The sequence below is a fragment of the Megamonas funiformis genome (assembly GCF_010669225.1).
GTDB lineage: Bacteria > Bacillota > Negativicutes > Selenomonadales > Selenomonadaceae > Megamonas > Megamonas funiformis.
The window spans coordinates 2,191,515-2,249,185 of record NZ_CP048627.1 but is presented as its reverse complement, the minus strand read 5'-3'; the positions used below and the strand labels follow the sequence as shown (position 1 = coordinate 2,249,185).

Sequence of the window (57,671 nt, the reverse complement as noted above, 5' to 3'; positions counted from 1 at the left end):
AATGCAAACCATAAAAATAAAAAAACTTTTATATCTTTTGAGGAAAGAAAAGCTATTGTTGGTAGTATAAAATATGTTGATAAAGTTGTACAATCTTGTACTGAAGATAGTGAAGCATGGAAATATTGGCATTATAATAAATTGTTTGTTGGAAGTGATTATAAAGGATCAGAACGATTTAAGAAATATGAAAAATATTTTGCTGATAAGAATGTGGAAATAGTATACTTTCCATATACAAAAGGAACAAGTAGTACTCAGTTGAGAAGTTTAATATTAGATAAAATAAGTGAGAAGAATAAATTATCTTTATAGGAGCATTATATGAAAGACATAGATTTATTACATCAAATTGATTTGAAAATTTTAAAAGAAATACTGAAAATATGTGATAAATATAAATTAGTATATTATATGATAGGTGGAACAATGTTAGGTGCAATACGTCATAAAGGTTTTATTCCATGGGATGATGATATTGATTTAGGATTGCCACGTGATGATTATGAAAAATTTTTAGAAGTTGCACCAAAAGAATTATCTGCAAATTTAAAATTAGTAAATTATAAAACAGATTCAAATTATCAATATTATATTACACGAATATTAGATTTAAATACAGAAGTTATAGAAGAACGTATTGGTAATAATAATAAATATACGCATGCTTCAATAGATATTTTTCCTATAGATGGAACGCCTAATAATTTTATTCTTAGAAAAATATATTTTTTTAGAGTTATGTATCATAGAGCTTTAATGTCATTATGTTATAAAGATTCTATTGATAGAAAACGAAAACGCAGTTTTTTTGAAAAATTTTTATTAAAAATAATGGAGAGAATACCTATAGAAAAATTAACAACTCCATATAAGCAAAAGTCCAAAATAGATGTATTATTACGAAGTCAAAATGTAAAAAATTCTAAGTATATAGGTAATATAATGGGCGCTTATCGTACACGAGAAATAGTTCCAGCAGATTTTTATGGAAAAGGCAAATTTTATGATTTTGAAAATTTAAGATTAAGAGGAGTTGAAAAATATGATGAATATTTAAAATATACCTATGGAAATTATATGGAATTACCACCTGTTGAAAAAAGAAAAGTACATTTTAAAATATTAAAAATAAAAGAATGAGATAAAGATATGAATTTAAAAGAATTAAAATTTTTATTTAAAAAAGTTGATGGAATAAATATTTTAAAACGATATAAATATGCCAATGTAATATGTTTTGCTTTATTAGAAACGCTTATAATAGGTTTTTCAAAAAAATCGTTAGAAATTGTAAGATTAGCGGTTAGTAATCGCATTTTTAATAATTTGAAGAAAGAATATACTCCGTTTATAGAAGATTTTAAAAGTAAAAATATTAAAAGTGAAAAATCAAAGAAATCATCAATTATATGGTTTTGTTGGTTTCAAGGAATAGAAAATGCTCCTTTTATTGTAAAAAAGTGTTATGAATCCGTATTAAATAATATTAAGGATAGAAAGATTATATTAATTACAGAAAAAAATTATAAAGAATATATATCTTTTCCTGAATATATACAAGAAAAAATTGATAATAAAATAATAAAAGGAGCACATTTTTCAGATTTAATACGATTAGAATTACTTTTAAAATATGGGGGTACTTGGATAGATGCTACTGTTTTTTGTACAAAAAAAAATATTCCTAGATATATGCTAGATTCAGAGTTATTTTTATTTCAATGTTTAAAACCTGGATTAGATGGTCATGTTACTAGTGTATCTAATTGGTTTATAACATCGTATAGTAATAATATAATAATAAAGTTAACTAGAAATTTATTATATGAATATTGGAGAAAAAATAATAAATTGGTAGATTATTTTATTTTTCATAATATGTTTCAGTTAGCTATAGAAACATATCATGAAGAATGGAAAAAAGTTATACCTTTTAGTAATTCTATACCGCATATTTTATTATTACGTTTATTTGATGAATATGATAAAAATATATGGAATGAAATAAAATTAATGACTCCATTTCATAAATTAACATATAAATTTGAAGAAGATAAGACAAAAATAAAGAATAGTTATTATAATTTTATTATAAATGAAAAAGAGGATGACAAATATGATGGTGATAAAGAAAAATAGCATATATATTTTTATAATATCTTTTTTATTAATGATTTCATCATCTTTGTATTTATCAGAAATAGGAATAAATTCTTCATTATTATATTTAGGATATTTTTTGATTTTACTTAAAATATATAAATCCTTACTTAAAAGTAAAGAAGTAATATATACGCAATTTTTTCAAGTATTATTAATTGTTTTTTTATTATCTATAGGTATATTGATACAAAATCTTGAAATTAAACAAAAAATTATGTTAGTTTTAGCATATTTTTTAATGGCATCTTTTACTATATTAGGAAAATATTTTTTAAAATCTATAGATGATTTAAAGATTGTTTCATATGCTATATTAATGGGATATATTATAGTATGTGTTCTTTCTTTAATAGTGGGTACAAGTATTATAGCTAGCGTAGGGGAAGGTGTTTTTTCGTTTGGCTTAACTGGAGGAATGGGACATAAAAATATAGTAGCTGCATCTTTATTAGTAGGATTAATATCTATATACACATATATAATATTAGGAAAAAAAAGAAATTTTGACATGTATTTAGTATATATATATATATTGTTAATATTTTTATCTGGCTCACGTACAATATGGATAATGACAATTATTTTTTTTATTATAAGCAATATGTATATAATTAAGAACTTATCTAAATTAAAAAGATATATATTTAAATTTATAATTACTTTGTTATCTATTATTATAATTAGCATAGTTATAAAATATGTTTTATTAGAAAGTCAAAATTATTTATTTAGATTATTAGGAGTTATAAGTTTTTGGGATTTGCATAAAGATGATTATTATCATCTAGTATTTGGTTTTTCTGAGATAGTATATAATAGTAGTAATTCATATTTTGAAAATGTATGGTCTTTGACAGAAGGAATAGGAACTTTTGAAATGGGATTTTTAAATATAATAGCAAGAATGGGAATTATAGGATTTGTAGGGTATGTAGTATTGTTTAATATAATTCTAAAGAAAGCAAAGAAGATAGAGAATATAAAGAAAAGATATATATTATATGGAATAGTATATACAATGCTTTTTTCGGGATTTGTAGAATTGTATATAGTTTCTGTGCAATATGTATATACTATTATGACATTATGTATAATATCTTTTCTAAGCATAAATAGTAAGGAGATTTAAGTTACGTGGGAAATATGTTGTTAAGTATTATAATTCCTATTTATAATGCTGAAAATTTTATAAATAAAATATTAGATAGTATTTTAATAAGAAATTTTAAAGATTATGAAATAATATTAATAAATGATGGTTCAAATGATAAAAGTAAAGATATATGTGATGAATATAGTAAAAAATATGGTTATATAAGTTGTTATCATATAGAAAATAGAGGTTGTTTTAAAGCTCGTGTATATGGAATAAAAAAATCTAAAGGTAAATATATAGTTTTTATGGATGTGGATGATTTTATTAATGAAGATTATTTTGAAAATATATTATTAGCATTAAAAAAAAAGGCAGATTTTTATTTTTTAAATAATAAAATAAATAAATATAATAAATATAAATTTATTGAAGAAAGATACTTAGAAAATAAGTTTATAAATAATAAGAAAGATGTATATGATTATTATTTTTCTAGTGCTAGTGGTGCTGTTTGGAATAAAATATATTTAGGTGATATTTTACGTGAAAATATTAATGATTTTAATGTGAATATATCAATAGGTGATGATTATTATATTAATTTAATATACTTGAAATATGTAAATAATATATGTATATCAAATACATCATCATATAATCATGTAGTAAATACATCAGTATCTATTTCTAATAAAATAAGACAAGAAAATATTTCAGATTTAGATACATTATTGGAAGCTATTTTTAATTTTAGAATTGTTGCAAGCTATGATACGCCTATATTAGATAAATATATAGAACAGAGATTTGAAAGTTTTTGTGGACTTGTAAGAAGAAATTTGAAAAAAGATAGAAGGGATACTGTAAAATTTTTAAAAAGAACAAGATTATTTACTTTAGATAATTTAAATAAAATAAAAGTAACAAAAATAAAAAATAAAATATATAAATATTTATTAAAATATAGATTATGGAATATATTATCAAAATTATAGGAAGGAGATATAAAATGAATATTATATATATATCGTATTCAGCACCATATGATACAGTACCTAAAGCAGGACAAAAGGTTCATAATTATTATATAAAAGAATTAGCTAAGCAAAAAGATATTAATGTAAAATTAATATCTTTTTGTGAAAAAGACAAGTTAAAATATTTAGATTTAGAAAAAAATAATATAGAAGGATATATTTATCCTATAAATAAAGAAAAAGGATTTAATAAATATAGAGAAATAAAAAGAGGTATATTTATGTTAACTACACCTAACCATAAATATGCACATATTTTAGATAGATACAGAAAGAAAAAAGTTTTAGAAGCTATTGTTAGATTAAAAGAAAATAATTATAAAGCAGATTTAATAATTATTAGTTTTACGATGATGATGTTGCTAATTGATGATATAAAAAAGTATTATCCTGAATCTAAATATATTGCAAATGCACATGATGTTTTATATTTAAATTCGTATGGCAAATATTGTCTAGAAAAAAATAGTTTTGTAAAATTTATTAGAAAAAGACAATATAAATTATTGAAAAGTAAAGAAGAAAATGTTATACCTAAATTTGATTATGTATTTACATTAAATTATTGTGATAAGCAGATAATTAATGAGATGGGACAAAAAAATGTAAGTGTTATAGCTCCTTATTATGATGATTATTATTTAGAATCTAAAAATAGAAAAAAAAGAATAATATTTTTTGGAGCTATGAATAGACCAGATAATTATTTAAGTTGTATTTGGTTTATTGAGAATGTATTTAATAAATTAAATAGAAAAGATGTTGAATTTTATATAATAGGTGGTAATCCACATGAAAGTTTATTTAAATATGGGAAAAAGGATAATAATATAAAAATAACGGGATTTATATCTTATGAAGAAATAAAAAAAATATTATCTGAATCAATGTGTATGGTAGTTCCTTTAATAAATGGATCGGGGATAAAAATAAAAGTATTAGAGGGATTTTCAGCAGGTATTCCTGTTTTATCAAATAATGTAGGTATGAGAGGAATTCCAGCTAGAAATAAAGTGGATTATTTACATTGTGAAAAAGCTGAAGATTTTATAAAAAGTATAGAATTCTTAATTAATAATCCTAGAGAAATAGAAAAAATTGGTAAAAATGGATATTGTTTTTTGCATGAAAAATTTAATAAAAGAAAATCAGCTGAATTATTTATAGATATTATAGAAAAGGTAGGATATAATGAATAATAATATAAATATTTGTTATGCTGCAGATAATATGTATGTAATGCAAGCAGGAATTAGTATGTTATCAGTATTAAAACATAATGAAAATGTTAATTTTTATTTATTATGTGATGATTATACGATGGATAATATTGATAAATTAAAAAAAATAGAAAAAGAATACAAATGTAATATATTTTTTATTAATTGTAAAAAAAAATTAAAAATATTAAATGATACAGTACTTTTTAATGATAATAGTAAAATGAAAAATGGTTTAATAACCTTTATGTATGCTAGACTTTTTATAGGAAGTTTGTTACCTCAAAGTATAGATAGAATAATTTATTTAGATTGTGATACTTTAGTTAATGGGAACCTTAAAGATTTATATGATAGAAATGTTAATGGGATTTTTGCAGCAGTTAGAGATGTTTGGCCTGTTAAACATAATAAATTAATAAATTTTAAAAAAGATGATGTATATTTTAATTCAGGAGTATTATTAATAAATTTAGATGAATGGAGAAAAAAAGAGGCTGAGAATATGATAATAAATCATGTAAGAAATTTAAAAGATGATTATTATCAAAGAGATCAAGATATATTAAATATAGTATTTAAAGATAGGATAGATACATTACCATTAGAATATAATATGATGTATATAACTAGAGCGTATAAACCTAAATTAATACAGAATTTTTCAGATAGACCAGTATCATCATATTATGATATTAAAGAAATAGAGTATGCTAAAAAAAATATAAAAATAATACATTTTGCAGGTGAATTTTTTGGTAGACCTTGGATTTTTATGAATATGTATAAAGATAGTAAGTTATGGGGATATTATTTGAAAAATTCACCATGGAAAGATTATAAACCGATATTAAGTACAAAAAAATATTGTTTGAAATATATAAAATATTTTTTTGCTGATTTATTAAAATATATATGGTATTTTAGAACTAAAAAAAGATTTAATAAAAGTATTGAAAATCAATTAAAAATTAGAAAAATATTATGATTTTATATTTAGAGGCCTTAAATGAGTAATATAAAGAAGAATTTCATTTATATTTCAGTGTATAATTTTTTACTAATGTTATTACCAATAGTAACCTCGCCAATTTTATCAAGAAGGTTAGGTGCGGAGCTTTTAGGAATATATAATTATGTAGATGCTATTGTGAGTATTTTTTTAGTATTTGCAAGTACAGGTATTTATCGTTATGGTATGAGAGAAATAGCGAAATATAAAGAAAATAAAGATTTAATGAGTCAAAAATATATCAATATAGTATTAGTAAATATTTTAAATGTTTTTTTTGTAATAAGCATATATTTTTTATTTGTTATTTATATGGTAGATGAAACAAATAGAATGTATTTTTGGATAAAATTAGTAACATTGTTAACAGTTATTTTTGATAATGCATTTTTATATTATGGATTAGAAAATATAAAAATACTTACATTAAGAGATGGATTAACAAAAATAGTGGCTTTTGTATGTATAGTTATTTTTATTAAATCTAGTGAAGATATTTATCTTTATTTTATAATTATGTCAATTTGTCCGTTTATATCTGCTTTTTGGGGATTTATTTATAGTAGACGATTTATAAAGTTTAAAATACCAGAATTAAAAGAATGTAAAAAACTATATAAACCATTAATAATATTAATGATACCAAGTTTATCATATATAATATATCAATCAATGGATAAGGTTATGATAAATACATTTTATAATGCATCAGAGGTTGGATATTATGCATGTGCATCAAAAGTATTAGTTTTAAGAACTATTATTACATCATTAGGAACAGCAATGTGTCCACATCTTGTATCATTATATAGTAAAGGAAATATAGAAATTGCAAATAAAAAATTTGTAGATAGTTTGTTAATTTCATTGATAATAGCTATTTTTTCTTTAGCAAATATTATTGCTATTTCTAAAGAATTTGCACCGATATTTTGGGGCAGTAGTTTTTCAGTTTGTTCAAATTTGATGATAGGATTTGCAATATCTATTCCTATTTGGTGTATAAGTGAAGTGATTCGTACTCAATATTTATTACCACATGGTAGGGATAATCAATATATGTTATCTTTTATAATAGGATTAATAATTAATGCAATATCTAATGTTTTATTAATTCCTATATGGGGAGCAATAGGAGCTATTTTATCAATAATATTATCAGAGCTTATGATGAGCTTTATACAGGCATGGTTTATTAGAAAAGAAGTTTGTATAAAGTATAGTATTTATAAATGTATACCATATGTAATAATAGCTTTAATATCTATACTTATAGTCAGAGGGTTTGTTTTATTACAATTAAATATAACTATAATTACATTGATATTAGAAATATTAGTAAGTATTATTAGTTTTAGTATATTAGTATGTTTTTATGAATATATTACTAATAAGAAGATTATCTTGAATATTATTTTTAATAAAATGAAAAAAACATTATAATTTAATTGGAGAATATTGATTATGATAAGAAAAGGAATAATACTAGCAGGTGGCTCGGGAACTAGACTTTATCCACTTACTAAGGTAATAAGTAAACAATTAATGCCAATTTATGATAAACCAATGATATATTATCCTTTATCTACATTGATGTTAGCAGGTATAAAAGATATATTAGTGATTACGACACCTAGAGATAGTGAAAGTTTTCAAACTTTATTAGGTGATGGTTCTCAATGGGGTATAAATATTTCTTATAAAGTTCAACCTAGTCCAGATGGATTAGCTCAAGCTTTTATTATTGGTGAAGAGTTTATTAACGGTAAAGGTTGTGCCCTTATTTTAGGAGATAATATTTTTTATGGTCATGATTTATCTAAGTTGGTAAAAAATGCTACTCAAAAAGATGATGGAGCAACAGTTTTTGCTTATTATGTAAAAGATCCAGAGCGTTATGGGATTGTAGAGTTTGATAAAAATCGTAAAGCAATTAGCTTAGAGGAAAAACCAGAAAAACCAAAATCCAATTTTGCTGTAACTGGATTATATTTTTATGATAAAAATGTAGTGGAATATGCAAAATCTATAAAACCATCAGCTCGTGGAGAATTAGAAATTACAGATTTAAATAAAATTTATTTAGAAAAAGGCAATTTAAATGTAGAAACATTAGGGCGAGGTTATGCATGGCTTGATACAGGAACTCATGAGTCATTATTGCAAGCAGCTTCTTTTGTAGAAACAGTACAAGATAGACAAGGTCTTAAGATTGCTTGTCCAGAAGAAATTGCATATAATTTAGGTTATATAAATAAAGAGCAACTAAAAGAATTAGCAAAACCACTTGCAAAAAATGAATATGGTCAATATCTTTTAGCCATAGCAGATGGAGGTATATCATGGAACTTGTAAAGACTAAATTAGATGGTGTGTATATTGTAGAACCAAAGGTATATGGAGATAACCGTGGTTGGTTTATGGAAACATATTCAGAAAAAGCATTTAAAGATGCTGGAATAGATGTTACTTTTGTTCAAGATAATCATTCATATTCTGCTCAAAAAGGTGTATTACGTGGACTTCATTTTCAATTAAATCCAATGAGTCAAGCAAAACTTTTACGTGTACTTCGAGGAACTTTACTTGATGTAGTGGTAGATATTAGAAAAGGATCTCCTACATATGGTCAGTGGATTTCTGTAGAATTATCAGCAGATAATAAAAAAGAAATCTTTATGCCAAGAGGAATGGCACATGGATTTGTAACACTTACAGATGATGTAGAAGTTCATTATAAAGTAGATAATTTATATGCACCAAAATTAGAAAGTGGAATTATTTATAATGATCCAGATTTAAAAGTAGATTGGGGTACAGATAAAGTTATATTATCTGCAAAAGATACAGTACTTCCAACATTTAAAGAATGTGTAGCAGATTTTAGATATGGAGAAGATAAATAATGAAAATATTAGTAACTGGTGGAGCAGGATTTATTGGTAGTAATTTTGTTTATTATGAATTAGATAATTATCCAAATGATGAAGTAATTTGTTTAGATAAATTGACTTATGCTGGCAATTTAGAAACATTAGAAATTGCAATGAAAAATCCTAAATTTAAATTTGTTAAAGGAGACATTGCTGATAGAGCTTTTATTGATGATTTATTTGCAAGTGAAAAGCCTGATGTTGTAGTAAATTTCGCAGCAGAATCTCATGTGGATAGATCTATTGAAAATCCAGAAATCTTTTTACAGACGAATGTAATTGGTACAAGTGTACTTATGGATGCTTGTCATAAGTATGGTAATATTCGCTATCATCAAGTATCTACAGATGAAGTTTATGGAGATTTACCACTTGATAGACCAGATTTATTCTTTACAGAAACAACACCACTTCATACTTCTAGTCCATATTCAGCTTCGAAAGCTTCAGCGGATTTATTAGTACAAGCATATTATCGCACTTATAAATTACCTGTAACTATTTCTCGTTGTTCAAATAACTATGGACCATATCACTTTCCTGAAAAATTAATCCCACTCATGATAGCAAATGCTTTAAATGATAAAAAATTACCAGTATATGGTAAAGGTGAAAATGTACGTGATTGGCTCTATGTAGAAGATCATTGCTCTGCTATAGATTTAATTATTCGTAAAGGAAAAATTGGCGAAGTATATAATATTGGTGGTCATAATGAACGCACTAATTTAGAAGTTGTGAAAACAATTATTAAAGAGCTTGGTAAAAGTGAAGATTTAATTGAATTTGTAACAGATAGACCAGGTCATGATAGAAGATATGCAATAGACCCTACGAAAATTCATAATGAACTTGGCTGGCTTCCTGCTACTAAGTTTGATGATGGAATTAAGAAAACTATTGATTGGTATTTGACACATAAATCTTGGTGGGAAAAAATTATCAGTGGTGAATACAAAGATTATTATGATAAGATGTATAAAAATAGATAAATAAAAAGAGAGCGTAGGCTCTCTTTCTTTGTAAGGAGTGATTTGGAGTGAAGATTTTAGTAACGGGTTATACAGGTCAATTAGGTTTTGATGTAATACGTGAATTAAAAGCTAGAAATGTAGAATGTATTGGTACAACAAGAAATGAGTTTTCTTTGACAGATACAGAAAAGATGCAAGCTTTTGTTAAAGCATATAAACCAGATGCAGTAATTCATTGTGCAGCTTATACAGCAGTAGATAAGGCAGAAGATGAAGTAGAACTTTGTGATCAAATAAATCATTTAGCAACTAAGGAATTAGCAAATGTATGTAAGGAAATTAATGCCAAGATGATTTATATTAGTACAGATTATGTATTTGCAGGTAGTGGCGAAGATTTTTATGAAGTAAATGATGAAAAAGCACCACAAAATGTTTATGGGAAATCTAAACTTGATGGAGAATTAGCTGTACAAGAGATTTTAGATAAATATTTTATTGTGCGTATTTCTTGGGTATTTGGTAATAACGGTAAGAATTTTATCAAGACGATGCTTAACTTAGCTAAAACTCATGATAAATTAACTGTAGTTAATGACCAAATAGGTTCACCAACTTATACAGTGGATTTAGCAAAATTACTTTGTGATATGGCATTATCTGATAAATATGGTATTTACCATGCTACAAATGAAGGGATATGTTCATGGTATGATTTTGCTTGTGAAATATTTAAACAAGCAGATATAAAGATAAATGTAAAGCCAGTACCATCAACAGCATTTCCAACAAAAGCTAAACGACCACATAATTCAAGAATGAGCAAAAAATGTTTAGATGAAGCAGGATTTAATAGATTACCTGCATGGAAGGATGCTTCATTAAGATATTTACAAGAATTGAATATGTAAATAGAAAAAACCGCAAAGAATATATCTTCTTTGCGGTTTTCTTTTAGTATGGTTTATGCATAATAAATATTACAATCAAGTATCATATCATCTATTTGCTTATGATCTGTGTATTGCCATATCTTACAAATGCGATTAGGATATTCTAGTTTAAAGCTGTTTTCATGATAATATTGAGCAGACCAGATGGGAATATAATCTGCAAGTAGATTTAAGTCAATGATATTAGTTAGCCAATTATAGGAACTATATAGACCTACATAATTATAATCTAGTTCGTTTAGTTGATTGATGAAATTGCCAATCATATAAGCTACATTGATATTGTTTTTGAGTATAGATTTATCTTCTGCATCATACCAGATGCCAAGTGATGGATTTTGTCCATTGAGATATGTTTTGATTTGTTTATCTACCCAATTAGCTTCTGCTATAGCTTTATCAATTGTTGAAGCATGAGCATAATAATATATGCCATAGGGCAGATTATAAGTTACAGCATTATTTACATGTGAGATAAACATTTCATCTAGATGAGTGTACTCACCTATTTTGATGATAACGCCTTGAATATTATTTGCTTTTAGTTTTTGCCAATTGAGTTTTTCTTGCCAAGCTGAGATATCTACTACTTGAAAATTTTGCATAAGTAATCACTCCTTTAATGATTTACTTGCAGTTTAAATGAAGAAATTAAACCTTTTAAGCAAATTAGGGGGAATTTTTTGTTATTTTTATAAAAATTTACGATATGTCGAATACATTTTATTTTTATAAGAGTATAATATAGTTAATTTAAGAAAAAGCGAGATGATTATAATGCTACTTATAAAGGCAGTAGATTATAGGATTTTGGAATTGTGTAAGGCTTATAATTTGAGCATAAATGGCTTGGCAAATAAAGCAGGAATGCCACCTTCAACTGTGGCTAGCTTATTAAGTGAAAAAAGTCGTAATCCTACAGAAGATACTATTTTTAAAATTTGTATTGGTTTTGGTATGAGAATGGATAAATTTTACGCCTCAAATTTATTTGACCTTAAAAATATAAGTTTAGAAAATACTTCGCAGAAAATATATAAAGTTTAAATTCATAACTGCACATATAGCGAAAGGCAAACTATTATGTTTTTGGATAATAGTTTGCCTTTTTTATTTGCTAAGAAAAAATTTTTGATTTAGGGGTTGATTTTTGCAATCTAAGTTGCAAGTAAATAAGTGTAAGGAGTTGATAAGATGAATAAGAAACGGCGGTAAAAGATGTTATCAATTAAAGCTATGATGTATTTTTAAATTTTAAAATTAAGGAGTGATTTTTAATGGCAGATACACGCAAATTAACAATGGTATTTACTTTAGATAATGGAGACGATTTTAAATATAATTTGGCAGATCCTAAAGATGAATTGACAAAGAGCGAAGTCGATGTAGTCATGCAGAAAATGATTGATATACAGGCTATTATCAAAAATAATCATAAAGCAACAGCGATTAAAGAAGCATATATCACAACTACTACACAAGATGTTTTAGCTTAAGTTTAATTTATAATTTTATAGTTCATTAGGAGGAATGTATTATGGCAGTTAAGAAAAACGCAGAATGTGAAATCATTATTAAAGTGGAAACAGGTACTACTTCTACAGGTAAAGCTAGCTATAGCAGTCGTAGTTTCGGTTATATCAATCCTTCTTTAGCAGAAGATGATATTTTAGATATCGGTCAAAAAATAGCGGGCTTACAAAAATATAATTTAGGTAGTGTAAATCGTCAGGACACAGCAGAAATAGCTGCGGAATAAGGAAAAAGGGGTGCGTGTCACCCCTTTTTCTTTTAAATTATTCTCTTGATGATAGAAAGAAGACGATTAGATGGAAAGACTATTAATAAAAGCTAAAGCTGGAGATAATTATGCTATACAGTTATTATTAAATAAGTATAAGAATTTATTAAATAGTGCTTCTAGACAACATCATTTAATATCTATTCAAGAAGAGGCGTATGAAGAAGCCGTGATTAGTTTTTATCAAGCAATTAAGGATTTTAATGAGTCTTTAGGTGTGCCTTTTGCTGGTTACGCTAAAGTAAAAGTATATCAAGGTGTACATACTTTATTTCGTAGATATCTGCGTATTTGGCAAAATGAAGTATCGTTATCTGCTCAAATGAATACAGATGATGAAGATGAAGTAAAAGAATTTGGGGATTTATTGGCAGTAGATGAGGATTTAGCTGATAGTATTTCTTCTAGATTAGATATAATGAAGATTATTCATCAATTGCCACCTAAACAGTATGAAGTCTTTATCTTGGTAGTATTTAAGGGATTAAAATATAAACAAGTAGCAAAATTATTGCACATATCTGTACAAGCTGTAAGCAAAAATTATCGTAAAGCATTAGCTTTTATTAATAAATCTCTAGAGAAATAAAGAATTAAGGTGATAATATGGAATATATTTTTACGTATATAGCAAATTATGGTTTTCCTATGGTAGTGGCAAGTTTTTTGTTATTTCGCATGGATAAACATTTGGCTAATTTAGAAGAAGGTATAAGACATATGAATGAAACTTTAGCTAAACAGGTCAATCATTAATAAAAATAAAAACAGAGATTTTATTTATAATAAGTATAATAAACTGCATTTTTAAAAGTTGCTTTATATTTGACTTTTGAAAGTGCAGTTTAATTTTTTTACGATATTTTTCTGTGTTATAATATAGATGATGGAGGAATATTATCATGGAAAATTTTAATAGATTAAATGATTTATATTTTAAAAAACTTTTGGGGGATAAAAAAAGAAAGAATTTAACACTTAGTTTTTTAAATGGAGTTTTAAATAAAGATGATAAAAACTATTTTACAGATATAAGTTTTTTAGATAAAGATAATGAACCATTAACTTTAGATGGTAAATTATCTAAATTAGATATTAGAGCGGATTTAAATGATGGTACGCAAGTAGATATTGAGGTGCAAGTTTGTCCGTTTAAATTAATGGCTGAGCGTTCATTATATTATTGGTCAAAGATGTATTCAGAGCAATTAGAAAAAGGTGCTGAATATAAGAAATTAAAGAAGGCTATAGCTATAAATCTATTGGCATTTGATTATTTGGAAGATGAGCAAGAATGGCATAACATCTATAATCTATTAAATGTGAAATCTCATAAAAAACTTACGGACCATATAGAGATACATTTTTTAGAATTGCCCAAATTTACCTTAAAGGATATGCGAAAAATAAGAGTATCTGAAGCATGGCTTGCTTATTTTTCAGGGAAATATAGTAAAGAAGAATTGGAGGAAATAGCGATGACAACTCCAGCAATTAAAGAAGCAGTAGAATTTGAAGATACATTTTTACAGGATAAAATAGAACGTAGAGCATATGAACAGAGAGAAAAAGCTATAAGAGATTATTATTCCTATATGAATGCATTTAAAGAAGAAGGATTGCAACAGGGTTTAGAGCAGGGTTTACAGCAAGGATTACAGCAAGGCATGCAAAAAGGGCTATATCAACAAGCTATACAAACTGCAAAAAATATGTTAAAAGATAAAGTAGATATAAAGCTTATTTCTAAATATACTAATTTAAGTGTAGAAGAAATAAAAAAGATAAACGAAGAATAAAGCCTTAAATTTTGAGGAAATAGTAATGATAAGATTAGTAATTAAAAAATAAGACTTACAATAGGAATGAATAGGATAGCTAAAAATTAATAATAAAGAGAGATTTTCTTCATAGTTATAATTTGGTAAACTTTATAATCAATAGAGTTAATAATTTTATGAAGAAAATCTTTTTTTATGATATAATGATTTTTGATTGTATAAAATTGTCATAATTTAAAGTATTTTATTTATTTGAATAGATTATAGGGAGTAGATTGTTATGAAACGTATTCGCAAAGCTGTTATACCTGCTGCTGGTTTTGGTACTCGTTTTTTGCCAGCGACAAAAGCAACACCTAAAGAAATGTTACCAATAGTAGATAAGCCTACAATTCAGTACATAGTGGAAGAAGCTATCTCTAGTGGTATTGAAGATATTTTGATCATCAGTGGTCATGCTAAACGTGCAATTGAAGACCATTTTGATAGTGCACCAATTTTAGAAGCTGAATTAAAAGCTAAAGGTAAAACTAAATTATTGGAAATGGTACAGGAAACATCAGAAATCAATGTACATTACATTCGCCAAAAACATATGCGTGGTTTAGGTGATGCTATTTTATGTGCTAGAGCATTCATTGATAATGAACCATTTGCTGTATTATTAGGTGATGATATAGTTTATAATCCTGAAATGCCAGCTTTAAAACAGTTGATGGATATGTATAATCAAACAGGTGCTACTATTTTAGGTTGTCAACAAGTGCCAAAAGAAAAGGTTTCTTCTTATGGTATTGTAGCAGGCGTACCAACTATCAATGAACAATTGATGAAAGTTAATGACATGATTGAAAAACCAAGCATTGAAGAAGCTCCAAGTCAAATGGCAGTGCTTGGTAGATATATCATCACTCCAGATGTATTTGAAGTATTGCAAAATACTAAGCCAGGTAAAGGTGGAGAAATACAGTTGACAGATGCACTCAAAGTTATGGCAAAACGTGAAAATGTTTATGCTTATAATTTCACCGGCAAACGCTATGATGTAGGCGATAAATTAGGCTTTTTGAAAGCTACAGTAGAATTTGCTCTCCGTCGTGATGATTTATTTGGTGACTTTGCGGAATATCTCAAAACAATTGTAAAAGATTTATAATAATAATTATAATAAAAAAGGTGATACTTTTAGTATCACCTTTTATTTTATCTATATATTATATTTGTGATTAATTTTCTGGGATAGTTAGATTATCTTTAATTTGCGATACTTCGTTATTGATATCTAACATTATAGGAGCTTCAATAGCATAAATGCGATTTAAATTATTTACAATATCTTTATGCTCAATTTGATTGTAAGTTCCTTCGTTGATGATTACAATACTTTGACGAACAGTTTCATTTAATTTATAACTATAAACACGAGTTTTTTCCAAAATATTATAAACTAATGTATAATTGTTTTGTGATAATTCACTTGGCGGTAAAGCATCTTGTAATGAATTATTAAAAGCATTTGTTTCATCATATAATCTTTGCAATTGACTTAAAGCTTCAGTTGCAGATATGGATTGATTTTCATAATTAGAAATGATTTTGTGATAAACTGTAGCAAATCTATCTAGCTGATTGATATCTTCTTTATAATCATTGTACCATGTTATAAAATAAGGTTGTTCGTTTAAAATAGCCAAACGTTGCTCAGTGGAGATAGAATTTGAAGAAGATGGTATCACTAAAGAACTATAGACAGCTACAAAACAAAGTAAAATAATGCCACAAGGAATAATAAATATTCTCTTTGTAGGGTATTTTCTATCAGCTAAATAACTAGCAATAATGATAACAATCATAACAGCAATAGCTAGTAAAATATTCATAAAAAATTTTTTCCTCCTTATATTATAAGTTCATTTCTTTGATGGCAAAGAAACGAACCAAAGAAAGCCACCGCAGATAAAATTTAAGCTTTGAAAAAAATTATCATTTCATACAAAGCTTAAAACTCGCTACGCTCAGACAGTTAAGCAAAAACCGTATTCAATGATAATGTTTTTCAATAATCTTGCGATTACCGCTAAATTTTATAATGCGGAAAATATAACAAATTATTTAGCATTATTAAAAATAATACCGAATGTCCCTCACGTTAGCGAATTTTACGGTAGCCGTAGGCTATTGGAAAGGATAAAATTATGGCTATGGTTTTAGCTCTACTGTTTGAGCAAAGCGAGTTTAGAGCATTATAGACATAATTTTATAATTGACAAAGTAAAATTGATATCGGGAGGTAGAGTTCTTTTGTTACTTTTCTTGCTCATGAAAGAAAAGTAAGCAATATATTTATTTTAGCATATTTTTTTAGAAGATATGAAAATTAATTTTAGGATAGAGGTGTATGGTTTGACTTCAAGAAGAATTATGTATTATTTACAGGCTTTTAAAATTTTAGCACTAGGATATTGGCGTTCTGAACAAAAATGGAAAGCTTATGGTATTTTAGCTGTTGTTTTAATTTTAAATTTAGCTAGTGTATTTTTGACGGTATTGGTAAATGATTGGTATAAAGAATTTTGGGATGTTTTGCAAGCCTATGAATTTGATAGTTTTTGGTATTTAGTGGGCAAATTTTCCTTGATTGCCGCTATCTATATAGCGATTGGCGTTTATTCTGTGTATTTACAACAATTATTGCAGATAAAATGGCGTGAATGGCTCACTGATAAATATTTAGTTAGATGGATGGAAAATAGAGCTTATTATAAGTTGAAATTGATGGGAAAAGATATGGATAACCCAGATCAGCGTATTTCTGAGGATATTAATCAATTTGTAGCGTTGACTTTATCTTTGACGATTGGTCTTGTGCGTCAACTGATAACTTTGGTGGCATTTACTGTAATTTTATGGAATTTATCAGGAATTATCACTGTGCCTATTGGCAGTTATGAATTTACTATCTATGGCTATATGGTTTGGTTATCTTTGGTATATTCTATCGTTGGTACGTATCTCACTCATAAGGTGGGTAAGGCACTTATCAATTTAAATTATGAACAGCAAAAATATGAAGCTGATTTCCGTTTTGCGATGATGCGTGTCAGAGAAAATACAGAGTCGATTGCTTTTTATCGTGGTGAAAAGCCTGAGTTAGAAAATTTCTTGACTAGATTTAAGATTGTAATTGGCAATTTCCGCGATATTATGACTCGTCAAAAAATCTTAAACGGTTTTACAGCTGGTTATGGTCAATTGGCGATTATCATTCCATTATTATTGGCTGCACCGCGTTGGTTTGCTAAAGAGGTGCAAGTTGGTTGGATTATGCAAGTATCAAATGCTTTTGGACAAGTTCAAGGGGCAATGTCATATTTTGTAGATGCTTATACAACTATAGCACAGTGGTGCTCTGTAGTTCGCCGTTTAGATGGTTTCAATCGTCATGTCAGTGAAGCTTTGGATTTGAAATCTGATTTAATGATAGATAATGCTTCTAATATTAAAGTCGGTATAGAAAATGTAGATGTTTTCCTTCCTAATAAAAATAAAGATGTTTTAATCAAGAATTGTACAATTGATTTGATGAAGTATCAATCTTTATTGATCATGGGTGCTTCTGGTGTGGGTAAATCAACTCTTTTACGAACACTTGCAGGTCTTTGGTCTTATGCGAAAGGCAATGTTTATTTGCCAAAAGAAGAAGAATTTTTATTCTTACCACAAAGACCATATTTGCCACTTGGTAGCTTAAGACAGGCAATTTCTTATCCTGTAGTCGAAGAAGTAATCAGTGAAAAATATAGTGATGAAGAAATAAAAGAAATACTCATAGCTTGTAAGTTAGAAAATTTAGTAGATAAATTGGATATTGTTGATGATTGGAGTAGAATTTTATCTTTAGGTGAACAGCAAAGAATAGCTTTTGCGAGAATTTTATTATATAAACCTAAATTTGTATTTTTGGATGAAGCTACATCAGCACTTGATGAAACTTTAGAAGGAAATTTATATGATATGTTAAAAACATATTTACCAGATACGAGAATAATAAGTATTGCTCATCGTAGTAGTTTGATTTGCAAGCATCAGGCTATCTTAAAATTAAAAGAGAAAGGTTGTTGGGAAATTCATGAATAATCGAGAAGTTGAAATAAAAATGGAAATAAAAGATAAAGCTCAAGTAGAAAATATACGTAAATTCTTGCAAGAAAATGAAGGACAAAGACCACAAAGTATAGTGATGAAGGCTATTTATTACGATACGGAAGAAAAATTCTATCAAAAACATAAAATTGCCTATCGTGTACGACAAGAAAACAATTGTTTTGTAGCAACATATAAATCGGGAAAAGTAAACACACAGGGCGTTTTTGAACGTGTGGAAATTAATAAAAAAGTAACAAGCCTACAAGCAGATATAAGTGTTTTTTCGGATGTAGGTGAGATTTGGAATTTAATCAAAGAAACTAAAGGTAAGAAATTCATTCCGATTGTAATAACTGATTTTGTACGTGAATGTATAGATATAAATTGGTTTGCTTCAAAACTGGAAATAGCTTTAGATTGTGGATTTGTGCAGGGAAATGAAAGAAAATCTCCTATTTGTGAAGTAGAAATAGAATTAAAATCTGGACGAATGGAAGATTTATTATCTTTAAAAAATGAACTTAGTGAAAAATTTGATTTACAAATTTCTACCGTAAGTAAATATAAAAAAGGTCTAATTTTAGCAGAGCAAATTTAAAGCTCTGCTTTTTTTTGAAATTTTTTAAAATTTTTTTGGATTTTAGCAGGATTTACAAAATTTATATAGAAATGTAATATCGTCAAATGAAAATGTAACGAATTTTATTTATTTGAGAAGTTTTTACAGAAAAAGGGGTTGTGTAAATTTATTTAATATAAATTTTATAAAATGTACGATAATTGTTAAGATTGTTAAGTTTTTATAAGTAATTTGTTATATTTGTGTAATTTTTAATAGTTTTTATAGATTAATTCCTGCATTTTTATCGAAATTGACAAGATGTGTAGACTATGTTTATTTTTTCAGGAGGTTTTATATTATGAGAAAAACAGAATGCTTAGCCATGATATTGGCTGGTGGTCAAGGGAGCAGATTAGGAGCTTTAACTAAGAATATAGCTAAACCAGCTGTACCATTTGGTGGAAAATATCGTATTATCGATTTCCCATTAAGTAACTGTGCAAATTCTGGTATTGAAACAGTAGGTGTACTTACTCAATATCGTCCACTAGAATTGCATACATACTTAGGTACTGGTGAAGCATGGAATCTTGACCGTAAAAATGGTGGTGTATATATTTTACCTCCATATGCTAGAGAAAAAGGTGCAGATTGGTATAAAGGTACAGCAGATGCAATTTATCAAAATATTAATTTTATCAATAAAGCTAATCCAGATTATGTATTAGTTTTGTCTGGTGACCATATTTATACTATGGATTATGCAAAAATGATTGAATTCCATAAAAAGAATAAAGCAGAAGCTACAATTGGTGTAATTAAAGTGCCAATGAAAGAAGCTTCTCGTTTTGGTATTATGAGCACAGATAAAGAAGGTCGTATTACTAAATTTGCCGAAAAACCTGCTAAACCAGAAAGCAATTTAGCTTCTATGGGTATTTATATCTTTAGCTGGAATTTCTTACGTGAATACTTAGAAAATGATGCTAAAGATGAAACTTCTAGCCATGATTTTGGTAAAAATATTATTCCAAAAATGTTAGCTGACCAAGCTAGATTATATTCCTATGCATTTGAAGGTTATTGGAAAGATGTAGGAACAATCGATAGCCTTTGGGAAGCAAACATGGATTTATTAAAAGAAAAACAACCATTTGAAATGAATGGTAAATGGAAAATTTATTCCGTGGATATGGCTATGCCACCTCACTATGTAGGACCAAAAGCTAAAATTAAAAATTCTCTTGTAAGCGAAGGTTCTATGATTTGCGGTGAAGTAAAAAATTCTGTTATATTCCCAGGTGTACGCATTGCTAAAGGTGCAAAAGTAAGCAATTCTGTAATTATGCCATTTGCAAAAATTGAAGCAGATGCTGTTGTTGAAAAAGCTATTGTAGCTCAAAACAGCAAAATTGAAGCAACTGCTCAAGTAGGTAGTGACGATGGCACTATTGTAGTAATTCCTGAAGGTGAAACTGTACGACCAATGGTTGTTTCCGATGCAACTGAAAATGTAAATGTGGGATAAAATAAGAGAGGGATATAATTATGAAAAATGTTCTCGGAATAATGGATTTATATGAAGACGATAAACAAATAAGAACACTTACAACAAAAAGACCTGTTGCAACATTACCTTTTGCAGGTCGTTATCGTTTATTAGACTTTGCTTTATCTAGCATGGTTAACTCTGGTATTACAAAAATTGGTATGATGATGCCAGCAAAATCTCGTTCTATCTTAGACCATCTTCGTTCTGGTAAAGACTGGGATTTAGCACGTCGTCATGATGGTTTATTCTATTTACCAGCTATAAAAATGGATAAAGATAGCCGTAATGGTAACTTACAGTCTTTCTATAGACATATGAGCTTTATCAGACAGTCTGAACAAGAATATGTATTAATCTGCAACAGCCGTTTTGTTTATAATATAGACTTTACTACAGCTCTTCGTTTCCATCAGAATACTAGTGCTGATATCACTATGGTTTACCATATTGAAAATAAAGAACGTCCAGATAATGCAACTATTTTACAGACTGGTGAAAATGGTCTTGTTACAGAAATTGCTAACCGTCCAGCTGTTTATGAAAATTCCAAAGTATTCATGGGTATTTATTTAATGTCCCGTAAAAAATTCATGGAAATCATATCTACAGCATATGAACGTGGTGGCTATGATTTCTTGATTGATGGTATTTTACGTCATCAGGATAATTTAAATATTTATGGCTTCCAACATGAAGGTTATGTATCTGAAATCTGCTCTACAAGTTCCTATTTCAAAACTAATATGGACTTGTTAGAACCAGAAATTTGGGAAGAATTATTCATGGGTTATAACCCAATCTATACAAGAGTTCGTGATGAAGCTCCTGTACAGTACAAAAAACAAGCAAAAGTTAATAATTCTTTAGTTGCAAATGGTTGCGTAATTGAAGGTTCTGTAGAAAACAGTATCTTATTCCGTGGTGTTAAAATCGGAAAAGGCGTTCAAGTTAAAAATAGCGTAATCATGCAGAATTGTGAATTACAAGATGATGCTCTAGTAGAAAATGTAATTTGCGATAAAAATGTAGTAGTATCCGATGGTAAATGGTTAAAAGGTGCTGAAAATTATCCATTGATCATTGAAAAAAATACAGTTATTTGATTAACAAAAGATAAGATATTAAAATAATATAGGTTAAAAAATATAGTAATTATAAATATATATAATATAAATTATTAATATATAGGTTTTGGTTTTTTTAGAAATATAGAGTTTTTATTTCAGGGTAGTGCGATTAAGGTAAAAACTTATAGGGGGAAGTAATAGTGAGTGTAGGAATAATCAATAAGCAAATTGAAGAGAGAGCTTCATTACAGAAAAATTTCTTAAAAACAGCAAATATGTTATTTGGTAAAGATTGGAATGAATTAACTAAAGAAGAATTATATCAGACTTTAGTTAGAACAGTTCGTCAGTACATCAGTGAAAACTGGATTATGACTAATAAATACTATGAAGAAAATCAATGCAAAGAAGTATATTATTTTTCCATTGAATTCTTATTAGGTCGTCTATTAAATACAAACTTGATCAATCTTGATATGAAAGAAATCTGTAAAGAAGCCTTGAAAGACTTGAATATTGATATTACAGAACTCTTTAAACAGGAACCAGATGCAGGTTTAGGTAATGGTGGTCTTGGCCGTCTTGCTGCTTGCTTTATTGATTCTTTGGCTTCCTTAGGCCTTCCAGGTCATGGTTGTACTATCCGTTATCAATATGGTCTGTTTGAACAAAAAATAATAGATAATCAACAAGTTGAAATTCCTGATAATTGGCTTAAAAATGGTTTCGCTTGGGAATATCGCAAAGCTGACAAAGAAGTTGATGTTCATTTTGGCGGTAATGCTTATATGGCTCAACAAGAAGATGGTTCTTTAAAATTAGTTCATGAAGGATATAATACAGTTGCAGCTGTTCCTTATGATGTGCCAATCGTAGGTTACCACAATAATGTAGTAAATACTCTTCGTCTTTGGAATGCTGAAGTTCCTCAAGATTTTGCTTCTTTATCAGGTACTAGAGAACAGTTACAAGAAAGATTGCGTCAATCTTATCGTGTACAAGCAATCACTTCTTGCTTGTATCCAGAAGATAGCTCTTATGAAGGTAAAATGCTTCGTTTGACTCAAGAGTATTTCTTTGTATCTGCAGGCGTTCAAAGTATTGTTCGTCATTATAAACGCCGTAAAGGTGATTTAAAAGATTTTGCGAAAAAAATTGCTATTCATATCAATGATACTCATCCAGCAATGGCAATTCCTGAACTTATGCGCGTACTCATTGACCAAGAAGGTATGGATTGGGATACTGCTTGGGATATCACTAAAAATACAGTAGCTTATACTAACCATACAATTATGCCAGAAGCATTAGAAACTTGGCCAATTGATATGTTTAAAAATCTCGTACCACGTATTTACATGATCGTAGAAGAAATCAATGCACGCTTCTTAGAAGATGTTCGTAAACAATATCCAAATGATGAAGACCGTGTACGCAGAGTATCTATCATTCAAGATGGCGTAGTTCATATGGCTCGTCTTTCTGTTGTAGGTAGCCACAGCGTAAATGGTGTTGCTAAAATTCATAGCGATATCTTAAAAGCACATACTATGCGTGACTTTGATGAAATTTACCCAGGTAAATTCAATAATAAAACTAATGGTATTACACATCGTCGTTGGCTCATTGCTGCAAATCCACAGCTTTCTAGCTTAATAGATGAAGCTATTTCTGATAAATGGCGTAAAGACCCATCTCGTCTTATCGATTTATTAGATTATAAAGATGATACAGCATTCCTTGATAAATTAGCAGAAGTTAAAAAAGAACATAAAATTTATTTAGCTGGTCATATCAAACGTCGTAGTGGATTTACTATTGACCCTAACTCTTTATATGACATTCAAGTTAAACGTATTCATTCTTACAAACGTCAAATTATGAATATTTTACATGTAATGCATATCTATAATTTGATTAAAGCAAATCCATCTATTAAATCTGAAATGTTACCTCGTACTTATATGTTCGCAGGTAAAGCAGCTCCTGGTTACCATATCGCTAAAGAAACAATTCGCTTAATCAACAATGTAGCTAATATTGTTAATAACGATAAAGATGTAAACGATTGTTTACATGTAGTATTCTTAGAAAACTATGGTGTTACTTTAGCAGAAAAATTATTCCCAGCAGCTGATGTTAGTGAACAGATTTCTCTTGCAGGTAAAGAAGCTTCCGGTACATCTAACATGAAATTCATGATGAACGGTGCTATCACACTTGGTACTTTAGATGGTGCTAACGTGGAAATTTGCGATGCAGTTGGAGAAGATAACTGCGTTATCTTTGGCTTAAAAGAACATGAAGTAATGGAATACTATAAAAATGGATTATATTCCGCATGGACTGAATATAATACAAATCCAGCAATTCACAATGTAGTTGATGAATTATTGACTGGTCCATTCGTAGGTAATGGTGATTTCCATGACTTACACAACTATTTATTCAATAGTAATGATGAATATTTCGTATTCAAAGACTTCAATTCTTATATTGATGCTCATGTAAAAATTAGAGGTAAATATCTCGACCGCTATGGTTGGTTGAAATCCAGCTTAATCAATATTGCACATTCTGGTATCTTCTCTAGTGATAGAACTATCAGCGAATATGCAAAAGATATCTGGAATGTAGAACCTATTAATTTATTAAAATAAATGACTCCAAAGGAGAACTAAAAAGATGGAAGTATCCGCATTAAAAGATTTTGATTTGTATTTGTATCATCAAGGTACAAATTTCTATGCGTATCAAATGTTAGGAGCTCATTTTGTAGTAGAAGACGGAGTAGAAGGCGTACGCTTTGCTGTTTGGGCACCTCATGCTAAAGCCATAAGTGTAGTAGGAGATTTTAATAATTGGGATTATAATGAAAACCCAATGCAGAGAATTTCTGATGGTGAAATTTGGGTGACTTTTATTCCTAATTTACAGCAAGGTGAAATTTATAAATATTCTATAGAGCCATTCAATGGTGGAGAACGTTTCTTAAAAGCAGACCCTTATGCTTTTTATGCTGAAAAGAAACCAAAAACAGCTTCTCGCGTTTATGATTTACGCGGTTATGAATGGCATGATGAAAAATGGCAGAAAAAACAGCAACAAGAAGCTTCTTATGATAAACCTATGCTTATCTATGAAGTGCATTTAGGCTCTTGGCGTCGTGATGCTGAAGGTAATTATTTAACTTATAGAGAAGCAGCAAAACAGCTCATCTCTTATGTTAAAGAAATGAATTATACTCATATTGAGTTTATGCCACTTTGTGAACATCCATTTGATGGTTCTTGGGGTTATCAAGCAACTGGTTATTATGCAGTAACTAGTCGTTATGGTGAACCAAAAGACTTCATGTATTTAGTAGATTTAGCTCATCAAAATGGTATTGCTGTAATCATGGACTGGGTTCCAGGACATTTCTGTAACGATGCTCATGGTCTTCGCCGTTTTGATGGTGAAACTTTATATGAATCTGATAATGAAAAACGCCGTGAAAATTGGCAATGGGGTACAACTAACTTCGACTATGGTCGTCGTGAAGTGCATAGCTTCTTAATTTCTAATGCTCTATTTTGGTTAAATGAATATCATATTGATGGACTTAGAATTGATGCTGTAGCTAATATGTTATATCTAAACTACGGTCGTGAAGAAGGTCAGTGGGAACCTAATAAATATGGTGACACTGGTAATCTTGAAGCTATGGAATTGATTAAAAATCTAAATGAAGCGATTTTCAAATATCATCCTAATGCTTTAATGATGGCAGAAGAATCTACATCATGGCCTATGATTTCTCGTCCAACTTATATGGGCGGTATGGGCTTTAACTATAAATGGAATATGGGCTGGATGAATGATATGCTCAAATATATGAGCCTTGATCCTATTTATCGTAAATGGAATCATGATAAAATTACATTCTCCTTGATGTATGCTTTCTCTGAAAACTTTGTATTGCCATTATCTCATGATGAAGTAGTTCATGGTAAATGCTCTTTAATTGAAAAGATGCCAGGCGATTATTGGCGTAAATTCGCTGGTCTTCGTTCATTCTTTGGTTATTGGATGACTCACCCTGGTAAAAAATTATTATTCATGGGTGGCGAATTTGGTCAATTTATCGAATGGAAATATGATGATAGTCTTGATTGGCATTTAGCTGAATTGTATCCAATGCATACAAAAATGCAGAGATTCTCTAAAGAATTGAATAAATTCTATTGTGAACATAAAGCTTTATGGCAAGTAGACTTTGATTGGCGTGGTTTCCGCTGGATTGATTGTAACGATAATGAAAATAGCGTTATTTCCTTTATTCGTTATGCTGAAGACCAAGATGATTTCATCATTGTAATATGTAACTTCACTCCAGAAGTGCGTCATGGTTACCGCATTGGTGTTCCTGAAAAAGGTATTTATCAAGAAGTATTTAATACAGATAAAGAAGAATACGGTGGTTCTAATGTATTAAATGAAGGTGACTTTAAATCAGAAGATGTATTCTGGCATAATTTAAATCAATCTATTCAAATTACTTTACCACCACTTGGTACAGTATATTTCAGATTGAAATTGCGTCCTGTTGAAGCTAAAAAACAGACAGTGATTGAAGCTGAAAAACCAGAAAAAGTAAAACTTAATGGTAATAGATCAAAACAACGTCAAAAGGCTAAAGCTTATGCCTTGAAATAATTTAAGTTATAGCCCATATAATTTTTATTATATGGGCTATATATACAATCATAGAGGAAGGTCGTGTTATAGTGTTAAAAGTTTTATATGTAGCCTCAGAAGCTGTGCCTTTTGTAAAAACAGGCGGTCTTGCAGATGTAGCGGGTTCTTTACCTAAAGAATTAAAACAAAAAGGTGTAGATGTTCGTGTTGTTATACCAAAATACAGTGGTATAAAAGAAGAATATCGCAATAATATGGAACATATTTATGATGGTGAAATCAATGTTTCCTGGCGTAAAAAATATCTAGGTATTGATAGATACGATTATAAAGATGTACCATTTTATTTCATTGATAATCAGGAATATTTCTATCGTGAAGGATATTATGGTTATCCAGATGATGTAGAAAGATTTACTTTCTTCTGCAGAGCTGTTCTTGAAATGCTTCCTCATATTGATTTCTGGCCAGATGTTATTCATATGAATGATTGGCAAACAGGTTTAATTAGCGTTTATTTAAAACTCGAACATAATGAAGATGTACGCTATAACAAGATTAAAACAGTATATACTATTCATAATTTGAAATATCAAGGTCGTTTCTGGAAAGGATATTTACCAGATGTATTAGGTCTTGATTGGAAATGCTTCAACAATGGTGATTTGGAATACTTCGATGATATCAACTTCATGAAAGGTGCTATCGTATATTCTGATAAAGTTACTACTGTAAGTCGCAGTTATGCTAAAGAAATTCAAGATCCTTATTATGGTGAAGGTCTTGAAGGTATGCTTCAAAAACGTGATGCAGATTTATCTGGTATTATCAATGGTCTTGATTATGAAGATTATAATCCAGAAACTGATAAGTACATCTTTAAAAACTTTGATGTACATAATGCAATTGCTATCAAAGGTGATAATAAAGAACAACTTCAGAAAAAATTGGGCTTACCAGTAAATCGCAAGATTCCAATGATTGGTATGGTAACTCGTTTAGTTGAAGCTAAAGGTCTTGATTTAGTTACACGTATCTTAGATGAATTACTTGAATATGAAAATGTACAATTTGTAATCTTAGGTACAGGCGATAGACAATATGAAGACTGGTTCAAAGGTCTTGTGTGGCGCTATCCGAAAAAAGTATCTGCTAATATCTTCTTTAATAATGAATTAGCACATCAAATTTATGCTGCAAGTGATTTATTCTTGATGCCATCTCAATATGAACCATGCGGTATTGGTCAGCTTATCGCTCTTCGTTATGGTACTGTGCCAATTGTACGTGCTACAGGTGGTTTAAAAGATACTGTTGAAGCATATAACAATTACACTCAAACTGGTAATGGCTTTAGCTTTAATAACTACAATGCACATGAATTATTATTCTCCATCAAACGTGCAATAGATGGTATTGCTGATGATAGAAAACATATTCATCTTGTAGAAAATGCTATGACTGCTGATTACAGTTGGGAAGAATCAGCTAAACAATATAAAGAATTGTATAATAGCTTAAAGGCTTAATAATTAGTTTAAAATAAAAATTTTATCGCTTAATACGACTTTTATAAAATTTTGCTTACTCAACAAAATAAGGTCTGTATTAAGCGATAATTATTTTATAGATGATTGAAGTTTTAATTAAAGTTTTAATCAGGGGAGGGATAATATAAATGATTTTTCATGATTCGCAAAATCTATATTATCGCAGTCCTATAGGGGCAGTGCCGACACAATCTTTTGTGAGATTGGCAATTGATGTTGATTTAAAAGATAAAGTTTCTTTAGTGCGTTTACATACATGGCAAGAAACTTGTGGTTCAATATATTATAATTTAAAAAAATCTTCATGGGATGAAAAACATTATTTTATTGATTTAGATATGCCTGAAGATGGTTGTCTTGTTTGGTATTATTTTATAATTGAATTAGTTGATGGCAAATTATTATATTATGGCAATAATAAGGCGCAAATGGGTGATATTGGTCAAGAAGCACTAGAGGTGCCACCATCTTATCAGATTACAGTATTTAAAAAAGATGTAAAAACGCCAGATTGGTTTAAAAAAGCCGTTATGTATCAGATTTTTCCTGATAGATTTTATCGTAGTGGCAATAATATTCCACAGAAAAAACATGCGGTGCTTCATTGTGATTGGAATGAGCCACCAATGTATTATTTAGACCCAGATACTAAAAATGTAGTCACTTATGATTATTTTGGCGGAAATATCCAAGGTATAAAAGAGAAATTATCTTATTTAAAAGATTTGGGAATATCTGTGATTTATTTTAATCCTATTTTTAAATCACGTGCTAATCATCATTATGATACGGCAGATTATCATCAAGTAGACCCAATGTTTGGCACTAATGAAGAATTTGCACAGCTTTGTAGTCAAGCTAAAGAGATGGGAATTCGCATCATCTTAGATGGTGTATTTAGTCATACTGGCAGTGATAGTATATACTTCAATCGCTTTGGCAATTTTGACAGTGTAGGTGCATATCAATCCAAAGAATCTCCATATTATGAATGGTATGATTTCAAGGAATATCCTTGTAAATATGATTGTTGGTGGGGCTTTACAAGTATGCCAAACACAAAGGAAACAACACCATCATATATGGATTTCATCATTCGTAGTGAAGATAGTGTAATGAATTTTTGGATGGATAAAGGCATAAGTGGTTGGCGTTTAGATGTAATTGATGAATTGCCACAGAAATTTACACGTTGTTTTTATCAAAAATTGAAGAAATTAGATAAAGATGCAGTTATCATCGGTGAAGTATGGGAAGATGCTTCAAATAAAATAGCGTATAATGTTCATCGTGAATATCTTTGTGGCTATGAGCTGGATAGTGCGATGAATTATCCATTGCGCAGAATTATTTTAGATTTTATTTTGAGAAATAAATCAGCTCAAGAAACAGAAGTAAGTATTTTAAATCAGCATGAAAATTATCCTGAAGAAAATCTCTATGCCATGATGAATTTATTGGGTAGTCATGATGTAGAACGTATTTTGACTTTATTAGGCGAAGCTCCAAGTGTAGAAAATGTACCAGCTAGTGTACAGGCAAAATTCAAATTAGATGATGCTCATTTACGTTTAGCTATTGCTCGTTTGAAATTAGCTGTTGTTTGGCAGATGACATTGCCAGGGGTACCATCAATTTATTATGGCGATGAAATCGGTATGCAGGGATATCGCGACCCACATAATAGAGCAAGCTATAAATGGGATGAAGCTGATAATAATTTACGTCATTTCTTTACGCGTATGATAGCACTGCGCAATCATCGACAAGTATTGCAAACTGGTTGGTATATACCAGTATATGCTCAAGATGATGTCTTAGCTTATATGAGAACTACAAAATTAGGCAAAGATAGATTTGGACAAAAAATGGATGATGATTGCATTTTAGTGGTATTAAATCGTCATCAAGAAAAGACTATGACGATAGAAATTGATGTTCATGGTTTTTGTCAGCGTAAATTACATGAAATAACTAATATGTATCCTGATGTGGAAATCATAGATAATAAAGCTAAGATAGAAATTGAACCGCTCACAGCTCTAGTATTTGAACAGGAAAAAGAAAATATAGAATATGCTAGAAAAGCTGGTATTATCATGCATCCAACATCCCTTCCATCTGATTATGGTATTGGTGATTTAGGAAAAGAAGCTTATAATTTTGTGGATTGGTTAGTAAAAGCTAAACAAAAGATTTGGCAAGTATTGCCATTAAATCCAGTAGGATATGGAGCATCTCCATATCAATCTCCATCTGCTTTTGCTGGCAATACTATGCTTATTTCTCCTGAAAAATTGGTGGAAATCAATTTATTGGAAGCTAAAGATATTGTTTTAGATTATAAAGCTGATGTTGATAAAGTAGATTTTGTAAAAGTAGAAGCTTATAAAGAAAAAATCTTAACAAAAGCTTTTGCAAATTTTGTAGCAGATGCAGATTATACTGCTTTTTGTCAACAGCAAAGTTATTGGCTTGAAGATTATGCACTATTCATGGCATTAAAGAAATATTATAAAAACTTACCATGGTATGAATGGAATTTAGATATAAAATTGCGTAAACCTCAAGCTTTAGAGTCTTGTAGAATTTCTTTGGCACAAGATATTGCTTATGCTAAGTTTAAGCAATATATTTTCTTTAAACAGTGGCAAGATTTACATGCTTATGCAAACGAAAGAGGCATACAAATAGTCGGTGATGTTCCAATTTTTCCATCACATGATAGTGCTGATGTATGGGTACATCAAGATTTATTTAATTTGAATGCTGATGGCACCTTAAAGACAGCAGCAGGAGTGCCACCAGATTATTTCAGTGAAGATGGTCAACTTTGGGGCAATCCACATTATCTCTGGAAGGTAATGCAAAGAGATGACTATAGTTGGTGGCGTAAACGTATAGCTACATTGTTGAATTTAGTAGATATAATTCGCATTGACCATTTCCGTGGTTTTGAAGCTTATTGGGAAGTATCTGGTATGGCCACAAATGCTCGTGTTGGTAAATGGGTTAAAGGTCCAGGCAAAGATTTATTTGATAAAATCAAAGAATATTTAGGTGATGTGCCAATCATTGCTGAAGATTTAGGTGTAATTACGCCAGAAGTCGAAGCTTTGAAAAATAGTTGTAATTTCCCAGGCATGAAAGTTTTGCAATTTGAATTATATGCAAATAAATATCATAAATTAAACTTTATCAGTCCGAAAAATAGCATTGTCTATACAGGCACTCATGACAATAATACAACTTTAGGCTGGCTTAAAGAGGATATATCTCCGCAGGATAAAGCAGTTTTAGCAGATTTATTAGAAGTTAAAGTTGATGATAATGAGGCTTTATTAGAGGAATTGGTAAAATTAGCATATGCTAGTGCCTCTAAGATGGCGATATTGCCAATGCAAGATGTTTTGAAGTTGGATAGTAATGCTAGAATGAATTTACCTGGTACAGTAGGCACTAACTGGGGCTGGCGCATGCAAAAAGATACATTGACAGACGAAAAAGCAATGTATTTGTGTTCCTTAGTAGAAAAATATAATAGATAAATGAAAAGGACTCTGCAATAAATGTAGAGTCCTTTTAGATTTTAGCGAAAAGTAATTCGGCAAAGAAGATATTATCATGGTATAATAATTTAAGTGTATTTAGTTAAATTTATTTTAAGATAGGTGAATATTTTAATGAAAATAGAGAAAAAAATATTGTGGGCGATATCATTAAGTGCATTATCTTTATGTACATATAATCAGCCAGTATTAGCTTCAGATACTGATGTTGAAATCTTAAATTATGTTGAAGACCAACGTCATGAAGCTAGAGATAAAGAAAAAAATAGAGCTATTAATGAATTTAAAGCAGAATTAGATGCTCAATATGAAAAAGAAGGCATTGTTATACAAAATCCTCAAGAAGCACCAATTATTTTTGAGGGTAATGATATTATGTATGACTCAGTAACAGGTGAAGTATATGGTAAGGGTAATGTAAAAATCACTCAGAATTATTCACGTATGACTACTGAAGATGCAAATGGTAATTTAAATACAGGTGATGTGGATATACCGGTTCATGCTCATGTTATGCAGGTAGCTAATCCAACACTTGATATCAACAGTGAGAAAACAAAATATAATTATAATGAAAAAACTGGTGTAATGAATAATGTAAAAGGTCGTGTAGATAATAGATATGTTTCAGGGGAACAAGTAGAATTTTATCCTGATTACTATATAATTTACAATGGCACGATGACACGTTGTCCTGCGAAAAAACCAGATTACTGTTTGACTGCTGAGAAAATTGAAATTTATCCTGATGACCATATGGTAGCATATAATGCGAAATTTTTGATCAAAGGTCAAGTTATTTATCAAACAGATGAATATAGTACTAAAATAGGTACTAATAGCGATGGAAAAAATCAATGGATACCATTACGTATTCGTATAAATGATGATGATGGTTTATCTATCGGTTATAAATTAGATGCACCACTGATGGATAATGTAAAAGCTTATGCTGATTTAAAATATACTACTAAGCATGATATGAGAAATATTTATGGTGTAGCTTGGAATAATGCAGGTAGTACTTTTAAAGTAGAAAATGGTAAATATGAAGATGATGATGATCGTTGGTTAGAAAAGAATATAGCATATATATATAATTATGGCAGTAGAATAGGTGATACACCACTTAGTTTTAATTTGTATAATGAATATGGTTTATGGGAAGAAAATAATATTAAAAGTTGGCATCGTGAACATAATTTATCCCTCCATCATGACCCTATAAATTTAGATACAGAAGGTAAATTTAGATTATTTCCAAGCATAGGTTATCGCTTAGTTTATGAAGATTATGATGATAGCAATTATAATAGTTTATATTATGATGTGACTTTACTTGGTGAATTAAATGATAGATTAGTAGCTTATACAGGATATCATTATTCAAGAGTTAGTGCAGAAAATACTTTATTCCAGTATGGATTAGAAGATTATTCCAAAAAAGTATCCGCAGGTCTAAGTTATACTATAGATGATAAAAATCGCTTTGTTGTAGCAACAGGATATGATGCGTCAGATCAGCTTCGTTTAAGAGATTTAGATTATTATTGGTATCATGATTGGCATTGTGTAGAAACTGAATTAAAATATGAACAGAAAAAAGATAAATGGAGTTTACATTTTAATTTCTTGAATTTCTAATATATAGAGAAAAAAGGTGAATTTATGAAGCCGGAATTGATTGATTTTGTAGAAAAATTTAAGGGAAAACGCATTTTAATTATTGGTGATATGATTGCTGATATATATTTAAAAGGTGATATTTCTCGTATTTCTCGTGAAGCGCCAGTTTTAGTATTGATAGAGTCAGAAGAAAAAACAGTGGCTGGCGGTGCCGCTAATGTAGTTAATAATGTAGCTACATTGGGAGGAAAAGCTTTTGCTGTAGGTATTTTAGGCGAAGATAAAGGTGCTTTAAATTTAAAGCAAATATTAGAAGAAAATAATGTAAATACTGAAGGTATGTTTTGTGATCAAAATCGCAAAACTATTACTAAGACACGTGTTATTGCAGGTGGTAGAGCTACAGTAAGTCAACAGGTAGTGCGTATTGATTATTGTGAGCCACACACTTGTGATTTAAATCATGAGTTAGGCGAACAAAATAGTCAGCGTATATAGAAATATGTACGTAGAGATAGACAAAGAGCTATCCAATACTGTTTGAATTGCTGGAAAACCCTAAAGATATCTGAACTACAACGTAAACATGAAATAAAGTTAAACGTGAATGTGGCGAAAGCAGAAAAAATCAGATATATAGCATAAGGTTAAATCCTAAGTGTTGAAAAATGGACAATCAGCAGCGAAGCTCCGAAAAGGAGAACGTTCAACGACTATTCCTCTTGAGGGAAGTACTCAGTAAGCGATTGACTGAGGAAGTGGACAGACTCTAACAGGTAAAGCTGAGAGATAAGATATAGTCTGTGCCGTTATGAAAGTAACGGAAGTTCATAAGAGAACTGTATAGAAAGTAGCGTTTCTATATGAACGAGACCTCATAATACGACTAAAGTAGAACCTAGAGTTCTTGTATATATTATTTAAAATAAGCAGTTAATATATAAACACTTGTTATATTACTATAGATATGTCATGATTATATTGAGTGACAATATGGAAGTAATATATGGCAGAAGATATGTTTATTCATTAGAAAGAGTAAGTGTTTATTATGGAAAAAGCTTATAAATTTAGGATATACCCTAATAAAACACAAGAAAGTTTACTTCAAAAAACTTTTGGCTGTGTACGTTTTATATATAATTACTTTTTAGATAGAAGAATTAAAGCATATGAACAAAATAAGAAGACTATAAGTTATAACGAATGTTCAAAAGAGCTTACTCAATTAAAAAAAGAAAAAAAGTGGCTTAAAGAACCAGATAAATCCTCTTTACAAAACGCTTTAAAGAATTTAGATACAGCTTATAAAAACTTTTTTAACAGACAAAAAGTAGGCTTTCCTAAATTCAAATCTAAAAAGAATCGGTATAAATCGTACAAAACAAATATGACAAATAACAACATTGTATTTTTAGGAAATAAAATAAAACTACCTAAAATAGGCAAGATTAAAACAAGAGATAAATATCGCCAAATAGAAGGTAGAATTTTAAGTGCGACAGTATCGCAGACTCCTAGTGGAAAATATTACATTGCACTATGTTGTACAGACCTGCCTCAACCTGAATTTATCAAAACGAATAAATATGTTGGCTTAGATTTAGGAATAAAAGATTTTGTCATAACCTCAGATGCAGTAAAATATAGCAATCCTAAATATTTGCAAAAATCACTGACTAGATTAGCTAAACTCCAAAGAGAGCTTTCTCGAAAAACAAAAGGAAGTTCAAATTGGGAAAAGGCTAGAGTAAAAGTGGCTAAATTGCATGAGAGAATTGCTAATCAAAGACATAATTTACTACATCAAGTATCATGTCAACTTATCAGAAATTACGATGTAATCTGTCTTGAAGATTTGCAAGTTGAAAACATGATGAAAAATCATAAATTAGCAAGAAATATAGCTGATGTCAGCTGGTCAGAGTTTATGAGACAACTAACATATAAAGCCAAATGGTTTGGCAAAATTATTGTCAAAATAGATAAATTTTATCCTTCAAGTCAATTATGTCATGTTTGTGGGTATAAAAATACAGAAGTAAAAAACTTAAATGTTAGAAAATGGAACTGTCCTAAATGTAAAACACATCACGATAGAGATGTAAATGCAGCTATAAATATTAGAAATGAAGGATTAAAAATATTAAACATAGCATAAATCTTAAATAACATATACAAGAACCATAGGAACTATGGGGATAGCTCGGAGATACTGTATTCGTTAGAATACTTGACCGAGAACCCCGCGACTTTAGTCGTGGGAGGTTCAGAGAGAATGCAATGAAGTTATCAGTGAAGTATATGAAAAAGAATTGATGAATTACATTCAAATGGTCATGCCACAGATGCAAGGTGTAGTAATGAGCGATTATGGCAGTGGAACAATTACACCTAAAATTCGTGATTTAATTTTATCTTTAAGTAAAGAATATGATATACCATCAATAATAGATTCTCGATATGCTATTTTCAATTTTGTAGGTACTGATTATGTAAAACAAAATGATGCAGAATTAGCCAGTGCTGTAGGCTATAAAATAGATAATGAGGAAATTTTATATAAAGCGGCACAGGAATTTTTAGTAAAAATGCAAGCAAAGGGAATTTTAGTTACACGTGGCGAAAAAGGTATGACTTTATTTGAAGCAAATGGAGATGTGCATAATATCCCAGTATCTGATAAATCAGAAGTATTTGATGTATCGGGAGCAGGTGATACATGTGTTGCTACCTTTATCACAGCATTAGCTACAGGTGCGATGCCAAGTCAAGCAGCTGAACTTTCTAATTTTGCTTCTGGTATTGCTGTACGTAAAATGGGAACAGCTACAGTTTCTGATGAGGAATTAATTGCCGTATTGAAAAAATAATAATTACAGATAGGATTTTAGTGATGATTATAGATATACAAGATATTGAAAAGTTTTGTGAAATCTTGCGTAAGGGTAATAAAACTATAGCACTTACTAATGGCACTTTTGATTTAATACATGCAGGTCATGTTCGTTATTTAAATGAAGCTAGTAAATTAGCAGATTATTTAATTTTAGGGTTAAATAGTGATCAGTCTGTAAAGCAGTATAAATCAGACAAAAGACCAATTGTTCCGCAAAAAGAGCGAGCAGAGGTTATAGATAGTTTAAAAGCTGTAGATTATGTAGTTATTTTTGATGAAACAACAGCTGATAAATTAATCAGTAAAGTAAAACCAGATATCTATGTAAAAGGTGGAGATTATACAGAAGAATCTCTTCCAGAAACAGCAACAGTAAAAAAATATGGTGGTAAGATAAAATTTATAAAAGTAGTAGAGGGCTGTTCTACTACAAATATCATACAGAGAATTTTAGAGATATATTGATAAATAAAAAACTACATCTTTAAGGTATGTATTTTAGAGATGTAGTTTTTATTTAGATAAAATAGTAAATAAGTATTTACTATTTTGTAAAATATTGGTAAAATCAAAGAATGGAAAATATATAATATTTGATAAGAATTTGATGAGGCTTTTATGAATATTTTAATTGTAAAATTAAGTGCAATAGGAGATGTAATTCATGCATTACCTATAGCATATGTTTTGAAAAAACGATATCCTAATGCGCATATTACATGGGTTGTGGAACCTACAGCATATGAATTAGTGAAACACAATCCATATGTAGATGAAATAATTATTTTTCATAAAAAAGCATTTAAATCATGGAATGGTTTTAAAGAAAATTATCAACCTTTTGCTAAGTTATTGCAAAAAAGAAAATATGATATATCTATAGATTTACAAGGATTATTTAAGTCAGCAGCTGTAGTATTTACTGCTAAGGCAAAGAGAAAAATAGGCTATGTAGATATGCGTGAAGGTAGCAATTTGATCAGTAAACGCATAGTAGGTAATAATAAGAATGGTCATATTGTAGATAGATATTTAGATACTGTTAAATGTTTAGATTGTGATACAGAAAATATAATATTTCCTTTAGTTAATACACAAGATGAAATTGATTTTGTAGATAATTTATTGATTAAAGAGAATATATTAAATCAAAAATTTATGATTTTTGCAGTGGGCACTAATTGGATAAATAAATGTTGGTCTGTGGAAAATTTTGCGAAATTAAGCGATTTATTAGCAGAATATAAGCTAAAAGTAGTCTTAATTGGTTTTGGAAAAGATGATGAACAAAAATCACAAGCTATTATTAAATTAGCTAGAGAAAATAATATTGTAAATTTTGTGGGAAAAACAAGCTTGATGCAAACGGCTAGACTTATTAAATTATCAAAGGCTGTTGTGGGTGGAGATACTGGAAATCTTCATTTAGCAGCAGCTTTAAATATTCCTGCAATTATGCTTATGGGGCCAACAGATCCTAATAGAAATGGTCCATATAGACAAAGTGAAAATGTGATTTTAGCAGGTCATGAATGTGATGGTTGTTGGAAGCGTACTTGTGCTAAGAATATAGATTGTTTAGCAAGTATAAAACCAAATCAAGTCATAGAAAAATTAAGACAAAGCGAGTTGTTAAAAGATGAGTGAAAATTATCCAATTGACTTTGTTGTTACTTGGGTTGATGGCAACGACCCAGTATGGCAAGCAGAAAAAGCAAAGTATAGTCCCAGTAAAAATGCAGATAATCGCAATGTGCGTTTTCGTGATTGGGATAATATGCAATATTGGTTTAGAGCTGTAGAAAAATTTGCACCATGGGTTAACAAAATACATTTTGTAACTTATGGTCATTTGCCTAAATGGTTAAATATAGATAATCCCAAATTAAATATTGCTAAACATAGCGATTTTATACCACAAAAATATTTACCTACATTTAGTTCCCAGCCTATTGAATTAAATTTGCATAGAATAAACGGTTTAGCAGAAAGATTTGTTTATTTTAATGATGATATGTTTTTGTTAAGACCAGTAAAAAGAGAATTGTTTTTTGCAGGTAAAGATTGTTTGCCGACAGATTTTGCGATAACTAGTACAATTAGTACAACTACTAAAGAAGATATGATGCCATTTATAAAATTAAATTGTGTAACAATTTTAAATGGACATTTTGATAAAAAGGAACAGATGAAAAAGCATTTTAGTAAATGGGTGAATTTAGCTTATGGTTGGAATGCTTTACGTAATTTAATTTTTTATGGGCAACATAGATTTAAAGGATTTGCAAATAATCATTTAGCTTTTTCTTTTTTGAAAAGTGAATATGAAGATATTTGGGAAAAAGAATATGAATCATTAGATGATACTTCGTCACATAAGTTTAGAAGTAAATTAGATTTAGATAATTGGCTTATTCGTTATTGGCAATTGACTAGAGGAAATTTTTATCCAATAGGAAGACATGTAAAAGGTAAGGTTTATGAAATCTATAATGGAGTAGAACAAAATCAAGAACTATTTAAGATTATAGAAAATCAAGCAATGCCTATGATATGTATAAATGATAATGATAATGTGGATTTTGAACCTATGAAAGAAAGAATAAAACAGGCATTTGATAGAATTTTGCCAGAAAAATCTAGTTTTGAAAAATAATAAAAAATAAAGAAGTAAATTATTTAAAATTTACTTCTTTATTTTTGTTTATAGATAAAAAAATATTCTATTATCTCAATTATAGTATATTTTATAAAAATGAATTTTAGATGAAAATAAATTTAAATTTTTGTAAAGGATGGTATTGATGGTTTGTGTAGATAAATATATGCATAAGACGTATTATATGTTAATTGGTTTGATGGTTTTATTATTGCCTCAAGCATTTATTTTACCAATAGAATGTAGTTATGAAAATCATTTGTTAGAAAATCTAGAAGTATTTATATTAGGTATTGGTTTTATAAATATGTTATATAAAACTGCAAATTTAAATAAAGATAAAATTAATAAGTTTTATTTAGCATGTGGTATTTTTTATATTGTTATGATTGCTAGAGAATTAAGTTATGGTAGAGTATTTTATCCTATCGGTATTGATAAAAATGGTGAACAAATTTTTATGAATATCCATCAAATATGGTATGGATCAATAGTATATCCTATAATTGCAGTACTAGTTTTAATAGCATTATTTTTAATGATACAAACTTATAAATACATAAAAAAAGAACAGATTATTTGTAGTATACCTAGATATAGCATTCGTTTATTTATAATTATGATGATCTTGAGTCAGATAGTATTTGAAAAAAATTTAATTAAGTTTTTAGCAGATTATGGTCAATTATTAGAAGAATGCACAGAGATATTAGCATATTGTTCTTTAGTATGCTTTACTTATGATATATCATTTAAAAAGAAATAAAGAAGGAATATAGATGTTAAATTTTGAAATTAGATATACAAAAGCTTTAGTTATTTTGTGTATTTTAACTGTTATTTTTATTGGGTTATCATTTGTCTTGCCTATAGAATATAGTTATGAAAATCATTTTTTAGAGAATTTAGAAGTTGTAATTTTATTTTTAGGTATTGTAATCTGTATAGGGAAAATACGCGATTTTATTTTATATGATAGTATAAAGTTTTATGTAGCTTCGATAATAATTTATATATTGATGATTGGTAGAGAATTGAGTTGGGGTCGTGTATTTTATCCTATTGGTATAGATAAAAATGGTGAACAGATTTTTGTAAAAGTACATGAATTATGGTATGGTTCAGTAGTTTATCCAACAGTAGGGATTTTAATATTAATAGCCTTGATTTTATTGGGAGTATATTTTTATCAAAGCAGAAGACAAGGAATTTGTTGGTATATCCCATTAGGTGAATTTTTGTTTTTTATAGTAACAAGCATATTGAGTCAATGTGTATTTGATAGAGGTTTAGTACAATTTGGTAATTATAATCAATTATTAGAAGAAAGCTGTGAAATCATAGCATATATATCTCTTGTTTGCTGTACATATGATATTTCCTTTAAAAGAAGATATATTCATATAAGATATTTTAGTATAAGATAATAAAAAGAGCCTCAGGAATTTATATTCTTGAGGCCTTTTATTTATTTAAATTTATTTTTTAGTTGTTTAAATTGTCGTTCCCATTTTCGCATTGCAACGAAAATAATGTGAATAGAGCTTACTTTTAATTTGAATTCCCACATTTTTTGGTGTGAAGGTATGGGAATGCGTGGAAGAGCAAAAAGATTAATATGCCAAAGTGGAACATTTTCAAAGATAGCAAATGCCATTTTATAATTTGCTTTTTTTACTATATTTATTACTTGTTGATTGAAAAAACCATATGGGTAACAAAGATAATCCATAGGTTTATCTAATAATTTTTCAAATTTTGTTTTGGTATCAATAATTTCTAAATTTAATTTTTCCTCATTACATTGAGTTAGGAATGGATGGTCGGCAGTATGAGGTTGGATATCTAGACCATGATGAAGCCAAGATTTTAATTCTGCTAAATTCATGGTAGTAGTTTCTTGTTTACCGAAATTTTCCCATTTATTAGGTTTACCAATCCAATTGTAAATAGGAAAAACAACAGCAGTCATATTGTATTTTTTTAATAGCGGTAAGGCTTCAAGATAATTATCTTGATATCCATCATCAAAAGTTAGTAGAACAGGATTTTTAGGTAATTTAGCCTTATTTATGAAGTGATTATATAATTGTTCTGGTGTAATAGTATGATAGTTATGTGTGGATAAATATTCTAGTTGCTCGGCAAATTTTTCTTTAGGTAGAGCATTTCTATCACTAGGAATATCGGCTATACGATGATACATTAAAATTGGTACATAATTTTTAAATTTTAAATATAAGATAAAAAATATACATAAAATAATTAATAATAGTATAAACATAATAATTTTTCCTAACCTTAGATATAGTGTATAATAATATATTATACGAATATGAGGAAGATATTCAATAAATTTTTAAGGAAAGATTTTATGAAAAAATTTTTAGTTATTAATACATCTTTTTTTGGAGATACTTTACTTACTAATCCTTTATGTAGAAATATAGAAATATTATATCCAGATTCACATATAACTTTTATTGTTAATAAGCCATTTGTAGAAGTAGCAACCTACTGTGATGGAGTAGATGAAGTAGTAGCTTATGATAAAAAGGGTAAACATCATGGTGTAAAGGGAGCATGGAATTTTTATCAAGAATATAAAGAAAAATTTAAATTAGGTTTTGAAGCAGCTTTTGTTATCTATGGTAATGAAAGAGGTATTGTTTTAGCAAAATTATTTGGGGCTAAAAAAGTATATGCTGAAAATAAAGGTATAATAAATTTTTTATTAGATAATCCTAGAGAAATAGATTATCATGGTAAGACAAAAGTACAGACTAAAAATAGTATTTTATTAGAACAATATAGTAAAAAAGCTATAAGAGAATTACCAATGAAATTTATACCGCCAGAATCATCATATGATGATATTGAAGTGTTATTAGAAGGTTTAAATATACAAGATAATAAATTAGTAGCAATATGTACTACTTCTAAAAAGAAAGAAAAAGATATGCCTTTAAAAGATTGTAAAGAATTAATACAAACATTAAAAAGTAAAGGTTATACTTTATTACTATTAGGGGCAGGGAATGTAGCAAAAGAATATGGAGAAGAATTGTCTAAAATAGCTAAAGATGATTTTATAAATTTAGTAGATAAGACAACTATTGCTCAACTTGGAGCGCTACTAGCTAATTGTAAAGCTTTAATTAGTGTGGATACAGGGACTATGCATTTAGGTTTGGCAGTAGATGTACCTACAGTTTGTTTATTTTATATTCATACAAAAGCACATCTAGACGCATGGGCTCCTGAAAAATCATTATATCGTTGTGAGGTTTTAACAGAAAATATAAAGGTAGAAAATATTGTTAATTCTTTAAGAAAAATTATGGAGTAATTTTTTATGAAAAATATTTTATTATTAGTACCTCGTATGAATATAGGTGGTGCTGAATCATATGTAGCTTTGGTAGCTCGTAGTTTAAAATCATTAGGCTACAATGTATTTATTGCTTCTGCTGGTGGAGCATTGGCGGTTGAATTACAAAAAGAAGGAATAAAACATTTTTTTTTACCGATTAGATTAAGTAAGTTTATATCAGGATTATTATTGAAACGTATTGTAGAAAAATATAATATAGACTTAATACATGCCAATTCAGAAGCAGCAGGTATTGTAGCCGTAAAGACACGAAATAAGTATAAATTAGATATTCCTATAGTATATACAGCTCATGGTGTATTACCAGCAAAAGTGAAAGACATTATAAATCAAGTGGATAAGATTATTGCTGTAAGTGAGTTTTCTAGGAAATCTGCAATAAAAGAAGGCTTTTTAGCTGAAAAAATACAAGTTGTTTATAATGGTGTAGATATTGAAAAATTTAAGCCAAATAGACAAAATAAAAATTTATTACGAAAAAAATATAATATACCACAAGAGGCTTTTACTATGATTATAGTTTCGCGTATTAAAAATTTGCGAAATAAAGGACATCAGCATTTACTTGATGTATTGAAAAATTATGAAGTTAGTAAAAAATGGCATCTTGTAGTAATTGGTAAAGGAAAAGGTTTCAGTGATTTAAAGAAAAAAATAAAAGAATATCATTTACAAGATAGAGTACATTTATTAGGTCATAAGACAGATGTAGAAAATTATATAGATATAGCAGATGTTATGGTTTTACCATCATATTTTGAAACATTTGGATTGGTTTTGGCTGAAGGGATGGCAATGCAAAAGCCAGCTATAGCTTTTAATGTTGGTGGCATTAGTGAAGTTATAAGTGATAAAGAAACAGGATTTCTTGTAAAATATAATGATGATGATGATTTAGTAAATAAGATAAATATATTAGCTCAAGATAAAGATTTATGTAGCAAAATGGGAATAAATGCAAGGAAAAAAGTAGAAAAAGATTTTGCTAATCAAATAATGATAAAAAAGATTATAGAAATATATAATGAGATAATAGATAATAAAACTAATTAATGTTTTATAGGAGATATTAATGTTAAATGAAGACAGAAGAAAATATAGTTACTTTTATAAATAATTTAGAAGCAGAAAATCAAGATATAGAATGTAAACAGTGCAAGAGAATTTTACCGAAAGATCTTTGGTCAACATATAGTGCGTTTGCAAATACACATGGTGGTAAAATTATTTTAGGTATTACTGAGATAAAAAATATAGAGAAAAATATAAATTTGAAATTACAGGTGTTGAAAACCCAACTAAAGTATGTGATGATTTTTGGACATGTATATCAAATACTAATAAAGTAAATTATAATCTTTTATCTAATAACGATGTGCAAATAAAAAAAATAGAAGATAAATCAATAATAATTATTAATGTACCAGAAGCAACTCATCAGCAAAAACCTATTTACTTAAATAATGTATTAACAAATACATATATTAGGTTAAATTCAGCAGATGTAAAAGTTAATATAGAACAGTTACAAATATTATTGAGAAATAGAAATTTAGCTCAAGATGTGGGTTTATTAAAAAATTATACAATAGAAAGAGATTTAGATTTATTATCTATACAAAAATATAGGCAACATATTTTTGAGCATACACATGATACAAAATACTTAGATATGGATGTATCAAAGTTCCTAATACAAATGGGAGCTTTAAAATTAGATTATAATGATAATAAATATTATATAACAGAAGGTGGTTTATTATTTTTTGGAAAAATAGATGCTATAATAAATAGATTTCCACATTTTCATTTAGATTATTTTGATAGAAGAGGAAATAATGCAAGATGGAGTGATAGAGTAGCTTCTGATGATATGTCTTTTTTAAATTTAAATTTAATGAATTATTTTTTTCTTATAATGGAAAAATTACAAAGTACAATAACAGATGATTTTGAACTGGAGAAAAATTTGATAAGAAAATCTCCAGAAAAGTTATTAGTGATTCTAAGAGAGGCATTAATAAATATGATTGTCCATGCTGATTATTATGTAAGTACATCATCTATAATTGTTAATGTATATAGTAATTATTATGAATTTAATAATCCAGGAATGATGTTAGTTTCTACGGAAGAATTTATAAAAGGTGGAAATTCATGTCCGAGAAATACAGTAATAATGACATTGTTTAGAAGATTAGGTTTATCAGAGAGAGCAGGTTCTGGTGGACCAGAAATATTTGATTTTGCAATTACTAATAGTTTTAAACAACCACAGGTAGAAACTAATTTCAAAGAAACAAACATAAAAATATGGAAAGTAGATTTAGTTTCTACATATCCGAATTTATCAAAGGAAGCTAAGTTAATTTTTACTTATATTGATAAAAATGGTAAAAATAAATATACAGCAAAAGAATTAAAAGAAGAATTAAAACTTAGTAAATATGTTTTTCAAAGAGCAATAAAAGAATTAAGTAATACTGATCTAATAGTAATCACAGGTAATGGACGAGGTAGAGCATATTCAAAATCATTAACAAAATTAGAGCTTTATGTAGGTGTACAAAAATTAGCAGATAGATTAAGAATGGGAAATTAATTGGATGGTAATTGGATGGTAATTGGATGGTAAAAGTTGAAAAAGCTTGAATTTAAAGGATGTAATTGGATGGTAAAATTAAAAGGAAGTGAAGTAATTGAAAAAAATTTTAAGTATTGTATCTGGTAATCCGTCAGGTTCACTTAATATTGCAATAGATATAAGTAATTATTTAAAAACTAAGGGTTATGAAGTTATAGATATTTTTCGTAAATACAATAATACTGATTTAAAAGGTATTATTGTTATAAAAGACAAATTTACTATAGATTATATATTGTCTTTAGGTGAGTTTATTAGACATAGTAAACCAGATTTAATTATTGTTCATGGATATAGTACACATATTTGGACTAAATTAGCCTTAGTATATGCTAAAATACCAGTAAAATTAATACATGTAGAACATAATACAGAAAAATATACTGCTTTTAGAAGATATTTAACACAAAAATTAGATAAATATACAGACAAATATATTTGTGTATCTAAGGGTGTAGCTAATCACTTGATTAAGCAAGGTATAGATAAATCAAAAGTAGAAGTAATTTATAATGGTATTGATATACAAAGTTTTGATTTAGCAAAGGAAAAGCATGACATTTTCACAGTAGGAATGGTTGCTCGTTTCAGTAAACAAAAAGATCAAATGACTTTGATTAAAGCGATAGAGTATTTGATTAAAGAAAAAAATGAAAAAATTAATTTGTTATTAATGGGCATAGGAAAAACTAGAAAAAAATGTGAAAAGTATATTTCTGAACATAATTTAGATAATAATATAAAAATAATAGAAGGTAATTTTAAAGATTTAATAGTAAAAACAGATTTATTTGTATTGGCTACACATTATGAGGGGTTACCATTAGTATTATGTGAAGCAATGGCTTCAAAAACACCAATAATAGCAACTGATGTTCCAGGCGTAAATGAAATTGTATTAAATGAAAAAACGGGATTATTAGTAAAAGAAAATGAAGTATCAGATTTAGCTAATAATATATTAAGAATGAAAAATGATGAAAATATAAGAGAATTTTTTAGTGAAAAAGCATATAGATTTATTAATGAAGAGTTTAATCTAGAACTTATGTATAAAAATTATGAGAGAAGGATAAAAGAATTTTTATGATTAGTATAATAGTACCAATATATAATGTAGAATTATATTTGGAAAAATGTATAGAATCAATAATAAATCAAACATATAAAGATATAGAGGTAATATTAATAAATGATGGTTCAACTGATAAAAGTGGAATTATATGTGATAAATATGCGAAGATTGATGATAGAATAATAGTATTACATAAAGAAAATGGAGGTGTTAGTTCTGCTAGGAATAAAGGATTAGATATTGCTAAAGGTGATTATATTGCTTTTGTAGATCCAGATGATTATATTGAACCTAATATGTATGAAGAAATGTTTGGGATTATAAAAACTTTTGGTGTAGACATTGTTAGTTGTAATTATCAACAAATTGATGAAAATAATAAGAATAGTATATTTTTTAAATTAGATAAAGATGAGATTTTTAAAGATAAGAATAAATTAATAGAAGTTATTTTTAAATATAGAAATTTTGATATGATTATTTTTAATAAATTATATAAATCTAATATTTTTAGGAATATTAGATTTCCCATAGGAGTAAATTTAGGAGAAGATTTAAGAATTCTATATCCGACTATAAAATATGCAAAATCTTTTTATTGCATGAAAAAAGTTTTTTATAATAAAAGAATAAGAAAGAGTAGTTTAACTAGTAATAAAAAAATTGAGGCATATTTAAATAATGTAAGAGAACATGAATTGTTTTTACAAAATGTAAAAAATGATAAAACTTTAGATTATATAAACTGTTATAATGCTTGTAGTGTAAATTTATATAGACATTATAAAAGATTATTAGATAGGATATATACTTTATCTGATAGAGAAGAATATAAAAAAATAGAGAATGAAACTAGAAAAAAATTAATAAATTTATATAAAAATAATAATTTATCAATAAAATATAAAAGACAAATATGTTTATTAAAATATAATGCTAGTTTATATGAGAAATATAGAAGATTATCAATGTTTTGGAAAAAGTTAAAAAAATAAAGATAATGTAGAGGTTTGTAATGAATGATTTTGTAAAAGAAAAAATAATATATAATATGAATAATATGAATTATAATTCATATATAAATATAGGATTTGGTATAGACAAAAATTTTATTAGACCTATGGGAGTATCAATGACTTCAATAGTGAAAAATAATCCAAATGAAAATATTATTTTTCATATATTTATTGATACTATAGATTTTATTTCCTTAAATTTGCTAGAAAAATTTGCAAAACAGTATAATATAGCAATGATAATTTATATTATAAATCCAAATATTTTTAATAAATTACCATCCACAACACATTTTGCAAAAGCCACATATAATAGATTATTAATGCCTAAAATTTTAAATAATATAGTAGATAGATTAATTTATATTGATGCGGATATACAATGTTTTGGTAGTTTATCAAATTTGATGAAATTAGATTTGAAAAATAATATAGTAGCAGTAGTTGGTGATTTAAAATATGTAAGAGAAAAACAAATAAAATTATTATCGTTAAAAAGTAATCAATATTTTAATGCAGGTTTTATGTATATTGATGTAAAAAAATGGAATGAAGAAAATATATCTGATAAAGTTATAAAAGTATCTTTTGATAATGTTGGAAATTTACCATGGTTAGATCAAGATGCATTAAATATAATATTAGATAATAAATGTTTATATTTAGATAAAAAATATGACTTTTTATTAAATATGAAACATAAGAAAAGGAAAGTACCTGAAAATGTGATTTTTGTACATTATGTAGGTAGATATAAACCTTGGACTAAATGGTGTTTACACCCATTTAAAAAACATTTTTTATCAGTTTCAAAAGAGTCATTATGGAGAAATATTCCTTTAATTGAACCTGTTAATTATAAAAGTATGAAAATGATGGGGCGTTCTAGTTTTCTTTATGGAAAATATATTAATGCCTTTTATTGGTATTTAAAATATGCTGTTTATAAAATAAAAAGTAAATTATAGAGGAAATAAATTATGAAAAATTTATTTGTAGTAAATACGCCATATCATTTATTAACGTGTTTTATATTAGCTCATAGTATTTATAAAAAAGATGAAAATTATTTAGTATTAATGCATCCTCATGGATATGAAAAATGGAAAACAAATAAGTTAATGACATATATGTCAACTACAAAATGTGGATATAAACAAGTCTTTTTATTATTAGATTGGTTATCTAGTAAGAATAAAAAAGAATCTTATCGTAAACAAGCCAATTATGTAAAAGAAAATATTAAACCTTTAAATATTGATAAAGTTTTTATTGGGGTAGATATATCTCCTGTAAATCAATTATTAGTAATGGCTGTTGGTAAAAATGAATTTTATCGTTTTGAAGATGGTGTATATTCATATATCAATGAAAATAGAAGGCGTAAAAAAAGTCATGCGTTATTTCATAAAGTAAAAACATATTTATTAAAATGGATATCAGGAATACATGGGAATATGTATATTAATACGGAAGCAGAAGGTGAAAGTCCTGCTGGAAAATTGGATATCATGTATCAACCATGGCTTTTACAAAGAAAATCACCTGCGACAAAAGAAATAACTGTTGAAATGATAAATCAAGCAATGCAAAATTTAAAATCTCAGCAGTTATTAAAAGAGGTATTTAAAGAGAATAGTGTATTATATTTAAGTCAACCAATGGTAGAAAAAGGTTTATTTACAGTAGAAGAAGAAGTAAATTGTTTGAGAAAAATATTATCTACATTAGGGGAAAAAGCAGTTTTATATTATAAACCTCATCCAAATGATAGTAAGGAAAAATTAAACTATTATAAAAAGAATTTTAAACAGTTGAAGATTTATAAAGAAATAGAGCCGGCAGAATTATTATTTTATGCAAATACTAAATTAAAAGCGGTAATAAGTTATCAATCATCAGCGTTATTAAATGTAGAAAAATTTTCAACTAATAAAGTAAAAGTGATTAGTTTAAGTAAAGTGTTTTTTAAGAAAGTAAATATACCATACAAATTACTTTTTATAAAATCGAAAGTAATTTTTTTAGAAAATGAACAAGATATAAATAGTATTATTAAATAAAACAATATTATTTTAAGAAGGTAAAAATAATGGATGATTTAGTATTCAATATAAATATGTTATTGGTTGTAATTGCTATTATTGCGGTATTTATAATTTTTGTATTTAGAAAAAAAGTTAAAATAGCAATTAAAAATAATAATGATAATAATGTTAAAAAATATATAGTTTTTGCAATTAAATATTGTAGCAAAAGAGAAAAATTTTTAGGTGTTAAGAGATTAAGAGAAATTGTTGAAGATGTTTATTTAAATAATTATTGTATGTTCAATGCATTAGCAATATCCTTATTTATAGCGTGTTGTGGACTTATGTTAAATACAATTGCTAATAAAAATACAATAGGATTAGTCTTTATTATGTTCATGATGTGTATATTAATAGTTTTGAAAATAGAATTAGATTATATAATAAAGAAAAAGATATTATTAAAAATAGACAAAGAGATAAAATAGATATTATTTTTTAAATAATATTATTAATCTACGATATAATTCTATATTAAAACAACGTTTTAATATTCCAAATTTTATTTTTAGAGATAGCTGGGGTTTTTTATAAAGATTTTTTAATAAATAAATTAAAGCTAATTCATAATTCTTATATTGATTTCTATTAGCAGAAAATAGAATATCATCAAGAGAGTTCTTTAAAATACGAAATAACATTTCTGTTGATTCTTTATTATGATTAGCAAAAATATAAAAATCAACAGCAGACATAATTTTGGCTTCAATAGAATCGATATTAATAATATTATACTTTTTTTCTTGAATATGTTTACCAATGATACTATCATTTCTACGTCTATAATAATATAAAGTATCAGGTATAACTAAAATGTTGTTGCATTGATTGAGTATATATATAGCTGAAAAAGTATCTTCAAATAATTTTCCATATGGAAACTTTATATTATTAAATATTTTTCTTTTATATACTTTATTCCATGCAGTAACATTCATTTCATATTTATTAAATAAATCTTTAGCAAAAGTAGAGTGAAATTCTTGTTGAGCGTAAAATTTTAAGTTATTAAAAAGTAAATGAGGAGATATTTTATCTTTATTATAATAATCATAATAATTAAATGTAATTATGTCTGCGTTATATTGTTTTATATATTGATTTAGAATAGTAAAAGTGTTTATATCAATAAAATCATCAGAATCAATAAAGGAGATATAATCTCCAGAGGCATAAGATATACCAACATTTCTAGCATCACTTAAACCACCATTTTTTTTATGAATAGTTTTTATTCTAGTATCTTTTTTAGAATATTGTTCGCAAATTAAGCCAGAGGAATCAGTAGAACCATCATCAATTAGAAGAATTTCTAAATTTTTATATGTTTGATTTATAACACTATCTAAGCAAGTTGCAAGATATTTTTCTACATTATAAACAGGAATGATTATACTTATTTTAATCATAAAAACCTCCTTAATAGAGTTCTAAGTAGAAATAAAATATATCTTTTAAGGATACGATATTTTATATTTAAAGGTAAAGTGGTTAATAATAATTTTTTTAATTGATAAATTAATATTTTTTGATATAAAGTATAACAATTTTTTTTCATGCATATATCAAAAGCATTTTTATAAGAATTAAAAAGGAGTATATTTTTATAAGGATAATTAGGAAAATAGTATGCATAGTCTAAAGAAAAAATTATATAAGTTTCAATAGCTTCTATATTTATTGTTTGTTTATTAGAAAGATTAATAAGGCTATTTATTCGATTATTTCTATAATAATATAATGCTTGAGGTATTACACAAATTATATTTGCTTTCATAAGAGTAGGTAAAAAAATAGAAAGATCTTCTAATGTTTTCTTATAAGGAAATTTTATATTATCAAATATAGATTTTTTATACAATTTGGACCAAAGATGAGAGTGTTCATAATATTTATTAATAAATAAATCAATACCTAATTTATTTATTGCAAAAGGTAATTTATAGAGTTTATTTTCATTAAATATATTTACTATATTATAATGTTCGTTAGAAAAATAATTATAATAATTACACCAAACAATATCAGCATTTGTTTTTTGTTGCTCATTATAGAGTAGTTCATACATATTAAGTTCTATAAAATCATCTGGGTCAACAAAACCTATAAAATCACCAGTACACTTCTCTAATCCTAGATTACGAGCAGAACTAACACCTTCATTTTTTTTATGAAAAACATGGATGCGATTATCTACTTTAGCATAATTGTCACAAATTTTACCAGAATTGTCAGTAGAACCATCATTTATCAAAATAATTTCCAAATTTTTATATGTTTGATTAATAATACTATCTAAACATTGTGGTAAATATTGTTCTACGTTATAAATAGGAATAATAATACTAATTTTATTCATATTGATGCTCCTGTTTTATATAAGAATTTAAAATCAAATATATTCCTGTAAATAAGTAAAATATATAAGTTAATTCTTTTAAATTGTATGATGAATATAAACAATCTGTTAAGCAACCAATAGAATATGCTAATATGCAAGCTAAATAAGATAAATTAATAGGATTTTTGTTTTTTATAAAAGTTTTTACGCTATTAAAAATAAAATATAATATTAGCAATAAATAACTAATACCTCCTAAAATACCAGCTTCAGATAATTTTTCTAAGAACGTATTGTGTGGGTGACGTTGGTATTCTCTGGCTAAAGGAGAACGATATTCTGAAATATAGTTAGTATAGTAATTTCCATAGCCTACACCAAAAATAGGATGTTCAATAAACATATTAGAAGCTGATTGCCACATTAATAAACGTTCATAATTAGGTTGGTTTTCATAGCTATTATTAGTAATACTTTCTAATCTATTTGTAGATTGTGGAGACATTTGGAAGATTCCAAAGCTATAGATAGCTATACAGCAAATGATAAGAAATGCTTTGAATTTATTTTTTATTCCTAGGAAAATTACTAATGGAAAAATGATACAAAAAGCTAACCAAACAATACGAGTATTTTCAAATATTAAAGCAGGAATATTTATAAAAATAGTAAAACGAAATAACCAATGTAATTTATTATAATATGTAGTTTTATTTAGAGAATAAGTTAGAATAAATGGTATTATTAATAAATTAACACCAGCTAAAAACATATAATGAAAATCACATAATCCTACAGGACGACCAACTTCTCCTAAATAAGAATGATATAAAATAATTAAGGCATTTATAGATAATGAAATAGAAAAAGTTGATAATAATATTAAAAATTTCTTATAGGTTATTTTATAAATAAAAAATATAATTAGTCCAATTAGAGGATTTAGAACGTCAGATTTATATTCAGTAATATTATCTAATTGTAATAAGTTATTAGATATAAGAGATATAAATAAACAGGTGATAAATAATATTATAAAATGAATATGTTTTGTGGATAAATTAATTTTGGGTTTAATAAAAAATAATTTTAAAATACATATATAAAAAGCGAAAAATAAAAATTTGGTATTAATATTAGTAATAAAAGTTAATGAATAAATAACTAGACAAGCAAAAATAAGATTATCTAGACTAGATATAATCTTCTCTTTTGACATAATGAAATCTCCATTAATATAATTAGATCTTACGTATTGTGCTAGTTAAAATTTTTACTTGCAAAAAAAGTTCAACAAGAGTACATTTCTAAGTATTTCATCACAAAGAAGTGTATCTAATGTTGAACCAATCTCATTGTAAGCTAAATACTTTAAAATTTCAATCCCATTTATTAAATTGGTACAAATTTATTCAACCTTTATACCAAAAATATGTTCCTTCTTCTATTCGCCATCGCAGAAATATTCAGCACTGTAAATTAGATGATGTCCTTGTTATTTCTTTACTTTGTTGGCAAGTTGAGCTTAAAATTACTACTCAGCTTCGTTTTTATTACTTTTTGCAAAATAATATTTTTCCTAAATCTTCTCTTCCTGAGCGTTCACGTTTTAATCGTATTTGCAATAATGCTTTTTGTTTTTTGCAATGGATACGTATTGGTATATTAAAACAACATTCAAATAATCCTAAATACACAATTATTGACAGTTTACCACTACCATTATGTCAACCTCTTCGTAATAAAAGATGTAAAGTACTTACAGATTATGCAGATATTGGCTATAATGCCACTAAAAAGCAATATTATTATGGATTGAAAGGTAGCTTTGAAGTAGGAAGTGATGGATACATTTGGGCATATACATTGAGTAAAGCATCTAAACATGATATAAAAATGGTAGAAGATTTGTTAAGACAATATAGATGTCAATATATTTTAGCAGACCAAGGATATCTAAGTAATGAATTAAAAAAGAAATTGGAAAAAGAAGGAATATGGTTTTGGACACCATCAAGAAAAAATATGAAAGAAAAGAAACAAGAAAATAGTAAATTTCTAAAAAAGAAGAGGAAATATATAGAGACAGTATTTTCTAAATTAGTAAATTTATTTGATATAGAAAGAATAAGAGTACAATCTATTTTAGGATTTCGATTAAGATTGGAACAATGTTTATTAGTTTATACAATAAAAAATGAACTAGCACAATGAGTTAATATTATATTTTTCAGCTAATTTTTGTAGATTATTGAGATTTTCTTTGGAAATAATAGAAGAGATTATATGAAAATGAAACTTTTCTTAAGGATTATTTTTACAGAAAGAAACAATAGATGTAGAACAACAGCGAACATAATTATTATCAATTCCATAACCAATATGAGTTATAGCATTAGTTGTACTTAGTAGAAAAGAATAGTGTATGGTATTTTTTATTGAGTTTTTTAGTTGATACATAATATAACCTCAGTAATTTTTTATTAAATTTGGATAGTTAAATAGTTTTATTTAGGCATGAGTTTAATTTTTAACGCATTAGGAAGTAATGGTGATATTTGTAATTTTGAATAATTTAAATTTAGTGTGCCTATTGTAGCAATATAATATTCAGCATTTTCATCTATAATATCGCGTATAGTATTTCTAAATATTTTAAAGCGGGAAGTCCATTCTTGGTTTTTATTTTTAGCTTTAAACTCTAAAAGATAAAATTTTTTATTATTTTTATCAATGATATTTTGTTTGATTTTAATATTCTCACCATAGAAAAGATAAATATCATTACCAATAATATTTGGATCTAAATAAGAATTAACTTTTTTTTGTGGTAGAGCGCCAGAAACAGAATTATTTATATCATAAACTAATAAAGGATTTTTATGATTATTTGAATTGGTTTTAGAGTAATTTGTTGAAGTGTTACTTGTTATATTTTTTCGTGTTAATAAATGTAAAATAGAATTTAATTTATCTTCAACTTGATTGGAAGATAAACTGGTAATATATTTTTTAATACTGGAATTAGAGGCATATTTATAATTGTATGAACAATTAGGAGCATGGCTCGATGATGGAATTCTTTTTAAATAAGCTTTATGTTTAGAGGTTTCATGGCAGAATGTTAATTGAGCTTGAAGACATTCCGGACAAAACATGTTGTTAATAAAAGGAGCAATATTTTCATCATGAGATCGAGAAGCATTAATTAAAGAATCTATACTTAAAATTGTTTGTTTAGGCTTAAAATAAAATTTATCAAAAACGCGCGACATAAAATCATACTACTTTCTATAATAAATTATTAATAATATACCTGTTGTGTTAGTTAAAAAATAGCTTGAAAAAAGGTTTAACAAGAGTACATTTCTAAGTATACCAACTCAAAGAAGTGTGCATAATGTTGAAGCAATATCATTGTAAATCAAATAATTTCAAATTTTAACTTCGTATTCGATATCGTAGAAATGTTACTCAATCAAAATTAAACGATGCTGTTATTCTTTCTTTATTATGTTGGCAGGTTTTTTTAGATATTACAAATCAATTCCGTTTTTATTCCTTTTTGAAAAATATTGTTTTTAAACCAGGTCAAATTCTTGAACTTTCCCGTTTTAATCGTATTTGCTGTAATGCTCTTTTTTCCCTACAATACATGCGTATGTATGTATCAGTTTATCTGAAAACTATTCTCCAAATCCTGCTTATTTGATTATGGACAGCTTACCATTGCCGGCTTGTGCTAATGCTAAAAAAAACAGTATTATTACGGATTTAAAGGATATTTTGAAATTGATAACAACGGACTAATAAGAGCATATGTTGTAACGAAAGCTTCAAAAACTGATACTGCATTGGTAAAAACGTTGCTTAGTGAATACAGATGTAGTAAAGTTATTGCAGATAAGGGATATATGAAGATACGGGAAGATGAAAAAATAACAAATGATTTAAAAAGAAAGAGAAGATATATAGAAACATTTTTTTCTAGTTGGGTAAATCTATTCGACATAGAAAGAATATGTGTTAAATCTTTAATAGGATTTCAACTAAGATTGGAACAATGCTTTTTAGTATACACAGTACAATTATTAGAAATTAACTAGCACAACGGATATATTAATATATTTTAGTTTTTTCTTATGGTACAATATTCCTATAGATAATGCAAATATTTTTATAAGAAGAATTTAAAAAATTATAATGAAGAAAAGGTAATATATTATGACAAATTGTTTGATTTATCAATTTAATGCTGAATTAAAAGGTTATAAACCAAGAATGTGGCGTCGTTTTCAAGTTTCGGAAGATATTTCTTTAGCAAGATTAGCATATATTGTTATGACTCTTTTTGAAATGAGAGCTAATCATTTGTTTGATTTTGAATTTAAGATGGAATTGAATAAATCTAAATTAATAAAGGAATTGGGAAGAGAAAATATAGAGATACCAAGAAAATTTTTATTAAATATAATAAAGATAGGATTACCTGATAGTGAAACTAATGAATTAGATAAAAGGATTTATGACTTTAATATTTTTGATGTGAAAATGAAACACTTTATTACACCAATGATGCCTAAAACTAGATTTACATATGATTTTGGTGATGATTGGGAAATAAATGTAAAATTAGAAAAAATTATCATAGATGAAACATTATCGAAAAAGGATTTACCACGTGTATTAAAAGGTAAAGGATATGGTATTATTGAAGATTGTGGTGGTATTGATGGATTAAAAAGTATTGCTGAAGCCTATAGTGAAAAAAGTGGTGAAGAATATGAAAATTATTGTGAATGGTTATTAGATGATGATATAGATTTAGCATCCTTTGATATAGTAGATATGAATAATAGATTGAAAAATATTCCAAGAATTTATGAAAAAATTTATGAGCATGGAATATATCCTACAGAGCAAGAAATAGAATTGATTGAAAGAGATTATTAAAATAAAGATAAAATTTTTAGTAATGAGGTATGTTATGAAAGCAGTATTTTTTGATATTGATGGAACTTTGATTGAAGGTACACATCCAGATTATCGTTATATGCGTGAAAACGTACAAAAAGCGATTCGTAAATTACAAGAGCAAGGTCATTATGTATTTATTGCTAGTGGTCGTTCACTTGCTTTTCTTGATGAAAAAATAAGAAATTTTGGTTTTGATGGTTATGTATTGCTCAATGGTTCAGTTATATTTTTTCATGATAAGATTATTTATAGAGCGCCACTTGAAAAATCTTTTGTGGAAAAAATCACATCTATTTGTGATGAACATGATATGCAATACAGTTTACAAGGAGATTTTCATACTTATGTAGATAAAAAATTTGAATATCTAATCTATCGTTTAGGGCAGTATGGAATATTTGCTGACCAACTGACTTTCGATTATGATAAAAAAGCTATAGATGTTTATAAATTAGAAATAGATTCACCTAGACATGAAGATAGAAAATATATTATAGAGAATTTGCCTGAAGATATGACTTATGTAGAGGATATGAACCATAATTATTGTCATTTAGAAGTTTATGCTAAAGAAAATTCCAAAGCTACAGGAGCATTAAAGGTTTTAGAATTATTGAATATAGATATAAAAGATAGCTATGCTTTTGGTGACGGAGATAATGATATTGAAATTTTATCTACAGTGGGAATGGGTATGGCAATGGCAAATGGCAGTGTAAAAGCTAGAAATAGTGCTAAAATTGTAGTTCCATCAGTATTTGAAGATGGTGTAGCTTATGGTATTGAAAGATATATTTTAAGTAAATAGGATTTTTTTAATTTATCTAGAATAAGATAGAGAGAATATATTT

The 57,671-nt window shown here is 27.5% G+C and carries 56 protein-coding genes (1 of these 56 only partly in view); 49 read left to right on the top strand and 7 right to left on the bottom strand.

Going from position 1 to position 57,671, the window contains the following annotated elements; all coding sequences use genetic code 11:
* The 12 genes in view from GXM21_RS11275 to rfbD are tightly spaced (at most 47 nt apart) and all read left to right on the top strand, a layout consistent with a single transcriptional unit that may run on beyond the window.
* A protein-coding gene (locus tag GXM21_RS11275) for an SDR family NAD(P)-dependent oxidoreductase (protein WP_163604715.1) crosses the window boundary here: on the top strand, positions 1 to 315 show its 3' end. It extends 867 nt beyond the left edge of the window; the window shows 315 of its 1,182 coding nt (coding positions 868–1,182); its start codon lies beyond the left edge, outside the window; its stop codon occupies positions 313 to 315.
* Positions 316 to 324: 9 nt separating this feature from the next.
* Positions 325 to 1,143, top strand: a complete 819-nt coding sequence (locus GXM21_RS11270; protein WP_008539574.1) for a LicD family protein — start codon at positions 325 to 327, stop codon at positions 1,141 to 1,143.
* A gap of 9 nt (positions 1,144 to 1,152) precedes the next feature.
* Positions 1,153 to 2,142, top strand: coding sequence for a capsular polysaccharide synthesis protein (locus GXM21_RS11265; RefSeq protein WP_008539575.1), 990 nt, complete (start codon positions 1,153 to 1,155; stop codon positions 2,140 to 2,142).
* A complete protein-coding gene (locus GXM21_RS11260; RefSeq protein WP_008539576.1) occupies positions 2,120 to 3,295 on the top strand; it encodes a hypothetical protein in 1,176 nt (391 codons plus the stop codon). Before GXM21_RS11265 ends, GXM21_RS11260 begins: the two co-directional genes overlap by 23 nt.
* Positions 3,296 to 3,309: 14 nt before the next feature.
* Positions 3,310 to 4,257: a glycosyltransferase family 2 protein gene (locus tag GXM21_RS11255; protein ID WP_244263887.1), complete on the top strand. Its 948-nt coding sequence runs from the start codon at positions 3,310 to 3,312 to the stop codon at positions 4,255 to 4,257.
* Between the two features lie 14 nt (positions 4,258 to 4,271).
* Entirely contained in the window at positions 4,272 to 5,498 is a 1,227-nt protein-coding gene (locus tag GXM21_RS11250; RefSeq protein ID WP_008539580.1) for a glycosyltransferase, read from the top strand.
* Complete coding sequence (locus tag GXM21_RS11245; protein WP_008539582.1) at positions 5,491 to 6,507, top strand: glycosyltransferase family 8 protein; 1,017 nt, start codon at positions 5,491 to 5,493, stop codon at positions 6,505 to 6,507. The genes GXM21_RS11250 and GXM21_RS11245 overlap by 8 nt, the downstream gene beginning before the upstream one ends.
* A 21-nt stretch (positions 6,508 to 6,528) precedes the next feature.
* A complete protein-coding gene (locus GXM21_RS11240) occupies positions 6,529 to 7,974 on the top strand; it encodes an oligosaccharide flippase family protein (RefSeq protein ID WP_008539583.1) in 1,446 nt (481 codons plus the stop codon).
* Between the two features lie 21 nt (positions 7,975 to 7,995).
* Positions 7,996 to 8,886: a glucose-1-phosphate thymidylyltransferase RfbA gene (gene rfbA / locus GXM21_RS11235; RefSeq protein ID WP_008539584.1), complete on the top strand. Its 891-nt coding sequence runs from the start codon at positions 7,996 to 7,998 to the stop codon at positions 8,884 to 8,886.
* A complete protein-coding gene (rfbC, locus tag GXM21_RS11230; protein WP_008539585.1) occupies positions 8,874 to 9,437 on the top strand; it encodes a dTDP-4-dehydrorhamnose 3,5-epimerase in 564 nt (187 codons plus the stop codon). Before rfbA ends, rfbC begins: the two co-directional genes overlap by 13 nt.
* Entirely contained in the window at positions 9,437 to 10,456 is a 1,020-nt protein-coding gene (rfbB, locus tag GXM21_RS11225) for a dTDP-glucose 4,6-dehydratase (RefSeq protein ID WP_008539586.1), read from the top strand. The genes rfbC and rfbB overlap by 1 nt, the downstream gene beginning before the upstream one ends.
* A gap of 47 nt (positions 10,457 to 10,503) precedes the next feature.
* The gene (gene rfbD / locus GXM21_RS11220) at positions 10,504 to 11,349 is read left to right on the top strand and encodes a dTDP-4-dehydrorhamnose reductase (RefSeq protein ID WP_008539587.1); all 846 of its coding nucleotides are present in this window, start codon (positions 10,504 to 10,506) and stop codon (positions 11,347 to 11,349) included.
* A gap of 53 nt (positions 11,350 to 11,402) precedes the next feature.
* On the opposite strand, the gene GXM21_RS11215 is transcribed toward rfbD, so the two are convergent.
* Positions 11,403 to 11,996 (bottom strand): GH25 family lysozyme, encoded by a 594-nt coding sequence (locus GXM21_RS11215; protein ID WP_008539588.1) that lies wholly within the window; start codon positions 11,994 to 11,996, stop codon positions 11,403 to 11,405.
* A 172-nt stretch (positions 11,997 to 12,168) separates the two neighbouring features.
* Between GXM21_RS11215 and GXM21_RS11210 the strand changes: the two genes are divergently transcribed.
* From GXM21_RS11210 to galU, 7 genes are all read left to right on the top strand, one after another.
* Positions 12,169 to 12,438, top strand: a complete 270-nt coding sequence (locus GXM21_RS11210; protein ID WP_008539589.1) for a helix-turn-helix domain-containing protein — start codon at positions 12,169 to 12,171, stop codon at positions 12,436 to 12,438.
* Positions 12,439 to 12,668: 230 nt separating this feature from the next.
* On the top strand, positions 12,669 to 12,887 hold the full coding sequence (locus GXM21_RS11205) for a DUF2922 domain-containing protein (RefSeq protein WP_008539591.1): 219 nt from the start codon (positions 12,669 to 12,671) through the stop codon (positions 12,885 to 12,887).
* Between the two features lie 41 nt (positions 12,888 to 12,928).
* Positions 12,929 to 13,150 (top strand): DUF1659 domain-containing protein, encoded by a 222-nt coding sequence (locus tag GXM21_RS11200; protein WP_008539592.1) that lies wholly within the window; start codon positions 12,929 to 12,931, stop codon positions 13,148 to 13,150.
* 70 nt (positions 13,151 to 13,220) lie between these two features.
* Entirely contained in the window at positions 13,221 to 13,781 is a 561-nt protein-coding gene (locus GXM21_RS11195; RefSeq protein WP_008539594.1) for a sigma-70 family RNA polymerase sigma factor, read from the top strand.
* Between the two features lie 17 nt (positions 13,782 to 13,798).
* Positions 13,799 to 13,948, top strand: coding sequence for a YvrJ family protein (locus GXM21_RS11190; RefSeq protein WP_008539595.1), 150 nt, complete (start codon positions 13,799 to 13,801; stop codon positions 13,946 to 13,948).
* 146 nt (positions 13,949 to 14,094) lie between these two features.
* A complete protein-coding gene (locus GXM21_RS11185; RefSeq protein WP_008539596.1) occupies positions 14,095 to 14,991 on the top strand; it encodes an Rpn family recombination-promoting nuclease/putative transposase in 897 nt (298 codons plus the stop codon).
* Between the two features lie 262 nt (positions 14,992 to 15,253).
* The gene (gene galU / locus GXM21_RS11180; protein ID WP_008539597.1) at positions 15,254 to 16,129 is read left to right on the top strand and encodes a UTP--glucose-1-phosphate uridylyltransferase GalU; all 876 of its coding nucleotides are present in this window, start codon (positions 15,254 to 15,256) and stop codon (positions 16,127 to 16,129) included.
* 70 nt (positions 16,130 to 16,199) lie between these two features.
* Here the strand turns inward: galU and GXM21_RS11175 are convergent, their stop codons facing one another.
* Positions 16,200 to 16,853 (bottom strand): hypothetical protein, encoded by a 654-nt coding sequence (locus tag GXM21_RS11175; RefSeq protein WP_008539598.1) that lies wholly within the window; start codon positions 16,851 to 16,853, stop codon positions 16,200 to 16,202.
* 541 nt (positions 16,854 to 17,394) lie between these two features.
* On the opposite strand from GXM21_RS11175, the gene GXM21_RS11170 reads away from it, so the two are divergent.
* From GXM21_RS11170 to GXM21_RS11090, 17 genes are all read left to right on the top strand, one after another.
* Positions 17,395 to 19,110 (top strand): ABC transporter ATP-binding protein/permease, encoded by a 1,716-nt coding sequence (locus tag GXM21_RS11170; RefSeq protein WP_039881480.1) that lies wholly within the window; start codon positions 17,395 to 17,397, stop codon positions 19,108 to 19,110.
* Positions 19,103 to 19,717, top strand: a complete 615-nt coding sequence (locus GXM21_RS11165; RefSeq protein ID WP_008539600.1) for a CYTH domain-containing protein — start codon at positions 19,103 to 19,105, stop codon at positions 19,715 to 19,717. Before GXM21_RS11170 ends, GXM21_RS11165 begins: the two co-directional genes overlap by 8 nt.
* Positions 19,718 to 20,039: 322 nt before the next feature.
* A complete protein-coding gene (locus GXM21_RS11160) occupies positions 20,040 to 21,209 on the top strand; it encodes a glucose-1-phosphate adenylyltransferase (protein WP_008539601.1) in 1,170 nt (389 codons plus the stop codon).
* Positions 21,210 to 21,229: 20 nt separating this feature from the next.
* Entirely contained in the window at positions 21,230 to 22,336 is a 1,107-nt protein-coding gene (gene glgD / locus GXM21_RS11155) for a glucose-1-phosphate adenylyltransferase subunit GlgD (RefSeq protein WP_008539602.1), read from the top strand.
* Positions 22,337 to 22,500: 164 nt separating this feature from the next.
* On the top strand, positions 22,501 to 24,960 hold the full coding sequence (locus GXM21_RS11150) for a glycogen/starch/alpha-glucan phosphorylase (protein WP_008539604.1): 2,460 nt from the start codon (positions 22,501 to 22,503) through the stop codon (positions 24,958 to 24,960).
* A 25-nt stretch (positions 24,961 to 24,985) separates the two neighbouring features.
* Positions 24,986 to 26,998, top strand: a complete 2,013-nt coding sequence (gene glgB / locus GXM21_RS11145) for a 1,4-alpha-glucan branching protein GlgB (protein WP_008539605.1) — start codon at positions 24,986 to 24,988, stop codon at positions 26,996 to 26,998.
* Between the two features lie 71 nt (positions 26,999 to 27,069).
* A complete protein-coding gene (gene glgA / locus GXM21_RS11140) occupies positions 27,070 to 28,509 on the top strand; it encodes a glycogen synthase GlgA (RefSeq protein WP_008539607.1) in 1,440 nt (479 codons plus the stop codon).
* Positions 28,510 to 28,658: 149 nt separating this feature from the next.
* Positions 28,659 to 32,078: a 4-alpha-glucanotransferase gene (malQ, locus tag GXM21_RS11135; RefSeq protein ID WP_008539608.1), complete on the top strand. Its 3,420-nt coding sequence runs from the start codon at positions 28,659 to 28,661 to the stop codon at positions 32,076 to 32,078.
* Between the two features lie 135 nt (positions 32,079 to 32,213).
* Complete coding sequence (locus GXM21_RS11130; RefSeq protein ID WP_008539609.1) at positions 32,214 to 33,743, top strand: LPS-assembly protein LptD; 1,530 nt, start codon at positions 32,214 to 32,216, stop codon at positions 33,741 to 33,743.
* 24 nt (positions 33,744 to 33,767) lie between these two features.
* Complete coding sequence (locus GXM21_RS11125) at positions 33,768 to 34,223, top strand: bifunctional heptose 7-phosphate kinase/heptose 1-phosphate adenyltransferase (protein ID WP_008539610.1); 456 nt, start codon at positions 33,768 to 33,770, stop codon at positions 34,221 to 34,223.
* 553 nt (positions 34,224 to 34,776) lie between these two features.
* Positions 34,777 to 35,886 (top strand): IS200/IS605 family element RNA-guided endonuclease TnpB, encoded by a 1,110-nt coding sequence (gene tnpB, locus GXM21_RS11120; RefSeq protein ID WP_163604713.1) that lies wholly within the window; start codon positions 34,777 to 34,779, stop codon positions 35,884 to 35,886.
* Between the two features lie 157 nt (positions 35,887 to 36,043).
* On the top strand, positions 36,044 to 36,598 hold the full coding sequence (locus tag GXM21_RS11115; RefSeq protein ID WP_225091230.1) for a bifunctional heptose 7-phosphate kinase/heptose 1-phosphate adenyltransferase: 555 nt from the start codon (positions 36,044 to 36,046) through the stop codon (positions 36,596 to 36,598).
* Positions 36,599 to 36,621: 23 nt separating this feature from the next.
* Positions 36,622 to 37,089 (top strand): D-glycero-beta-D-manno-heptose 1-phosphate adenylyltransferase, encoded by a 468-nt coding sequence (gene rfaE2, locus GXM21_RS11110; RefSeq protein ID WP_008539613.1) that lies wholly within the window; start codon positions 36,622 to 36,624, stop codon positions 37,087 to 37,089.
* Between the two features lie 153 nt (positions 37,090 to 37,242).
* Complete coding sequence (gene waaF, locus GXM21_RS11105; RefSeq protein ID WP_008539614.1) at positions 37,243 to 38,271, top strand: lipopolysaccharide heptosyltransferase II; 1,029 nt, start codon at positions 37,243 to 37,245, stop codon at positions 38,269 to 38,271.
* Entirely contained in the window at positions 38,264 to 39,280 is a 1,017-nt protein-coding gene (locus GXM21_RS11100) for a stealth family protein (protein WP_008539615.1), read from the top strand. Before waaF ends, GXM21_RS11100 begins: the two co-directional genes overlap by 8 nt.
* A gap of 148 nt (positions 39,281 to 39,428) precedes the next feature.
* Positions 39,429 to 40,049 (top strand): hypothetical protein, encoded by a 621-nt coding sequence (locus tag GXM21_RS11095; protein ID WP_008539617.1) that lies wholly within the window; start codon positions 39,429 to 39,431, stop codon positions 40,047 to 40,049.
* Positions 40,050 to 40,062: 13 nt separating this feature from the next.
* On the top strand, positions 40,063 to 40,710 hold the full coding sequence (locus GXM21_RS11090) for a hypothetical protein (RefSeq protein WP_008539619.1): 648 nt from the start codon (positions 40,063 to 40,065) through the stop codon (positions 40,708 to 40,710).
* A 41-nt stretch (positions 40,711 to 40,751) separates the two neighbouring features.
* On the opposite strand, the gene GXM21_RS11085 is transcribed toward GXM21_RS11090, so the two are convergent.
* A complete protein-coding gene (locus tag GXM21_RS11085) occupies positions 40,752 to 41,567 on the bottom strand; it encodes a polysaccharide deacetylase family protein (RefSeq protein ID WP_008539621.1) in 816 nt (271 codons plus the stop codon).
* Between the two features lie 90 nt (positions 41,568 to 41,657).
* Between GXM21_RS11085 and GXM21_RS11080 the strand changes: the two genes are divergently transcribed.
* The 9 genes from GXM21_RS11080 to GXM21_RS11040 all read left to right on the top strand — a co-directional run bounded on the left by GXM21_RS11080 (position 41,658) and on the right by GXM21_RS11040 (position 49,930).
* A complete protein-coding gene (locus GXM21_RS11080; protein ID WP_008539622.1) occupies positions 41,658 to 42,632 on the top strand; it encodes a glycosyltransferase family 9 protein in 975 nt (324 codons plus the stop codon).
* Between the two features lie 6 nt (positions 42,633 to 42,638).
* Complete coding sequence (locus GXM21_RS11075) at positions 42,639 to 43,730, top strand: glycosyltransferase family 4 protein (protein ID WP_008539623.1); 1,092 nt, start codon at positions 42,639 to 42,641, stop codon at positions 43,728 to 43,730.
* A gap of 26 nt (positions 43,731 to 43,756) precedes the next feature.
* Positions 43,757 to 44,026 (top strand): AlbA family DNA-binding domain-containing protein, encoded by a 270-nt coding sequence (locus GXM21_RS11070; protein WP_008539624.1) that lies wholly within the window; start codon positions 43,757 to 43,759, stop codon positions 44,024 to 44,026.
* Between the two features lie 26 nt (positions 44,027 to 44,052).
* A complete protein-coding gene (locus GXM21_RS11065; RefSeq protein ID WP_008539625.1) occupies positions 44,053 to 45,279 on the top strand; it encodes a DUF8451 domain-containing protein in 1,227 nt (408 codons plus the stop codon).
* Positions 45,280 to 45,376: 97 nt separating this feature from the next.
* Positions 45,377 to 46,411, top strand: coding sequence for a glycosyltransferase family 4 protein (locus GXM21_RS11060; RefSeq protein WP_008539626.1), 1,035 nt, complete (start codon positions 45,377 to 45,379; stop codon positions 46,409 to 46,411).
* Entirely contained in the window at positions 46,408 to 47,391 is a 984-nt protein-coding gene (locus GXM21_RS11055; protein ID WP_008539627.1) for a glycosyltransferase family 2 protein, read from the top strand. The genes GXM21_RS11060 and GXM21_RS11055 overlap by 4 nt, the downstream gene beginning before the upstream one ends.
* Before the next feature lie 20 nt (positions 47,392 to 47,411).
* Positions 47,412 to 48,380 carry a glycosyltransferase family 8 protein gene (locus tag GXM21_RS11050; protein ID WP_008539628.1) on the top strand — a complete coding sequence of 323 codons (969 nt, stop codon included), beginning with the start codon at positions 47,412 to 47,414 and terminating at the stop codon, positions 48,378 to 48,380.
* 12 nt (positions 48,381 to 48,392) lie between these two features.
* Positions 48,393 to 49,475, top strand: coding sequence for a glycosyltransferase family 52 (locus GXM21_RS11045; RefSeq protein ID WP_008539629.1), 1,083 nt, complete (start codon positions 48,393 to 48,395; stop codon positions 49,473 to 49,475).
* A gap of 29 nt (positions 49,476 to 49,504) precedes the next feature.
* Positions 49,505 to 49,930: a hypothetical protein gene (locus GXM21_RS11040; protein WP_008539630.1), complete on the top strand. Its 426-nt coding sequence runs from the start codon at positions 49,505 to 49,507 to the stop codon at positions 49,928 to 49,930.
* 3 nt (positions 49,931 to 49,933) lie between these two features.
* Here the strand turns inward: GXM21_RS11040 and GXM21_RS11035 are convergent, their stop codons facing one another.
* From GXM21_RS11035 to GXM21_RS13085, 3 genes are read right to left on the bottom strand one after another with little or no spacing between them, the layout of a single operon-like run.
* Complete coding sequence (locus GXM21_RS11035) at positions 49,934 to 50,911, bottom strand: glycosyltransferase family 2 protein (RefSeq protein ID WP_008539632.1); 978 nt, start codon at positions 50,909 to 50,911, stop codon at positions 49,934 to 49,936.
* Positions 50,908 to 51,861 (bottom strand): glycosyltransferase family 2 protein, encoded by a 954-nt coding sequence (locus tag GXM21_RS11030; protein WP_008539634.1) that lies wholly within the window; start codon positions 51,859 to 51,861, stop codon positions 50,908 to 50,910. The genes GXM21_RS11035 and GXM21_RS11030 overlap by 4 nt, the downstream gene beginning before the upstream one ends.
* Positions 51,854 to 52,615 (bottom strand): O-antigen ligase family protein, encoded by a 762-nt coding sequence (locus GXM21_RS13085; RefSeq protein ID WP_244263886.1) that lies wholly within the window; start codon positions 52,613 to 52,615, stop codon positions 51,854 to 51,856. Before GXM21_RS13085 ends, GXM21_RS11030 begins: the two co-directional genes overlap by 8 nt.
* 566 nt (positions 52,616 to 53,181) lie before the next feature.
* Between GXM21_RS13085 and GXM21_RS11020 the strand changes: the two genes are divergently transcribed.
* On the top strand, positions 53,182 to 54,057 hold the full coding sequence (locus GXM21_RS11020; protein WP_018999377.1) for an IS982 family transposase: 876 nt from the start codon (positions 53,182 to 53,184) through the stop codon (positions 54,055 to 54,057).
* A 293-nt stretch (positions 54,058 to 54,350) separates the two neighbouring features.
* Here the strand turns inward: GXM21_RS11020 and GXM21_RS11015 are convergent, their stop codons facing one another.
* On the bottom strand, positions 54,351 to 55,118 hold the full coding sequence (locus tag GXM21_RS11015) for a hypothetical protein (RefSeq protein ID WP_008539638.1): 768 nt from the start codon (positions 55,116 to 55,118) through the stop codon (positions 54,351 to 54,353).
* A gap of 516 nt (positions 55,119 to 55,634) precedes the next feature.
* Here GXM21_RS11015 and GXM21_RS13080 point away from each other — a divergent pair.
* The 3 genes from GXM21_RS13080 to GXM21_RS11000 all read left to right on the top strand — a co-directional run bounded on the left by GXM21_RS13080 (position 55,635) and on the right by GXM21_RS11000 (position 57,628).
* A complete protein-coding gene (locus tag GXM21_RS13080; RefSeq protein ID WP_225092139.1) occupies positions 55,635 to 55,949 on the top strand; it encodes a hypothetical protein in 315 nt (104 codons plus the stop codon).
* Positions 55,950 to 56,067: 118 nt separating this feature from the next.
* The gene (locus GXM21_RS11005) at positions 56,068 to 56,796 is read left to right on the top strand and encodes a plasmid pRiA4b ORF-3 family protein (RefSeq protein ID WP_008539639.1); all 729 of its coding nucleotides are present in this window, start codon (positions 56,068 to 56,070) and stop codon (positions 56,794 to 56,796) included.
* Between the two features lie 34 nt (positions 56,797 to 56,830).
* Positions 56,831 to 57,628, top strand: a complete 798-nt coding sequence (locus GXM21_RS11000) for a Cof-type HAD-IIB family hydrolase (protein ID WP_008539640.1) — start codon at positions 56,831 to 56,833, stop codon at positions 57,626 to 57,628.
* Positions 57,629 to 57,671: the final 43 nt, after the last annotated feature.

Excerpts from the sequence above, each read along its gene's own strand:
- GXM21_RS11270 (WP_008539574.1), top strand. The coding sequence starts at position 325 with ATGAAAGACATAGATTTATTACATCAAATTGATTTGAAAATTTTAAAA.
- GXM21_RS11265 (WP_008539575.1), top strand. The coding sequence starts at position 1,153 with ATGAATTTAAAAGAATTAAAATTTTTATTTAAAAAAGTTGATGGAATA.
- GXM21_RS11260 (WP_008539576.1), top strand. The coding sequence starts at position 2,120 with ATGATGGTGATAAAGAAAAATAGCATATATATTTTTATAATATCTTTT.
- GXM21_RS11255 (WP_244263887.1), top strand. The coding sequence starts at position 3,310 with ATGTTGTTAAGTATTATAATTCCTATTTATAATGCTGAAAATTTTATA.
- GXM21_RS11250 (WP_008539580.1), top strand. The coding sequence starts at position 4,272 with ATGAATATTATATATATATCGTATTCAGCACCATATGATACAGTACCT.
- GXM21_RS11245 (WP_008539582.1), top strand. The coding sequence starts at position 5,491 with ATGAATAATAATATAAATATTTGTTATGCTGCAGATAATATGTATGTA.
- GXM21_RS11240 (WP_008539583.1), top strand. The coding sequence starts at position 6,529 with ATGAGTAATATAAAGAAGAATTTCATTTATATTTCAGTGTATAATTTT.
- rfbA (WP_008539584.1), top strand. The coding sequence starts at position 7,996 with ATGATAAGAAAAGGAATAATACTAGCAGGTGGCTCGGGAACTAGACTT.
- rfbC (WP_008539585.1), top strand. The coding sequence starts at position 8,874 with ATGGAACTTGTAAAGACTAAATTAGATGGTGTGTATATTGTAGAACCA.
- rfbB (WP_008539586.1), top strand. The coding sequence starts at position 9,437 with ATGAAAATATTAGTAACTGGTGGAGCAGGATTTATTGGTAGTAATTTT.
- GXM21_RS11215 (WP_008539588.1), bottom strand. The coding sequence starts at position 11,996 with ATGCAAAATTTTCAAGTAGTAGATATCTCAGCTTGGCAAGAAAAACTC.
- GXM21_RS11210 (WP_008539589.1), top strand. The coding sequence starts at position 12,169 with ATGCTACTTATAAAGGCAGTAGATTATAGGATTTTGGAATTGTGTAAG.
- GXM21_RS11205 (WP_008539591.1), top strand. The coding sequence starts at position 12,669 with ATGGCAGATACACGCAAATTAACAATGGTATTTACTTTAGATAATGGA.
- GXM21_RS11200 (WP_008539592.1), top strand. The coding sequence starts at position 12,929 with ATGGCAGTTAAGAAAAACGCAGAATGTGAAATCATTATTAAAGTGGAA.
- GXM21_RS11195 (WP_008539594.1), top strand. The coding sequence starts at position 13,221 with ATGGAAAGACTATTAATAAAAGCTAAAGCTGGAGATAATTATGCTATA.
- GXM21_RS11190 (WP_008539595.1), top strand. The coding sequence starts at position 13,799 with ATGGAATATATTTTTACGTATATAGCAAATTATGGTTTTCCTATGGTA.
- GXM21_RS11185 (WP_008539596.1), top strand. The coding sequence starts at position 14,095 with ATGGAAAATTTTAATAGATTAAATGATTTATATTTTAAAAAACTTTTG.
- galU (WP_008539597.1), top strand. The coding sequence starts at position 15,254 with ATGAAACGTATTCGCAAAGCTGTTATACCTGCTGCTGGTTTTGGTACT.
- GXM21_RS11175 (WP_008539598.1), bottom strand. The coding sequence starts at position 16,853 with ATGAATATTTTACTAGCTATTGCTGTTATGATTGTTATCATTATTGCT.
- GXM21_RS11170 (WP_039881480.1), top strand. The coding sequence starts at position 17,395 with ATGTATTATTTACAGGCTTTTAAAATTTTAGCACTAGGATATTGGCGT.
- GXM21_RS11165 (WP_008539600.1), top strand. The coding sequence starts at position 19,103 with ATGAATAATCGAGAAGTTGAAATAAAAATGGAAATAAAAGATAAAGCT.
- GXM21_RS11160 (WP_008539601.1), top strand. The coding sequence starts at position 20,040 with ATGAGAAAAACAGAATGCTTAGCCATGATATTGGCTGGTGGTCAAGGG.
- glgD (WP_008539602.1), top strand. The coding sequence starts at position 21,230 with ATGAAAAATGTTCTCGGAATAATGGATTTATATGAAGACGATAAACAA.
- glgB (WP_008539605.1), top strand. The coding sequence starts at position 24,986 with ATGGAAGTATCCGCATTAAAAGATTTTGATTTGTATTTGTATCATCAA.
- malQ (WP_008539608.1), top strand. The coding sequence starts at position 28,659 with ATGATTTTTCATGATTCGCAAAATCTATATTATCGCAGTCCTATAGGG.
- GXM21_RS11130 (WP_008539609.1), top strand. The coding sequence starts at position 32,214 with ATGAAAATAGAGAAAAAAATATTGTGGGCGATATCATTAAGTGCATTA.
- GXM21_RS11125 (WP_008539610.1), top strand. The coding sequence starts at position 33,768 with ATGAAGCCGGAATTGATTGATTTTGTAGAAAAATTTAAGGGAAAACGC.
- tnpB (WP_163604713.1), top strand. The coding sequence starts at position 34,777 with ATGGAAAAAGCTTATAAATTTAGGATATACCCTAATAAAACACAAGAA.
- GXM21_RS11115 (WP_225091230.1), top strand. The coding sequence starts at position 36,044 with ATGAATTACATTCAAATGGTCATGCCACAGATGCAAGGTGTAGTAATG.
- rfaE2 (WP_008539613.1), top strand. The coding sequence starts at position 36,622 with ATGATTATAGATATACAAGATATTGAAAAGTTTTGTGAAATCTTGCGT.
- waaF (WP_008539614.1), top strand. The coding sequence starts at position 37,243 with ATGAATATTTTAATTGTAAAATTAAGTGCAATAGGAGATGTAATTCAT.
- GXM21_RS11100 (WP_008539615.1), top strand. The coding sequence starts at position 38,264 with ATGAGTGAAAATTATCCAATTGACTTTGTTGTTACTTGGGTTGATGGC.
- GXM21_RS11095 (WP_008539617.1), top strand. The coding sequence starts at position 39,429 with ATGGTTTGTGTAGATAAATATATGCATAAGACGTATTATATGTTAATT.
- GXM21_RS11090 (WP_008539619.1), top strand. The coding sequence starts at position 40,063 with ATGTTAAATTTTGAAATTAGATATACAAAAGCTTTAGTTATTTTGTGT.
- GXM21_RS11085 (WP_008539621.1), bottom strand. The coding sequence starts at position 41,567 with ATGTTTATACTATTATTAATTATTTTATGTATATTTTTTATCTTATAT.
- GXM21_RS11080 (WP_008539622.1), top strand. The coding sequence starts at position 41,658 with ATGAAAAAATTTTTAGTTATTAATACATCTTTTTTTGGAGATACTTTA.
- GXM21_RS11075 (WP_008539623.1), top strand. The coding sequence starts at position 42,639 with ATGAAAAATATTTTATTATTAGTACCTCGTATGAATATAGGTGGTGCT.
- GXM21_RS11070 (WP_008539624.1), top strand. The coding sequence starts at position 43,757 with ATGAAGACAGAAGAAAATATAGTTACTTTTATAAATAATTTAGAAGCA.
- GXM21_RS11055 (WP_008539627.1), top strand. The coding sequence starts at position 46,408 with ATGATTAGTATAATAGTACCAATATATAATGTAGAATTATATTTGGAA.
- GXM21_RS11050 (WP_008539628.1), top strand. The coding sequence starts at position 47,412 with ATGAATGATTTTGTAAAAGAAAAAATAATATATAATATGAATAATATG.
- GXM21_RS11045 (WP_008539629.1), top strand. The coding sequence starts at position 48,393 with ATGAAAAATTTATTTGTAGTAAATACGCCATATCATTTATTAACGTGT.
- GXM21_RS11040 (WP_008539630.1), top strand. The coding sequence starts at position 49,505 with ATGGATGATTTAGTATTCAATATAAATATGTTATTGGTTGTAATTGCT.
- GXM21_RS11035 (WP_008539632.1), bottom strand. The coding sequence starts at position 50,911 with ATGATTAAAATAAGTATAATCATTCCTGTTTATAATGTAGAAAAATAT.
- GXM21_RS11030 (WP_008539634.1), bottom strand. The coding sequence starts at position 51,861 with ATGAATAAAATTAGTATTATTATTCCTATTTATAACGTAGAACAATAT.
- GXM21_RS13085 (WP_244263886.1), bottom strand. The coding sequence starts at position 52,615 with ATGTTTTTAGCTGGTGTTAATTTATTAATAATACCATTTATTCTAACT.
- GXM21_RS11020 (WP_018999377.1), top strand. The coding sequence starts at position 53,182 with ATGTTGAACCAATCTCATTGTAAGCTAAATACTTTAAAATTTCAATCC.
- GXM21_RS11015 (WP_008539638.1), bottom strand. The coding sequence starts at position 55,118 with ATGTCGCGCGTTTTTGATAAATTTTATTTTAAGCCTAAACAAACAATT.
- GXM21_RS11005 (WP_008539639.1), top strand. The coding sequence starts at position 56,068 with ATGACAAATTGTTTGATTTATCAATTTAATGCTGAATTAAAAGGTTAT.
- GXM21_RS11000 (WP_008539640.1), top strand. The coding sequence starts at position 56,831 with ATGAAAGCAGTATTTTTTGATATTGATGGAACTTTGATTGAAGGTACA.